The sequence below is a fragment of the Actinomadura sp. CNU-125 genome (assembly GCF_001942465.1).
In the GTDB taxonomy this organism is placed as follows: Bacteria; Actinomycetota; Actinomycetes; order Streptosporangiales; family Streptosporangiaceae; genus Spirillospora.
On record NZ_MKJY01000288.1, the window covers coordinates 1 to 55464 of the forward strand.

Sequence of the window (55464 nt, forward strand, 5' to 3'; positions counted from 1 at the left end):
CTATCCGCACAGCGACTCGATGTGGCCCGGTGCGCCCGAGCAGCTTCACGAGGTGCTGGAGGCCAACGCCGTCCCGGTCTCCGGCGTCGCCGCGCCGCCGCCGGGGCGACAGCCCGGGGATCTCCCCCACCGACACCAGCAACGGCGCCGGCGGCGGAGCGGCTGCGGGGCCCACACTGCCGCGGTTGCCCCGTTCGGCCGAGGGCACGCCCCGGGCCGAGCCGTGTCCGGTATACGCCGCACTCCCCCACGCCACCGAACCGGGAGCCGTCACCCCGGTACCGGGCGCCGCGGTGCCGGCCGACGCTGCAGCACCCGGCACCGGGGCGGGCCGGACCAGCGCCGTCGGTAGCACCGCCGGTACCGACGCGGCCGACGCCGGTTCCTCTGACTCCCTCGTGGACGGCCCAGGCGGCAGCTCGGCAGGCGGCTCGATGGGCTGGTCGTGGGGTGGTGTGTTACCGGAGTCCATGATCAACGCAGTATCTCACAGAACTTGCATTCTGTGAGATCAAGGTGCTTGGAAATTATCCGATCCGATCGCAACGGAAATGCGTATTCGTATAATCGGATCGGATAGTGTGCCAGTCATGGAGCTTGATCACGATGATGCGGTCCCGTCCGCCGCGCAGGCGGACCCTCCACCCGGCGAAGATGGCGACCGGGCACCCTCCGTCGGCGGCGCCACCGGCGACCGTGCCGCCGAACCTGCAAGCGAATCCGGCGGCCCCGGCGGTGAGCCCGTCGACGGGCCGGTCGGTGAGGACGACCTGGGCCGACGCCGTCGCCGCGCGCGCCGCGGCGACCCGCCGGGCCGGTGGCCGTCCCTGCGAGCACTGCGGGCGCCCCATCCCCCGCGGTGCCCGCCGCGACGCCCGCTTCTGCGGCTCCGAGCACCGCAACGCCCACAACCGGCGCTGCGCCGCCGCGACGCCGAGCAGGACGCGCCGCTGCGCACCCTGCGCGAGGAAACCGCGCTGCTCGACCCGCTCGTGCAGGCACTCACCGAACGATCGGCCGCCCTGCGGCAGACCCTCGACGGCGCCGTCCACGACGCGCTGAAACGCGCCGAGGACACCCAGCGTGAGGCCACCGAGGCCCGCCGCGCCGCCAACGAGTCCGACGCCCGCGCCCGCCGGGCCGACGAACGCGCCGACCAGGCCAACGCCAAGGCACAGGCGGCGGCCGCCGACCGCGACGAGAAAGTCGGCGACGCCGAACGCCACGCCGACCGGGCCCGGCGCGACGCCGACACGCCTGGCAAGAAGCGGGCCGCGCCGCCCAGGCCCGCCAGAGCGCCGAAGAACGCGCCGCGGCCGAGCAGCACCTGCGCCACGCCGCCGAGCAGGCCGCCGCCGAAACCCGGCAAGCACACCAGGACACCACCGCACAGCTGGGTGAAGCACAGACTGAACTACGGCGGCTCGCCGACGAACTCGCGGCCGCCACGGCCGAACGCGACCGCGCCCGCGCCGACCTGGACAACGAGAGGCTGCGAGCATGTGCTGGACGCGGCGGCGGCGCTGGTCGGCGAGCTGCTCGGGACGTGTCCGGGGCTGCGGGTGCTGGCGACGAGCCGGGAGCGGCTGGGGCTGGACGGCGAGGCGCTGTGCCCGGTGCCGCCACTGGACGGGGCAGCGGCGGTGCGGTTGTTCGCGGAGCGCGCGGCGTCCGTCCGGCCGGGGTTCGTCGCGGACGCGGAGGTGGCGGGGGAGATCTGCCGGCGGCTGGACGGGTTGCCGCTCGCGATCGAGCTGGCGGCGGCGCGGCTGCGCGCGATGACGTCCGAACAGCTCGTCCGGCGGCTCGACGGGCGGTTCCGGCTGCTCACCGGCGGCAGCCGGACGGCGCTGCCCCGGCACCGCACGCTGCGCGCGGTCGTCGCGTGGAGCTGGGACCTGCTGGACGAGCGGGAGCGCGGCTTCGCGGAAAGGCTCGCGGTGTTCCCCGGGACGATCGCGCCGGAGGCGGCGGAGCGGGTCGGCGGCGGGACGCTGGATGATCTGGACGCGCTCGCCGACCGGTCGCTGCTGCAGGCGGTCGAGGGGCGGGAGCCGCGCTTCCGGATGCTGGAGACGATCCGCGAGTACGCGCGGGAGCGGCTGGCGGAGCGCGGCGAGCTGGCGCGTGTGCAGGCCGCCCACCTCGCGTACTTCCTCGAACTGGCGGAGCGGGCGGAGCCGCACCTGCTCCGGGCGGAGCAGGTCGGGTGGCTTCCGCTGCTGTCGGACGGGCAGGACGATCTGCTGGCCGCGCTGCGGTTCGCCGAGGAGAGCGGCGACGCCGGTTCGGCCGTCCGGCTGGGGGCGGCGCTGGCCGTGTTCTGGACGATCCAGGGCGATCACGCGGAGGCCGCGCGTCGGCTTCGGGGGGCGCTCGCGGTGCCGCGCCGCACGCCCGTGCCGGACGGTGCGGAGGCGGCGGCGCTCGGCGGGTACGTGCTGAGCACGTGGTTGTCGGGCGGCGGCGCCCGCGACGACCCGCTGATCGAAGCGCGGCCGCCGGGCACGCGTCCGCTGGCGGTGCTGATCGAGCCGGGCCGTGGCGCTGCTGCGCGGCGACGGCGGCGGCGGCGCGGCCATCGCCCGGCTGCTGCCCGGACGGGACGCCTGGACGCGCGCGACGCTGCACGTCATGGGCGCGATGCTGCGGGGGAACGCGGGCGACATGCCGGCCGCGCACCGGGACCTGGCCGCGGCCGTCGCGGCGTACCGGGAGAGCGGTGAGCGGGGCGGCCTGGCGATGGCGCTGCTGTTCGCGTCTCGGCCGACATGAGCGCGGGCGACTACGGTGCCGCGATCGCCGCGTTGGAGGAGTCGATCGGGCTGCTGCGGGAGCTGGGGCAGGAGCGGGAGGCGGCCCAGCAGCGGGTGCTGCTCGCGGTCGCGCTGGCCCGGTCGGGGGACGTCCGCCGGGCGCACGGCGAGCTGACCGCTCTGCTGGCGCCGGACGCCGCGACGCCCGCCCGGCACCTGGCCGGGGTCCGGCTGGCGCTCGGCGACCTGGCCCGGCACGGACGACCGGGCGGAGGCCGAGCGGCACTACGCGGCCGCCGAACGGGACCTGGAGCACGCGGGGCCGCAGTACCGGTCGCTGCTGTCGGCGGCGGGCGCGCACCTCGCGATCGGCGCGGACGAGCGCGACGCGGCCCGCCGGTCGCTGCGCGCCGCGCTCGTCCAGGCGGTGGAGGCCCCCGACATGCCCGTCGCCGGGTCGGCCGGGGTCGCCGTCGCGCGGCTGCTCGCGTCCGGCGACCGGCGGCGGCCGCGGCGGCGCTCGGGGCCGCGTCCGTGCTGCGCGGCGGGCCGGACGAGTCCGACCTCGACCTCGCGAACGTGGCCCGTGACCTGCGCGCCGAACTGGGCGAACGCGCCTTCGCCGCCGGACGGGCGCGCGGTGCGGCGCTCGACGTCCCCGGCGCGCTCGCCCTCCTGGAGGATCAGCTCCGGCGGCGGTAGACGTGGACGGCCAGCGGCATGAACACCAGCAGGAATCCCGCCGACCACAGCAGCGACGCGATCGCGTCGTCCGCGACGGGGCCGCCGACGAGCAGGCCGCGGCAGGCGTCGACGGCGTGGCTGACCGGGTTGACGTCCACCCACGCCTGCAGCCAGCCCGGCATCGTCTCGGTCGCGCCGCCATGCTCGTCCCGAAGGAGAGCGGGAAGATCGCGAGGAACCCGACGGTCGAGACGACGGACTCCTCCTTGATCGCGACGCCGATCAGGATGGTGATCCAGCCGAGCGCGAAGCCCAGCGCGGCCGCGAGCCCCGCCGCCGCGAGGGCCGCGAGCGCGTTCGTCTCGACCCGGAAGCCCATCAGGTAGCCGGTCGCGAACAGCATCGTGCCCGCGACGACGTACCGGGGGACGTCGCTGACGACGAGGCCGAGCAGCGGCGCGGACCGTCCGATCGGCAGGCTCCGGAACCGGTCGAAGACGCCCTTCTTGATGTCGACGTTGATGGAGAGCCCGACCGACACCATCCCCGCGAGGATCATCGTCATGACGAGCACGCCCGGGAAGATGAACTGCAGGTATTCCTGGGTGGAGCCGGACACCGCGCCGCCGAACAGGTACACGAACAGCAGCAGGAACATGATCGGCATGATCAGCGCGTCGAGCAGCATGCCCGGGTTGCGGCGGGTTTTGGTCAGGCTGCGTCCGGCGAGCAGCAGGCTGTGCCGTGCCAGCGCGAACGGACGCGCCCCCGGTTCGGCCGCGCGGACGTCCGGGCGCCCGATGACGGTCTCGGTCATGCGGCCTCCTTCGTGAGCCGGAAGAACACCTCGTCGAGGCTGGGCAGGCGCAGCGACAGCTCGGTGACGCCGATGCCCGCCGCGTCCAGCCGCCGGACGGTCTCGCCGAGCGCGTCCTCGCCGTCGACCGCGACCGTCAGGACGTCGCGGTGGGGCGATTCGGCGTCGCGCCCCGACACGGCGTTGAGGATCGCGGCGACCTCGATGAGCCGCGCCGGGTCGCGGGGCCGCACCGTGATCGCCTGCCCGCCCGCGACGCGCTTGAGTTCGGCGGGCGTCCCGTCCGCGATCACCCGGCCCCGGTCGATGACCGTGATGTCGTCGGCGAGCGCGTCGGCCTCTTCGAGGTACTGCGTGGTCAGCAGGACGGTCCCGCCGTCGGACGTCATCGCGCGGATCATCCGCCAGACGTCCTCGCGGCGGCCCGGGTCGAGGCCGGTCGTGGGTTCGTCCAGGAACGTCACCGCCGGACGGCCGACCATGCAGGCCGCGAGGTCGAGGCGGCGCCGCATCCCGCCGGAGAAGGTCGATACCCGGCGTCCGGCGTCGTCGGCGAGTTCGAACCGGTCGAGCAGTTCCGCCGCGCGGGCCAGTGCGTCGTCCTTGCGCAGGTCGAGCAGCCGCCCGATGAGCACGAGGTTCTCGGTCGCGGTGAGGTCCTCGTCGACCGCCGCGTACTGGCCGGTCAGCCCGATCTCGCGGCGGACGCGCGGGCGGCGTCGCGGACGGCGTCCAGCCCGCACACCCGCGCGGTCCCGGCGTCCGGGCGCAGCAGCGTCGCGAGGATCCGTATCGCCGTCGTCTTCCCGGCGCCGTTCGGCCCGAGCAGGGCCAGGACGGTGCCGGGACGTGCGGCGAGCGCGACGCCGTCCAGTGCGGTCGTCTTACCGAATCGTTTGACCAGGCCCTCGGCCCGGATCGCGTCTTCCATGCGGCCGAGGCTGCCCGGCCGCCCTCACAAACCGCTCACACGAGGCGTTCGCGCAGCTCACTTGCCTTCGTCGAGGGTGTGCTCGACGAGCGCGTTCGCGTGGCCGTGGCCCAGCCCGTGCTCGGTCTTGAGCCAGTTGACGAGGTCCATGTGCTTGGTCAGGTCGGAGGAGCGGATGAGGTCCTTCCACTCCTGGACGGGGCGCCCGTACTTCTTCTCGATCGCCGGGAAGTAGCTGGCCGGGCCTTCGACCGGTGCGGACATATCGGTTCCTTTCGATGGTGATCGGCTAATCCTCGGCAGCGGGCGGAGCGGAGGTCAACCGGACGGTGAGGGCGGCGAGCCACACGAGTCCGAGCCCCGCGCCGAGGGTGAAGGCCGGGACGGAGAAGGACGAGCCGGCGAAGCCCAGCAGGACCCCCGCGGCGGCGAGCCGCGTCGCGAGCGCCCAGCCGCGCGCGTCCTGCGCGGCGAAGCGCCGTGCCAGCACCAGGAACGCCGCGATCAGCGCGATGTAGCCGATCATGCCGCTGAGCAGGTGGACGGCGCCGTGGGCGCTCAGTGTCGCGGTTCGGGCGTCGGGTGTCCCGGCGGGGAAACCGGCCCCGGCGTCGGCTTGGAACACCGCCGCGAGCAGGAAGGACGCCCCGAAGACGCCGATCAGGCGGGGTGCCCAGCGGCCCGCGTGCGGCGTCCGGGCCGTGCCGACCGCGCCGACGATGAGCAGCGCGCCGGTGAGCAGGAAGGTGACGGTCTGGATCCAGCCGAGGTCGCCGAGGGCGAGCTGGCTGAGGGCGTTGCGGGAGAAGTCGAACCCGTCGCGGGTCAGGCCCTGGACCAGGCCCGATGCGAGGAACAGCGGCCCGGCCGCGATCGCCGCGACCGGCAGGAGCCGTCCCGGTCGGGGGAGGGCGGGTGCGGGCGCCGGTGCGCCGGCCGTCGCGGTGACGGGACGGCCCGGCCGAACTGCGGTCATGCGATCACTCCTCGGAGGCTCTGCCGAGTCGGCCTGCCGCCGACGGCGAAGCAAGCTTGCATTTTGCAAGTGGACTTTGTCAAGTGAAGTCTTGGAGGGGTGAAGCGCGACGGCGGTTCAGGTGCGGCCGGGGCCGGGCGGTGGGAGCTTCCACCAGGTGAGGCGGCGCCAGGCCCACTCCAGCGGCCCGTACCGGGCATGGCGGAGCCACAGGGTGCCGAACGCCAGGGCGAGCGCGAAGACGGCCGTGCCCACGGCGCCGGCGACCAGGTAGTCGGGGGACGCCGCCAGGCGGACGAACCGGTCGGCCGCGATGATCGCGAACGTCGCGCCGACGTAGGCCGTCAGCGCCGTCCGTCCGAGCGGCGCGAGCCCGCGCAGCGGACGCCCGGCGCGCGTGCGCAGGGCGAGCACCAGCGCGGCCGTGTAGGTCGCGGCCGTCGCCAGGCCCGCCGACGTGGCGAGCGTCGACGTGGTCTCGGCGGACGCCGCGACCTGCCAGGCGTCGAGGACGGCGGTGAGCGCGAGGCACCCGACAAGCGCGGTCGTCAGGCGCGCTCTGGGCGCGTCCAGGACGGTCGCCGGGCCGTACCGCTGGATCGCGTAACCGACCAGGAAGAGCCCGGGGACGAGCGCGCTGCCGCCGAGCGGCGCCGCGGCGGCCGTGGCGGCGAGGCCGAGCGCCAGGAGCGGGCGCCTGCCCGGCACGAACGACGCGGGGAGCAGGACGGCGATGCCGACGACCGCGTACGTCAGCAGGACCTCGCCGGGGTGCGCCAGCCGGTGCAGCGCGCCGATCGGGATCAGGAAGCCGAGCCGGGCGAGCATGAGCAGCCGCGGGTTCGGCGTCCGGTCGCGGACCGCGTCGAGGAACAGGCCGAAGCTCAGCCCGAAGAGAAGCGAGAAGATCGGGAAGAAGCGCTGGTGGAACAGGGTCTCGTAGGCCCAATGGGAGGGGCCGTCCTGCGAGGCGGGCATGCCCGTAATGCCCACGGTGTTCACGACCGTCACACCGAACAGGGCGAACCCGCGCAGGACGTCGATCTCGGTTATGCGCTCCCCGGGGGCGGTCGGCTGTCGGTGCGACGGCATGCCAGCCTCCCGAAGGGTCGGCCCCCATCACACCACGACGTCCTTCAAGGCCCCGCCCCGTGCGCGCGGGGCGCACGGGGCGAGGGGGGTCAGATCGTGCCGGTGGCCGCCAGGGTGCTCACTTCCTCTGGCGTCAGGCCCAGGAGGGTGCCGTAGACGTCGGTGTTGTGCTGGCCGAGGGACGGGCCGACGGCGCGGACCTCGCCGGGGGTGTCGGAGAGCTTCGGGAAGACGTTCTGCATCGGGAAGTCGCCGAACTCGGGGTGCGCCATCCGGATGATCGCCTCGCGCGCCTTGTAGTGCGGGTCGGCGAGCATGTCCTTCGCGCGGTAGGTGAGGCCCGCGGGGATGCCGTTCTCGTGGAGGAGTTCGAGGAGTTCGCCGGAGTCCTGGACGGACGTCCAGGCGGCGATGAGTTCGTCGAGTTCGTCCGCGTTCGCCCCGCGGGCGCCGTGGGTGGCGAACCGTTCGTCGGAGGAGAGTTCGGGACGTCCCATCAGTGCGGCCAGCCGGGTCCAGATCGTGTCCCGGTTCGCGGCGATGAGGACGGGTCCGTCCTTGGTGGGGTAGACGTTGCTGGGCGCGACGTTCGGGAGGACGGAGCCGGTGCGTTCGCGCTGGTAGCCCGCGATGTCCCATTCGGGGACGAGGGATTCCATCATCGCGAGGACGGCCTCGTAGAGGGCCGAGTCGACGATCTGGCCGCGGCCGGTGCGGTGCCGGGCGTGCAGGGCGACGAGGGTGCCGAGGGCGGCGAACGTCCCGGCGAGTTCGTCGCCGAGGGAGATGCCCGCGCGGGACGGCGGGTTGTCGGGGTCGCCGGTGACGTACCGGATGCCGCCCATCGCCTCGCCGATGGAGCCGAATCCGGCGCGCGGCGAGTACGGGCCGTCCTGGCCGTAGCCGGTGACGCGGGTGACGATCAGGCGCGGGTTCTCGGCGCGCAGCTCGTCCGGGGACAGGCCCCAGCGTTCGAGGGTGCCGGGGCGGAAGTTCTCCACGAGGACGTCGGCCTGCGCGATGATGCGGCGGGCGAGGGCCTGGCCCTCGGGGGTGCGCAGGTTCAGCGTGACCGACTTCTTGTTCCGGGCGAGGATCGGCCACCACAGGGACTGGCCGTGCGGCTTCTCGCGGCCCCACTCGCGCATCGGGTCACCGGCGCCCGGCGGCTCGATCTTGATGACCTCGGCGCCGAAGTCGCCGAGCAGCTGCCCGCAGAACGGGCCCGCGAGGAGCTGCCCCATCTCCACGACCCGCAGGTCACCGAGTGCGTTCATCGTCGTCGTCCTTCCGGCTCAGGTTGGCTGCGGCGGCGCGGATGTGGGCCCGCATCACCGCTTCGGCCCAGTCGGGGTCGCCGGCCGCGATCGCGGCGACGAGTTCCCGATGGTGGTTCATGGAACGGTCCAGTTCGGTGCGGTCGTAGCGGCGGAACGTCCCGACGATCAGCGGCGCGTGCATGACGGACGTGAGCATGCCGGGCAGCCGCCGGTTGCGGGACGCGTCGATCAGCGCGGCGTGGAACGCGGAGTTCAGCCGGGCGAGTTCGCCGAGGTCGCGGGCGTCCGCGGCGGCTTCCATGGCGTCGCAGCGGGCGCGCAGATCCGCCAGGACCGGCTCGTCCTGGCCGATGCGGGCGGCGCGGGCCGCCGCGTAGGGCTCCAGGAGGGTGCGGAGCTCGAAGATCTCGGCGAGGTCGGCGGCGGTCCACTCGACGACCCGCGCGCCGCGGTGCGGCAGCACCTCGACGAGGCCGTCCGAGCCGAGCCGCTGCAGGGCCTCGCGTACCGGGGTGCGCGACAGCCCGAGCGTCTCGGCGAGTTCGGACTCCCCGAGCCTGGACCCGGCCGCGGCGTCCCCGGACAGGATCATCCGCCGCACCGCGGCGTAGGCGACGTCCGCCGCACGTGCCATGACACCTCCTTGATTGCATGCAATATAGTCACATTCGACGGTGATGTCGCAAGTTTGGAGTCGGATTGCATACAACGGTGGTGGAGGTCGGTCCCCGCGACGGCCTCCAGAACGAAGCTCGCGTGCTCACCCCCGACGACAAGATCGCCCTCATCGAGCGCTGCGTCGACGCCGGGACGCGGCGGATCGAGGCCGTCTCGTTCGTCAACCCCAAGCGCGTCCCGCAGATGGCGGGCGCCGAGGAGGTCATGGCCGGGGTGCCGAGGAGGGAGGGGGTCGCCTACAGCGGGCTCGTCCTCAACCGGCGCGGCCTCGACCGGGCCCTGGACGCGCGGGTCGACGAGGTCAACGTGGTCGTCCCGGCGTCCGACACGTTCAGCGTCCGCAACCAGGGCGCGACCGTGGCCGAGATGCTGGACGCGTGGGACGACATCGCCGCCGCGACGATCGGGGCCGGGCTGCCCGTGACGCTGACGATCGCCGTCGCGTTCGGCTGCCCCTTCGAAGGCGACGTGCCCCCGGAACGGATCGCGGACATCGCACGGCGCGCGCACGCGGCGTCCGAGATCGCCTTGGCCGACACCATCGGGGTGGGCGTCCCGGGCCAGGTCCGGGACCTGACGCGGCGCGCGCGCGAGGCCGCTCCTGGTATCCCGCTGCGCTTCCACTTCCACAACACGCGTAACACCGGGTACGCGAACGCGCTCACGGCGGTCGATGAGGGCGTGACCGTCCTGGACGCGTCGGCGGGCGGCTTCGGCGGATGCCCGTTCGCCCCCGCCGCCACCGGCAACATCGCCACCGAAGATCTGCTCTACGCGCTGCACCGCGGGGGCGTCGAGACCGGGATCGACATGGAGCGCGTCGCCGCCACCGGGGCCTGGCTGGGCGAACTGCTCGGCGAGCCGGTCCCGGCCCTGCTCGGACGTGCCGGGGGTTTCCCGGCGACCGCGACCGCCGGGGGGTGAGCGGTCACGCGGTCCGGTCGCGGGCTCCGGCCCGTCCGGCTTCCGTCGGCGGCTCCCCGGCCCGCGGCCGGGCGCGCGGGATGAGCAGGGTGGTCGCGGCGGCGGCGACCGCGACGGCGGCGAGCAGCAGGAAGCCCGAGGCGTAACCGGACTCGGGCGGGTGGCCGCCCACCGCCGGACGGGCGGTGACGACGGCACCGACGAGCGCGGCGCCGATCGCGCCGCCGATGGTGCGCATGTTGGCGTTCATCCCGCTCGCCGCCCCGGCCTGCTCCGCGGGGACGTTGCCGACGATCAGGTTCGTCATGGCGGGCAGCGCCGTGCCGAGGCCGACGCCGAACACGGCGGCGGCGAGCGCCGCCTGCCAGGGCGCGTCGTGGGCGAAGGCCAGCGCGGCGAACGCCGCCACGGTGAGGACCGACCCGGCGAACAGCTGGGCCTTGGCGTCGGCGACCTTCTGCAGGCGGCCGGTGAGGAGCCCCGCCGCGAACATGGCTGCGAGCATGGGCAGCAGGAGCAGCCCCGCCTCGGTCACGGTGGCGCCGAAGCCGTATCCGGCGTCGGCGGGAGTCTGCAGGAACTGCGGCAGGAAGGTGAAGAGCGCGAACTGCCCGCCGCCGAACAGGAGCGCGACGAGGTTCGTCCGCCGGACGGCGGGCAGGCGGAAGACGCGCAGGTCGATCAGCGGGTTCGCCGCCCGCGACTCCGCCACGAGCCAGGCCGCGAGCAGGACGGCGGCGGCGAGGAAGAGGCCGAGCACGACGGGCGAACCCCACCCCCGTTCGGGGCCGCGGCCGACGGCGAGGAGCAGGCAGACGGGCCAGGCCGCCAGGAGCAGCGCCGCCGACGGGCCGAACCGTGCACCCGTCCGTACCGGGGAGGCCGGTACGAACAGGTGCACGGCCAGGGCCCCCGCCGCGGAGACGGCCATCGGGATCCAGAAGAGCCAGGTGTAGCCGAGCGTCCCGGTCACCGGACCGGCCAGGACGATGCCCAGCCCGCCGCCCGCCGCGATGACTGCGGAGATCCCGCCGACACCGGCGGCGACGCGCTCCGGCGGGTACTCGTCCCGGATGATCCCGTAGGCGAGGGGATAGACCGCGCCCGCCACGCCCTGGAGCGCGCGGCCCGCGATCAGCACCCCGATGTTCGGCGCGAGCGCCGCGACCAGGCAGCCGGCGGCCAGGATCCACATGACCGCGGCCAGCACGCGGTCCTTCCCGGCCGCGTCGCCGACCCGGCCCAGGATCGGGGTGAAGATCGCGGCCGAGAGCAGGTTGGCGGTCATCACCCACGTGACCGCGTTCTGCGACGTGCCGAGCCGGTCCTGGATCACCGGCAGCACCGGGGTGACCAGGGACTGGAGCATGGCGAACGCGGCGCTTCCCGCGGCCAGGACCAGGAAGGTCGTGCGGGTGCTCGGCATGGGGCCGTTCCCCGGAGGCCCGCGGCCTACTTGCCGTCCGGGGTTCCGCCTTCGTAGCCGCTGCCCTCGTAGGAGCCGAGGTCGCCGATGAGGTCGGCCAGCTCGGGGTGGTCGCCGAACCGGTCGGTGTGCACCTTCGCGATCTTCTCGGCGATCTCCGGGTCGTCGTCGTCGGTGATGTCCGCGGAGATCATGTTCGAGACGAGCGGCAGCCCGGCCGCGTCGATCTCGCGGTGCAGGGGGTCGTACATGTAGGTGCGGTAGTCGTCGACGGTCTTGAGGGCGTACACGGCGCCGTAGTCGAACTCGCCGCCGATGTCGCGGCCGACGACGAAGGACTCGACGACGTCGAGCTCGTTGCCGAGCCGCCGCATCAGGCCGAGCGCGTGCTCGACCCGATCCTTGGGCGCGTCGGGCTTCACGGCCATCCGGACCTGGTGGTAGATCATGGCGGATCCTCCTTGGCAACGCTTGGACGCAGGCGCTTGATGCAACTGCTTGTTGCTTTAGGACTGTAGGAGGGTTCGGCTACTAATGCAACATGTTGCCGCGTTTGAGTGGTCGTCGCCGTTTCGGGGTCAGGCGCGGCCCCGCGCTTCCAGTGCGGTCAGGTATCCGGCCAGGACGCGTTTCAGCTCCGCCACCAGCGCGTCCCGTTCGTCCCCCGGTTCGGCCTCCGTGATCAGCGGGACCAGCGCCTTGAACACCTGGATCAGGACGCGCGCGCCGCGCGTCCGGTCGTCCCCTGCGAGGCCCGGCGCGCGCGCGGCCAGGATGCCTTCGACGCGTCCGAGCAGCGCGTCCTGGATCGGACGGGTGGCGGCGGCGAGTTCGGCGGGCATGTCGGCGCGCGCGAACAGCGCCTTGAACCCGGGGTTGGCGATGTTGAAGGCGAGCATCGGGTCGGCGATCCGGTCGATCAGTTCGGCGCGCGGCACCGCGGCGAGGCCCGCGATCTCGAACGCCGTCCGGTGCGCGCCGCCCATCTGCGCGGCGAACCGGTCGGCGAGCGCCTGGGCGATCGCCTTCTTGTTCGGGAAGAACTGGTAGAGCGAGCCGGGCGAGACGCCCGCCGCCGCCGCGATCTTGTTCGTGGTCGCGGCCTCGTAGCCCGCCTCGGCGAACACGCTCGCCGCCGCGTCCAGGATCTGCGCGATCCGGCGCTCGCCGCGCGCCTGCCGCCGCACCGTCCGGTCCGTCCGGTCCGCCCCGGAGTCCCCGTCCCCGTCCCCGCTCATCGCCGTCCTCCCGCCGTGCCGCCCGCGATCGGTCGAGTATTGCAAATACGAGCAATCGCTCGTATTGTCCACACCGAATACGAGTAGGCACTCGCATCTTACGTTCGCCCCTGGGGGAGCACGTGTCCACACCGAACGGTTTCGGCCGGTTCGTCACCCGCCGGCCCCGGCTGATCAGCGCGATCGGTCTCGCCGCGCTCGTCCTCGTCGGCATCGTCGGCGCCGGCACGATCGGCGCCCTGTCGCTCAACCGCTTCGAGGCGCCCGGCTCGGAATCGATGCGGGCCTCGGGCACCCTCGCCCGCGAGCACGCCACCGGCAGCCCCAACGTCGCGCTCCTGGTGACGGCCCGCGCCGGGACCGTCGACGACCCCGCGGCCGCCGCCGCCGGACGGGCGCTGACCGCCGAGCTCGCAGCCCGCGACGGCGTCGGCGACGCCTGGTCCTACTGGAGCCGCGGCGCCCCCGAGACGCTGCGGAGCGAGGACGCGCGGCACGCGCTCGTCCTCGCCTGGGTCCCCGGCGACGCCGACCACGTCCGCCGCGACGTCCTGCCCGGCCTCGCCGCCGACCTCGCCCGCACGGACACGGCCGTCGAGGTCGCCGTCGGCGGCGGCGACGAGGTGTTCCGCACCGTCATGGAGCGGGCCCGCGCCGACTTCGTCCGCGCCGAGCTGATCATCCTGCCGCTGACGCTGCTGCTCCTCTGGTTCGTCTACCGGCGCTTCGCCGCCGCGCTCGTCACCCTCGCGACCGGCCTGTTCGCCGTGCTCGGCTCGCTCGCCCTGCTGCGGATCCCGCTCGTCTTCACCGAGATCTCCACCTTCGCCTCCAACATCGCCCTCGTCATGGGCATCGGGCTCGGCGTCGACTACGGCCTGTTCATGATCTTCCGGTTCCGGGAGGAACTCGCCGCCCGCGGCGGCGGGGGCGACGACGTCCGCGAGGCCGTCGTCGCGACAGTGCGGGGCGCCGGGCGGACGGTCCTGTTCAGCGGCGTCACGGTCGCCGCCGCCCTCGCCGTCCTGCTCGTCTTCCCGTTCCCGTTCCTCGCGTCGTTCGCCTACGCGGGCGTCGCCGTCGTCGCCGCCGGCGTCGTCGGCGCGACCGTCCTGCTCCCCGCCGCCCTCGCCCTGCTCGGCGGACGGGTCGCGCGCCGCACCCCGTCGAACCGGCCCGCCGCCCGCTGGCACGCCTTCGCGACGGCCGTGATGCGCCGCCCGCTCGTCCTCGGCGGCACCGCGCTCGCCCTCGTCCTGCTGCTCGGCGCACCGTTCCTCGGCGTCCGGTTCGGGCTCCCGGACGATCGCGTGCTCAACACGTCCGCGCCCGTCCGGCAGATGTACGACGAGATCCGCGCCTCGTTCGCCGTCGAGGAGGCCGACGCCCTGCAGATCGTCCTGCCCGCCGCCGACGGCGTCGGCCCCTACGCGGCCGAACTGTCGCGCGTCGACGGGATCGTCCGCGTCGACTCGTCCGCCGGGTCCTTCGCCGCCGGACGTCCCGTCCGTGCGCCCACCGGCGCCCGGTACACCTCCGCCGAGGGCGCCCGCCTCGTCGCCGTCCCGTCCTCGGACCGGCTCGCCGCCGACGCCGTCGGGCTCGTCGCCGACGTGCGCGCGGTCCCCGCGCCCGCCCCGGCCCTCGTGGGCGGCTACCCCGCCGAGCTCGCCGACTACCGCGACGCGGTCACCGCGCGGCTCCCGCTCGTCGCGGGACTGATCGTCGCCGTCACCGTCGTCGTGCTGTTCCTGATGACCGGCAGCGTCCTCGCGCCGCTCAAGGCGACCGTCCTCAACCTGCTGAGCCTGTCGGTCATGTTCGGCGCGCTCGTCTGGATCTTCCAGGAGGGCAACCTCTCCGGCCTGCTCGGCTTCACCCCGACCGGCTCCATCGAGCCCAGCATCCCGATCCTGATGTTCTGCATCGCCTACGGGCTGTCCATGGACTACGAGGTGTTCCTGCTGTCGCGCATCAAGGAGGAGTACGACCGGACGGGCGACGCGGCGGCGTCGGTCCCGCTCGGCATCGCCCGCAGCGGCCCGCTCGTCACCGCCGCCGCGCTCATCCTCGCCGTCTCGTTCGCGACCTACGCCACCGGCGACGTCGTCTTCCTGCAGCAGCTCGGCATCGGCATGGCCGTCGCCGTCCTCGTCGACGCCACGCTCATCCGCGGCGTGCTCCTCCCTGCGTTCATGCGCCTCGCGGGCGGCGCCAACTGGTGGGCGCCGCGGCCGCTCCGCCGCCTGCACCGCCGCGTCGGCCTCGCCGAGGAACCGTCCCCCGAACCGCCCCCGGCGGCCGTCGAGCGGGCCGCCCGGGTGTGACCGGCCCGGACGGGCGGAGCCGTGCGGCGCCGCGCAACGCGGCGGCCGCACGGCTCGGACCGGCGTGTCAGGCGTCGACTCTGACGGGCACGCCGGTCGTCTTCCCGTCGGCCGCCTCGGCGGGCTCGTCCGAGGCCGCCGGGGCGTCCGGGGCGTCCGGGGCGTCCGGGGCCGCCGGGCGGTTGCGCGGCGCGGCGGTGCGGCCGTGCGTCGCGTAGATCGTGAGCCCGACGAAGGTCAGCCCGCCGACCAGGTTCCCGACGATGGTCGGGATCTCGTTCCACACGAGGTAGTCCATGATCGAGAAGTCGCCGCCGAGCATCAGGCCGGACGGGAACAGGAACATGTTCACGATCGAGTGCTCGAAGCCCATGTAGAAGAACATCATGATCGGCAGCCACATGCCGATGACCTTGCCCGGCACGGACTTCGACATCATCGCGGCGATGACGCCGGTGGAGACCATCCAGTTGCACATGACCCCGCGGACGAACAGGGTCAGCATCCCGGACGCGCCGTGCTCGGCGTACCCGACCGTCCGGCCCTCACCGATCGCGCCGATCTGCCGGCCGACCTCGTCCGGGTCCGTGGAGAAGCCGAACGTGAAGATCACCGCCATCATGACCGCGACGGTGAGCGCGCCGCCGAGGTTGCCGAGGAAGACCAGCCCCCAGTTGCGCAGCAGCGAGCGCGGCGTGACGCCCCGCCGCTTGTCCAGCAGCGCGAGCGGGACCAGGGTGAAGACCCCGGTCAGCAGGTCGAACCCCAGCAGGTAGACCAGGCAGAACCCGGCCGGGAAGAGCAGCGCGCCGAGCAGCGGCTCGCCCGTCTGCACGGTGACGGTGACCGCGAACGCCGCGCCGAGCGTGAGCAGCGCGGCGGCCATGAACGAGCGGATGAGGGTGTCGCGCGCGGACAGGAAGACCTTCGCCTCACCGGCGTCGACCATCTTCTTCGCGAGATCGGGCGGAGCCAAATAGGACACGAGGGCGCTCCTCTGCCGTGGACGGACCCATTCCGGGTATTCGGACCGACCAAGAGTCTCCGCAGCGTTCGTGCCCGCCGTATGACGGGCCCGAGCCGGTGGTGTTACGTTCGCCTCACACCACCGGACGGGCGGCTGTCAGTTCACCACCGGTAGTCGAGGAACTTGCCGTCGAAAGTGATGACGACGCGGTCCCCGTCGGGGTCCGGGCGGCGCTCGAAGTCGACCCGGAAGTTGATGGCGCTCATGATTCCGTCGCCGAATTCGTCGTGCACGAGTTCCTTGAGTGCGGGCCCGTACACCGACAGCGCCTCGACGAAACGGTAGATCGTGGGGTCGCTCATCAGCGCCGGGTCCGTGCCGCGGGACGGTTGCAGCCGCAGGCTCTCGGCCACCGCCTCGTCCAGTCCGAGGAGTTCGCAGGCCCGTCGCGCCTGCTCCGGCGGCATCGGGTGGTTGCCGAGCAGGGCGGCGGTCGCCCAGACGACCGGGGCGCCGATCTCGTCGGCGATCCGGCTCCAGGACAGTCCACTGCGCACCTTGGCGGACGCGACGAGCCGCGCGGCCTCGGACTTGCTCATGATCGGTTCCATTGACGCTCCTCGCGGTGTGAGTTCCGCAAGAATGCCCCGCGGTCGATACGGCTATCAATTTCGCGGTAATCCGGACACGAACTCTTTACGTTCGGGAAACGTGACCCGGAAATGGAGGCTTTCGCTTTATTTCGGCGTAACACGATGGAAACGAGGGGGCTCCGCGCGGGCCGGGGAGGACACGTGGAACGCTGGTGCGCGGCTCCACGCGGCTCGGCGAGAACCACGGAGGGATCCGAAGGTGACGGATTGGGTGCGGCACGTACGCGAACTCACCCGGGCGGGACGCCACGGCGACGTCCGCGAGGTCCTGGAGGACGCGGCCCGGACGGACGCGGACGCGGCCCGCGAACTGGGCCACCTGCTCCTTCGGTCGTCGTGGCTCGACGGCGAAGCCGAGGCCCCGCTGCGGCGGGCGGTGTCCGCGCGGCCGGACGACACCGAGGCGGCGATCCTGCTCGCGACGGCCCTCGCGACCCGGTGCGGGCGGCTCGCGGAGACGCCCGGCCGCCCGTCCGGGGACATCGGACGGCTCGCGGCCGAAGCGTGCGGGCTGTACCGGACGGTGCTCCGCCTCGACCCCGGTTCGGGCGCGGCGGCGAGCGGGCTGGCGCTGCTGCTGAACGAGACGGTCGTGCCCGGCCCGGACGTGCCGAGCGGGGAATCGGCCGCGCGGCGGGCGCTGGAGATCGACCCGGACGAGCCGGTCGCGCTGACCGTCCTCGCGGACCGGACCGGGGACGAGCGGGCCCGCGAGCGCGCCGAGACGTTCGCCCCGCCGATCCCGACGCCTCGCTGGGGTTCGCGCGGATCGGTGTCGCCGTTCGGCCACGGGAAGCCCGGACGGTACGACTTCTTCGTCGTCGAGGCCGCGGTCGAGGTGTCGAACCGGGGCGACACCGCCACGGGCTTCGCCGTCCTGCGGGACGTCGAGCAGTTGCACCGGTTCGCGGCCTGCGCGTCGCCGCCGGGACGGGCGACGGCGTACCGGTACGAGCGGGGCGTGCTCGTCGCCAAGCACCCGGCCGCCGACGGGCGGGACGCCGGGCCGGCGGGCGAACCGCTGCCCGTCGGCATCCGGTCCGGCACGACGGGGAGCCGCTGCGGTACGGGGCGAACGCGCTCGAACGGCCGCCCGAACCGCCCTGAGGACGGTCCGGGCGGCCTCCCGGGCTCAGCGGAGCGCTTTGCGGAACGCGCCGTAGGTCTCACTGACACCGATGGCGAGCACGATCAGCGTCACGGCGGTGTAGAAGGAGTCGGGGGTCGTCCAGTCGTCGCCGTTGACGGCGGCCAGGAACTCCGGGTTGAGGATGTCCTGCCGGTACACGACCCACGCGAGCGGCAGCGTGACGAGCGCCTGCGCGGCCGCGTGCCAGCCCGCGAGTGCGACCGTCCACTCCTGCCGAGCGACGCGCACCAGGTTCACCGCGATGACCGCGACGAGGCCCGCGACGATCGGCCACATCCACCCCGACCACAGATCCGGGTCGAGCACCTGCATGCGCTCGCCGTCCGCGCGGAAGGGCTCCGCGGTCGCCTGCCACACGATCAGGCCGAGCATCAGCGCTTCCCACGCGACGGCCGCGATCGCCCCGCGGCGCCCCTCGTCCGGACGCCGCGGCGACGGCAGGTCGGCGGGCGTCCACGCCTGGGCGGCGCCGCGCGGCCCGAACCGCTCGACCGAGGCGAACACGAGGGTGAGCCACGCGACCATCTGGGCGCCGACGGTGAGGACCGTTCCGACCCCGGTGCCGATCGCCGCGCCGATGCCCGTGCCGTCCAGGACGTCCAGCACCATGATCGTGGCCGTCACGGCGGGCAGTGCGATGCCCAGCAGCACCGTCAGGACCCGCACGTACGTCGGGTACAGCTCGGGCCCGATCAGGGTGAGCGGACGGTCCGCGTACCGTGCGGCGAGCCGGATCGGGTCGCCCATCTCGGTGAGGACGGCCCGCTCCGCGGCCGCGCGGTCGGACTCTTCGCGCGCGTCGACGGCGTCCGCGATCGTGGCGTGCAGTTCGTTCGCGATGTCGTCCCGCTGGTCGGCGGGAACCCGCCGGACGACCTCCTGGACGTAGCTCTCCGTCAGTGCGCCCGCGCTCATCCGATCTCCTTCGTCAGTCGCGACATCGAGGCGACCAGGCTCTGCCATTCGTTCATCAGTCCTTCGCGTACCAAGGAGCCTTTTGGGCTGACCCGGTAGAACTTGCGCGGCCGGGATTCGTCGGTGTTCCACTCGCTGGTGAGCAGCCCTTGCTTCTCCAGCCGCCGCAACAGGGGGTAGAGGGTGTTGCCGTCGACCGTGACCCCGGCCTCGTTGAGCGTTTCCAGGAGGGCGTAGCCGTACTGCGCGTCCTCCAGCAGCGCCAGGCAGGCCAGGACGACCGTGCCGCGGCGAAGCTCCTGCGCCTGGGTGAGGATCAACTCGTCTGAGGTCACGTGTCACACCATAGTGTGCGGCGCACACTAATGTCCAGCACGAGTTGCCGTGCGGCACGCGACCATGCGCGACACGACCCCGGTACGTTCGCTGTGCCGACGACTCTCGGGAGGATGCGATGACCGACGAAGACCGCCTCATCGACCGCGTGCCGCAGCCGCCGGACGTCCCGTCCCGGCTCGCCGCCCAGATCGCGTCGTCGTCGAGGTCGACCGGCTCAAGACCGTCCTGCGCCGCAGCGTCCTCATCGCCGACGACCGCAGGGAGAACGACGCCGAACACTCGTGGCACCTGGCGCTGATGGTGCCGGTCCTCGCCGAGTACGCGGACGAGCCGATCGACGTGGGCCGCACGCTGAAGCTCGTCCTGCTGCACGACCTCGTGGAGATCTACGCGGGCGACACGTTCCTCTACGACGACGAGGGCGCCGCGACCCAGGAACAGCGCGAGCAGGACGCGGCCGACCGCCTGTTCGCCCTCCTCCCGGACGACCAGGAGACCGAGTTCCGCGCGCTCTGGGACGAGTTCGAGCAGCGCGAGACGCCGGAGGCGCGGTTCGCGAAGGCCATGGACCGCCTCCAGCCCCTCCTGCTGAACTACAAGGGCGGAACCTGGCGAACCGTTCCTAAACAGTGTCCAGGAGTGGGTCTTGGACCCATCTCCTGGTTCTGCGCGCGTCCCGAACGGTTTTGGATGCGCTGGTCGCCCGCGTTCTTGAGCCCGTCCGGGGGCGTGCATCGTGTGCACGTTCCGGCCCGGGTCGGCGGGGTCCCTCACGTCCCGGGGTGTCCGGTTCGGTCTGGACGGTCCGATGCCCCTGCTCATCGCTCCGGTGGGCAGGGGGCGGTGCCGTCCGTCGCCGGATCGGGTGCCCCAGGGCGCGTCGCCCGACCGCGATGCTCGCCGCATCGTGCCGGGAAACCTCACGGCCGGAGGTAGCCATCGGCTCCCGCCAATGCTGCGCACCCCACTTGGACGTATACGCCGGGTCGACGGCCACGATCGCCAACCCCTGCTCGGCGGCCATCGACACCAAGCGGGCTTTGAGCTTGCCGGTGGGGAAACCGGAGATCAGCTGCCGGAACCTTGTGTGGCGCCCGTGCTTCTCCCGCGTCTTCTCCTTGTCGAAGTTCAGGTCCTCGATCGCGATCGCGGCGACGCCGCAGGCTGCGGCCCAGTGCAGCAGGCGGGTGATGGCGTGCCGGACCTGGGCGTCCCGGTGGGACGCCGCACCGGTCAGGTCGTAGTCGAAGCGCTTCGGGGCGCCGACGGGGTTGCCGGAGACGTCCAGGCGCCAGGCGGCGAAGTGGTCGGCGTTGGTGTCGACGCCGACGATCCCCTCGGCGCGGGCGGCCTCCAGGGGGAGTGCGGGGGCGGGGCGGCGTTGCCAGGACGCGGTCAGGTACCAGCGGCCCCGGTCGGGGTCGTGGCAGATGCGGTAGGCCACCGCCCGGTCCGCCTCCACCCGGTCCGCCCACTCGGCCCCCCGGTGGGCGAAGGCGGCACGGGGGGACAGGACGTACCGTCCGTGCGCCGCGTTCGCCAGACCGGCCAGCGGAGCGGGCAACCGGATCGACACCTCACCCTCGCAGGTGACGCGGATGGTCTCGTTGCCCAGCCGCTTGCCCGATTCCCCGTCAGCCTGCAGGAACGACCGTCCGGCCTCCCACCGCTCCCGCCACCCCTCCAAGGTGAGCCCGGCCTCGTCCAGATGATGACGCCGGTTCAGCAACCGCGCCCGCCCCGCACCACGTGCACCGTCCCGGCGTCCCGATCCGCCCGCACCACCGCCAGCCGGTCCTTCAACACACCCAGCCGACGCGACTTGGCGAACCACTCCTTACGGGACCGATACCCGCCCGCCTCCCGCCCGGTGCCCTTCGCGCCGACCGGCAGCGCCAGCCGCCGCTCGAGCGTCCGCACACCCGCCTCGAGACTCTCCACGTGGGCCTGCTGGCCTCGCCGGGCCAGCGCCCACTGATCATGCGACGCCTTGGTGATGCTCCCGGCCCACCGCGCCGACGACTCCCCCGTCAACTCCCGCTTACGCACCGCCCACCGCTCCGCATCATGCTCCAGGCCATCGGCGCAGCGAGTCTTCAGGTCCCGGGACGCCAGCGATCCCAGGTGCGCACCGACCGCCCGCAGCACCGTCTCGTCCTCGGGAGTGAGGCCCTTGAGGCGGGTACGGATCGCCACCCCCGACGGACCCGCCGCCACGAACGGCGCGCGAGCGCACGCAACCCGCCACCGGGCCCACCGCCCTCGTCCCGAACCCGACCGCCGGAGCGGGCCCGGCCGCCGCGTCCGGGCGTGCCGTGGCTGGTGGCCGCTTCGGCGGCCACCCCACAACCAACAGCGGTGCGCGACATGACCGACACTTTAAGTGATGGTACTCGAACATGCAATCGACATGCTCTGCCGTGAATCGCCCCGGTCCCTACCGGAAGCCGGGGGCGGGCGCTCGGACACGGACACTCCTGAGCATCCATGGGCACTCATGAGCACTTAATCCGCCAACAGTTCAAACCCCCGGCGTCACCGACGCCGACGTCCGCTGCCGCAAGTCCGTGATCGGCGACGCCTCGGAAGCCCTGTGGGCCTATGCCCAGACCCTCATCACCGAAGGCACCCGCCGCACCTGGCTCCCGACCGAGGACGAGTGAGAATCAGCGAACGCGCAGCGCGTCGAACAGGCGGCGGGCCGCACCGACCGGGAGATCGAGCGTCCCGGCGTCCGGGTCCTTGGAGTCGCGGAGTTTGACGAACCCCTCGGACCGTCCGACCTCGACGCATTCATGCTCGGCGGACGAATACGAGGACTTACGAAATTCCCGTCGGCTCATGCTTGCCATGGTTTCTCCCGTGAAGATCAAAGGTCGGCCAGGGCACGTTCCGTTTTCCGCGTGCCCGGGTGGTCGGAGCCGAGCACCCGCCGCTGCACACGCAGCAGCCGTCCGAACTGCCTGCGCGCGGCTCTGCCCTTTCCGCGTGCGGCGAGGATGGCGGCGAGTTCGGCGCGGGTGGACAGGACTTCTCCGTGCTCGTCCCCGTGGAGCCTGCACAGAACGGGCAGGAGCGCGGTCAGTTCGCGTTCGGCTTCGTCAAGCTTCTGCCTCGCCGCGAGCGTCTGCCCGATGTACTTGCGGGTGATCACCGTGTCCGGGTGGGTGTCGCCGAGGACCCGGCGTTGTGCCGTGAGAACCTCGCGGAGCAGTTCTTCCGCCTCATCCAGTCGGCCAAGGCGATACGGGAGGCGAGCCAAGACCGACTGGCTCAAGAGCGTGTCCCTGTGTTCCTCGCCGAGAAGGTTTCGGCGATCTTCGAGCAGCTTCCGGTGCCACTGCTCGGCCTCCGGGAGCCGACCCTGCACCGTAAGGCAAAGGCCGATTTCATGGCGGGCCTTCAGTGTTTCCATGGACAAGGCGCCGAAGAGACGACCGCGGGCTTCGGTGACTTCCCGCGCGATGGGTTCGGCGTCCGTGGGATCGCCGAGCAGGCGGAAGGTCATGGCGAGTGTGAGCCTGAGCGACAGGACCTCGGGATGTTCGGCTCCCAGCGAAGCGACGGCTCCGAGCGACTCCTCGATGAACCGGCGGGCCGTGAAGTAGCGGCTCGCCCACACGAGTCCGTAGGCGACCCGGGCCGCCGCAGCGGCCGCCTGCTCCGGCATCGGCTCGTCGGGTCGGGACGCGGCGGTCCGGAGGAGTTCGGTCACGTGCGAGGCGAGCGACGCCCACGACGCAGCGTGATCGGGGTTCCGTGGCCCCAGCCGCTCGGTGGCGGCGGCCAGCAGGTCGGCGGCGACCTTCAGGTGAGTGCGGTGATCGCCGTCCTCATGTCGCAGGACCTCGACGACGAGAGGGTGGACGGTGAGGGCCTCGGCGCCGTCGTCGCCCTGAGGCGCGAGGGTGACCATTCCGGTGTTCGCGAGGGCGCGCAGGTTCTCGGCCGCCCGGGGCCCGAGCGTCTCGTGGTCGATCAGGTCGCAGCGGAACGGGATCCCGCCCGCGAGGCGAGCCAGTACGTGCATGGTCTCCGCGACATCCGGGTGGTCGCCGTCCGCGAGGGCGTCGAGGGTGAGCCGCCACGTGCTCGCCACGATCGTCCGGTCGTCCGTCCCGGCGCGCATCAACTCGGGGAACCGGTCGCGAAGCGCGTCGGCGTACGCGGTGAAGGAGCGTTCGCGGTTGAACGGGGACGAGAGGTGCAGACCCGCGTGGCGGAGTGCGAGGGGCAGGCCACCGAGGCGTTCGGACAGCGCGCGGGCCTCGTCCTCCGTGCCCGCCTGCGGCGCGAGGTCGAGCAGGACCCGGGCGCCGTCGTCGGCCGTCAGCCAGCCGACGGTGTGGACGGCCGCGTGCCGGCCCCAGACGAGCGGATCGACGGTGCGGCTGGTGATCAGGACGAGCCCGGATGAGGTCGGACGCACCCAGCCGGACCCGTCGGCGGGCGTTCGGCCGTCGCCGCCGAGCGCGTCGGGGACGTCGGCGTTATCGATGACGAGGACCCAGTCCCGCTGGGGTTCGAGGAACTCCCACAGCACGTCGGCGGGGTTGCGTCGCCCCTGCGAGACGTCCTCGATGTCCTGGACGGTGGCACCGAGGGCGCGGGCGAGTTCGAGGAGGTCGGAGGTGAGCGCGCCGGAGTCGGTGCCGGACACCCACCAGACGCGCCGTCCGGCGGCCAGGCTCTCCTCGGCCGCCTGGAGGGCGATGGTCGTCTTGCCGGTGCCGCCGAGCCCGCCGAGCACGTGGACGGTGCCGTCGGGGCGGCGCGCGGCGGCGTTGAGGGTGCGCAGGACGTCCGTGCGCCCATGGACCCGATCGGGGAGCCGTCCCGTGTCGGCGGCCGCAGCACCGCCTGGGGCCGGCCGCCGCCCGGGGCGGGCAGCGCGCGGCCGGGCGCGGGCGTCCGGCGCAACTGTGCCCAGGCGATCACCGCTGCGGTGGCGGTCACGACGAAGCCCGCGGCGCCGATGACCGGTTCCAGGTCCATGGCGCGATCATAAACCGCCCATTGTCGACCTATTTAGAGTTAGCCCGGAAATCGAATAGCGGACGTTTCCGTAAGCACCGTCGCGGAAGTGTTCGGAAGGCGTCAGGCTTCGGTGGGTTTGTCGGGGAGTAGGACGAGGCTCAGGAGGTGGCGGGTGCGGCCGTCGTCGGGGGTGCGGTGCGTGCGGCGGGCGACGGCGGCTTCGATCTCCTCGACGAGCGCGGTGAACTCGTCGTCGGTGACCCATACGGCGCCCTGGCGGTAGACGACGTTCTCGCGGGGCGGGTCGGCGTCGTCGCGGGAGATGTAGCGGTCGAAGTCGGCCATCATGGCGCCGCTGAAGACGGCGAACGCCTGCCGGTGGTCGTCCTTGGTCATGGCGGCGCGGGCGTCCTCGTCGACGAGGGCCTCGTCCTGGCGGACGCGGTAGCTGCGCTCGATCGTGCCGCGGACCGGGCGTTCGCGGACCACTTCCAGTATTCCGGCCTTGGTCAGGGTGGCGACGTGCCGGTACATGGTGGCCGGTGACACGTCGGGGAGACGTTCCCGCAGTTGAGCGGTGGTCATCTCGTCGACCCCGACCAGGGTCTGCAGGATCCGCAGCCGGACCGGGTGGAGCAGGAGATTCGCGTTCGCCATGACTTCATGATCTCATACCTGATAACGTTCTCAGTGTTGATAACAATGAGAGGTGGAGCTCCCCCGTGCTCGAAACCGACATGACGGTCACCGCCGACGACGGCACCCGTCTGGCCGGCACCCTGTCCCTGCCGGACGCGCCCGGCCCCCACCCGGCGGTCCTGCTCCTGCACGGCTCCGGTCCCCTGGACCGGGACGGCAACACCCCCAAGCTCGCCGTGAACCTCGGCGCTCCGCTGGCCGAGGCCCTCGCGGAGCAGGGGATCGCGACGCTGCGCTACGACCGTCGCGGTGCGGGCGCCACGCCCGGGACGTGGCGGGACACCGGCTTCGCCGACAACCGGCGGGACGCCGCGAGCGCCGTGGACGCGCTGGTCGCGCACCCCGACGTCCGTCCCGAGGCCGTCGGGGTCATCGGCCACAGCGAGGGCGCCCTGCACGCGATGGCCCTCGGCGGGCGTTCCGACGTGCGGGCGGTGGTGCTCCTGGCCGGGTTCGCCGGATCGGGGGAGGACGCCTTCCGGTGGCAGGCCCGCTCGATCCTGCGGACTCTCCCCGCGCCCGTCCGGATGCTGCGCCGGCCCCTGGCGGCGGTGGGCGAGCGGGTGCTCGCCCGGATCAAGCGGACCCGGACGGACGCGGCGCGCGTCGCCGGGGTCCCGGTCAACGCCCGGTGGCTGCGCGAGATGCTCGCCCACGACAGCCGCGACGATCTCGCGGCCGTCCGGGCGTCGGTCCTGGCCGTGACCGGCGACAAGGACCTCCAGGTCGACCCCGCGGACCTGGACGAGATCCGGCGGCTCGTGCCGGGCGGGGCGGAGATCCACCGCGTCTCCTGCCTCACGCACGTGCTGCGCCGCGACGGCGGACGGCCGAGCCTGCGCTCCTACCGCCGTCTGCTGCGCGACCCCGTCGACCCCGACGTCCTGGCGCTCGTCGGCACCTGGCTCACCCACCGGCTGGACGCCTCCCCCGCCGAGAGAACCGCCGCTTCTTCCTGACCCCCCGCCCGCACACACCCCCACCAGAGGGAGTCTTGGCATGTCTTCTGCACGTCTCGGTAAGTATCGGAACGACCTCACCCTGTTCATGGCGATCGCCTTCGTCATGAGCTGGGCGGCCTGGGCCGTCGCGATCGCGCTCGGCGACGCGGGCGCGGCGACCGCGTTCCACGCGCTCGGCGCCTTCGGCCCGCTCGTCGGCGCGCTGGTGGTCCGGATCCGCCGCACCCGGCGCGGCGAGGCCGTGCCCGAACTCGCCGTCCGGTTCCGCAAGGCCGCCCTGGTGTGGACGCCGCCGCTGCTCGTCCTCGGCTCGGCGACGGTGCTCGCGGGCGCGTTCCTCGCGCACCAGGGCGGCGGGCCCGCGCTCAGCCTGGAATCCGGAAAGGACATGATCGAGGCCAACCCCGGCGGGCCCGTCTCGTTCTTCGCGACCATGCTGCTCGTCGGCCCGCTGTCGGAGGAGCCGGGCTGGCGCGGCACCGCCCACCCGCGGATGCGCGCGACGATGAACCGGTACACGGTCGGGCTGGTGCTGGGCGTCATCTGGGCCGTCTGGCACCTGCCGCTGTTCTTCATCGACGGCACCGTGCAGAACGAGCTGGGCCTGGCGACCCCGAGCGGTGCGCTGTTCACCGCGAGCGCCGTCCCGATGGCCATGCTGGTCTGCCACGCCTACGAGCGGGCCGGTGTCCTCGCCGCGATCGCGACGCACTTCGCGGTCAACACCACGATGGTCATGCTGGGCGTCGAGGAGCCCGTCACCCTGGCGATGATCCTGGGCGTGCAGGCGGTCGTCGCCGTGGGCCTGCTGGCCACGATCCGTCCGGCGGACGGGCGCGCGTCGCGCCGACGGACCGTCCGGCGGAGTCCTACGCCGCGGCGGCCGGCCGATCGGCCGGCTGACCGGCGGTCAGGGCGTCGGCGCGACCCGGCGGTGGTGGTGGCCCAGCTGGCGAGCAGGTCGAGCTTGTCGCGGGAATCGCTGCCGGGCTCGGCGTCGTACGCGACGAGGGTGAGGTCGTCGGCGGGCAGGTCGAGGGACTCGTAGTCGAGGCGGAGCTCGCCGACGACCGGGTGGTGGAAGGGCTTGGTGCCGATGTGGTGCTGGCGGACGTCGTGGCGGGCCCAGCGGGCGCGGAAGTCGTCGCTGCGGGTGGACAGTTCGCCGACGAGTTCGGTGAGGTCCCGGTCGCAGGGGTCGCGGCCCGCCTCGGCCTGCAGGAGGGCGACGGTGTCGTCGGCGGCGCGGTCCCAGTCGCCCCAGAAGTCGCGGGAGCGGGGATCGAGGAAGATGAACCGGGCGTGGTTGGGCACGGCGCCGTTCGCCGCCTCGATCATCGGGGCGTACAGGGCGCGGCCGAGGGCGTTGGCGGCGAGGACGTCGCAGCGGCCGTTCATGATGACGGCGGGCGCGTCCGTCATGGAGTCCAGTATCCGCTGCACGGTGGGCCGCACCCGGCGCGGGGCGGAGCGGCGCCTGCGGCGCCGTCCGGGACCGGCGGTGCGGGCCAGGTCTTCGAGGTGCGTGCGTTCGGCGTCGTCGAGGCGGAGGGCGCGGGCGATCGCGTCCAGGACGCCTGCGGAGACACCGGACAGATCGCCGCGTTCCAGACGGGAGTAGTACTCCACGCTGACCCCGGCCAGTTGGGCGACCTCGGCGCGGCGCAGCCCGGGGACCCGCCGGGTGCCGTAGGAGGGCAGCCCGGCCTGCTGCGGGGTGATCTTGGCCCGGCGGGAGGTCAGGAACTCGCGGATCTGGCTGCGGTTGTCCACCTTTCCCAGGTTAGGCGGCCTGCCGGGGGCCTGGGGTGCCCTGTCGGTACACCTCTCGGCAGTGCCTTCTGCGTTGCTCCGGAAGGGTGGTTTGGTGGGAGCTGCACATTTCGTCCGGCTCCCGTGGGTATCCGGGAGCTTCGTTGAAGGAGTCTTTTTCTTGCGTGTTCACGCTTACGCCGCGCCCGCCGCCGCCGAGCCGCTGGCTCCCACGGTCATCGAGCGGCGTGACGTCGGCCCCGGCGACGTGCTCATCCGGATCGAGTACGCCGGTATCTGCCACTCCGACATCCACACCGTCAACGGCGACTGGGGGAAGCAGCCCTTCCCGCTGGTCCCCGGGCACGAGATCGTCGGGATCGTCACCGAGGTCGGCGCCGACGTCACCCGGCACCGGGTGGGCGACCGCGTCGGGGTCGGCTGCATGGTCAACTCGTGCGGCGAGTGCGCCAACTGCCGCAACGGCGACGAGCAGTACTGCCTCGAAGGACAGGTGCCCACCTACGCGGGCGTCGACCGGGACGGCACGATCACCCAGGGCGGCTACAGCACGCACGTGGTGGTCGACGCCGGGTTCGTCCTGTCGGTGCCCGAGGGCATCGACCCGGCGGCCGCGACGCCGCTGCTGTGCGCCGGGATCACCACCTACTCGCCGCTGCGGCGCTGGGGCGCGGGCCCGGGCAAGAAGGTCGCCGTGGTCGGCCTCGGCGGGCTCGGGCACCTGGCCGTCAAGATCGCGCACGCGATGGGCGCCGAGGTGACCGTGCTGTCGCAGTCGCTGAAGAAGCGCGAGGACGGCCTGCGGCTCGGCGCCGACGACTACCACGCCACCGCCGACCCCGGCACCTTCAAGGAACTCGCCGGACGGTTCGACCTGATCATCAACACGGTCAGCGCGGTCATCGACGTCGACGCCTACCTGCGCCTGCTCACGGTCGACGGCACCATGGTCAACGTCGGGGCGCCCGGCCAGAAGCTGAGCCTCAACGTGTTCTCCCTCATCAACTCCCGGCGCAACTACGCCGGATCGATGATCGGCGGCATCGCCGAGACGCAGGAGATGCTCGACTTCTGCGCCGGGCACGGCATCGGCTCCGACGTCGAGGTGATCGCGGCGGAGAAGATCAACGAAGCGTACGAGCGGGTCCTGGCCTCGGACGTCCGCTACCGGTTCGTGATCGACGCCGCCACGTTCGGCTGACCCCGGCGGGTCACGGCGGGGAGGCCAGGTGGCGCGGATTCGCGACCGTGAGCTTGTCGACGACGGACGCGCGGACCGCCGCGACCACCTCGTCCGTCCGGTCGTCGAAGCGGCCGGCGCGGATGCCGAGGGCCAGTTCGGCGTCGTCCGCGCAGCCCAGGGACGCGAGCCGGGCGGCGTGCGCGGACCGGTGGGCGTCGCCGAGGAGGAGTTCGCGGCGGGCGATGCGCAGCGCGGACGCGGCGACGCGCGAGTGGAAGGCGCAGCCGGTCGTCGGTGTGCTCGGCCTCCAGGACGAACCGCTCGACGGCTTCGAGCAGGGCCGGGGCGGACGGACGGTCGTGCGGCGGCGCGCCCGCGTCGCCGCCCGTCCCGCCCGTCCCGTCCACCGCGTCCAGCGCGTCCAGCGGGTCGGGGACGGTGGCCGGTTCGGTCAGGCCCAGGGCGAGGAGCATGTCGTGTTCCTGCTCGCAGACCTTGCGGCCCAGGACGGCGTACTCGATCGACGGGTCGGCGCCGGACAGGTACCGCTCGGCCTGGTGGCGGCACAGGATCGCCCAGCGGAGGGTGCCGTAGACCTCCCACCAGTGCAGGACGTCCGGGGCGGGCGGGGTGCCGCCCGCGTCGGCGTACCCGGCGAGGAGGTCCGCGCGGGGGCCGAAGCCGCCGACGGGGTGCGGGGAGCCGAACCGCCACGCCTTCACGCACAGCCAGCCGAGGTCCTCGGCGGGGTCGCCGAGGTGCGACAGCTCCCAGTCGAGGACGCCCGTCACCTTCGGCCCGTCGATCATCAGGTTGCCGTTGCGGAAGTCGCCGTGCACGACCGTCCGCCCGGTCGGGGACGGGCGGTGCTCGCGCAGCCAGCGGAAGGCGAGCTCGACGGCGGGGCGCGGCTCCTCGAACGCGTCGTAGTACTCGGCGAGGGCGTCGAGGGGATCGGCGTCGGGCAGGCCGGGGACCGGCGCCATCGTGTGCAGGCGCGCGAGGATCGCGCCGAGCTCGCGGGCGAGGCCGGGGCGCGGGGTGCGCAGCAGCCGCCGGGGGATGGTCTCGCCCGCCAGCCGCTCCATGATCAGGTACGGGGCGCCGTCGAGGTCGTCGCCGTTCCCGACGAGCGTGGGGACGGGGACCCCGGAGTCGGCGGCCGACGACAGCAGCGCGGCCTCGCGGGCCATCGCCTCGGGATCGGGGGCGGCGGGCGGGTCGCGGCGCAGGATGAGGGGGCGGCCGTCGGCGGTGAACGCCCAGGTCTCGCGGCTGGCGCCGCCGGAGAGCCGGTGCAGGTCGGCGATCTCCGCGCCGAGGCGGGCGGCGAGCGCGTCGCCGGGGCCGCTCATGTGCGCTCGTCGTGCGCGCGTCCGTGCGCGCGTCCGTGCGCTCGCCCGTCGCGCGCGGCGCGCTGCGCGGCGGCCAGGGCGTGGAGCGGGTCGCTGCCCCGGCTGTCGGCGTACTCCTCCAGCCGGACGATCCGGCCGTCCCGCACGGTGACGAACAGGCACGCGTGGAGTTCGAAGGGCGTCCCGTCCGGGAGGGCGCCGCGCAGGACGTGCCGCTGCGCGTAGCCGTCGGGCAGGGCGTCGCGGCGGACGACGTCGTACCGCATGTCGCGCAGGTTGCGCGACAGCCAGCGGAGCGTGCGCAGGTTGGCGTCGACGGACTGCTCGCCGTCGTCGTTGTGCCAGATCGTCGCGTCGGGGGCGTAGAGGGCGCGGAGGGCGTCGGTGTCGCCCGAGGTGATGGCGGTGAGGAAGCGGTCCGCGAGGTCCAAGGGAAGGCTCCTAGGGGTCGAGGCCGAGGGCGCGGATGGAGAGGGTGTCGAGGGTGTCGAGGAGGCGGTCGTTGGGGCCCTCGCCCTGGACGATCCACAGGTAGAGGGAGTGGTCGACCATGGCGGCGAGGGCGCGGGAGGCCATCTCGGGGTCGAGTTCGGCGGGTGCGAGCCCGGCGGCCTGCCAGCGGCGGATGGCCTTGGCGGAGCGGGCGACGGCGGACGCGCGGTGCTTGCGGCGCATCTCCTGGAATTCGAGGTTGAACGTCGAGACCTGCTCGATGATGGCCATCATCTTCGCGTTGCGCTGGTACGCCTCGTAGTAGGCGCGGTTGGCGCGGCGGACGCGCGCGGCGGGGGAGGGGCCTTCGAGCGGGAGGTCGTTCTGCGTCATGTCGGCGAACAGCCGGTCGGCGACCTCCAGGAACACGGCTTCCTTCGAGGGGAAGTAGGTGTAGAAGGAGCCGTAGGCGACGCGGGCGTGCCGGGTGATGTGCGCGACGCGGGTGTCGAGGAAGCCGCGCTCCTCGAACACGCCGCGGGCGGCGGTGACGAGGCGTTCGCGCGTGCGGGCACCGCGTTCGGTGAGCGGCCCGGCGCCGCCGTTCGTCTCGCCCGCCGTGTCGCCCGCCGTGTCCCTCGCCATGTCCGTCTTCCCGTCCCTCTTCTCGTCGCCCCGCCTCTTGACAGCCGCATGGTCTCAGGTTCAGGATCCGAGCATCGAACGAAGATGACATGACTGTCAAGTCAAGTTTTGGGAGGCCGCCATGGTCGCTGTCGCGCCGGGGTGCCCATGCTGATCAGCGATATCGTCGAGTACGCGGCGCGCAAGCGCCCCGACCGGATCGCGCTCCGCTTCGCGGACGAGACGGTCACGTTCGCCGCGCTGCGCGACCGCGTCCGGCGGACGGCCAACGCGCTGCGGGCCGTCGCGGAGCCGGGCGACCGGGTCGCCGTCCTGGCGGGGAACCGGCCGGAGTACGTCGAGCTGTACTACGCCGTCCCGGCGGCCGGCCTGGCGCTCACGTTCCTCAACCACCGGCTGCACCCGGACGAGATCGCCGCGCTCGTCGCCCACGCCGAGGCGTCCGTGCTGATCGTGAGCGGCGAGTACGCGGAGGCGATGGCCGGGCTGCGGGACGCGATGCCGTCGGTGCGGCTCGTCGTCGGCCTCGACGGCGACGCCGACGCCGACCGGGCGTACGCCGATCTCGTCGCGGCCGCGCCCGCCACCGAGCCGCCGCGCCCCGACGAGGACTCCGTGGGCTGGCTCGTCTACACCAGCGGCACCACCGGACGTCCGAAGGGCGTGATGCTCACGCACCGGAACCTGGTCGCGGGCGTCGCCGGTTCGGCGGCGAGCTGGGAGATCCCGGACGGGTCGGTGTTCCTGTTCTGCTTCCCGCTGTGCCACGTCGGCGGCTACGCGGTGCTGGTCAACCACCTGCGGGCCTGCACGGTCGGGCTCGTCCGGTCCTACGACAACGAGACGTTCCTGCGGCTGGTCGCCGAGTGGAAGGTGACGCAGACGGGCCTCGCCCCGACGATGATCGCGTTCCTGCTGAGCCATCCCGGCATCGAGGAGCACGACCTGGGCACGCTGGAGGCGATCGGGTACGGCGCGTCCGCGATCCCGGCCGAGGTGCTGCGGCGCGGCATGGACGTCCTGGGCTGCGACTTCTACCAGGGGTTCGGGATGAGCGAGACCGGCGGCAACATCCTGTACTTCGGCACCGCCGAGCACCGCCGCGCCGCCGCCGGGGAGACGCACCTGCTGGCCGCCGCCGGGCGCACGATGGACACCGCCGACGTCCGCATCGTCGACGACGCGTTCGACGACGTCCCCGACGGGGAGCCCGGCGAGATGATCGTCCGCTGCGACCAGGTGATGGCGGGCTACTGGCGGGAACCGGAGCTGACCGCCGAGACGTTCCGGGACGGCTGGTTCCGCACCGGCGACGTCGTCCGCCGCGACCCGGACGGCATGGTCTACATCGTCGACCGGATCAAGGACATGATCGTCACGGGCGGGGAGAACGTCGCGTCCCGCGAGGTCGAGGAGGTGCTGTACCGGCATCCCGCGATCGCGGACGCCGCCGTGTTCGGCGTCCCGGACGACCGCTGGGGCGAGGCCGTCGCGGCCGCCGTCGTCGTCCGGCCCGAGCGGGCCGGGACGCTCGCCGCCGACGACGTGATCGCGTTCGTCCGCGAGCATCTCGGCGGCTACAAGGTCCCGCGGAAGGTCGAGTTCGTTCCCGAGCTTCCGCGCAACGTCGCGGGCAAGGTCCTCAAGAAGGACCTGCGCGCCCGCCACCACGAGGTCACCGAGATCCACAAGGTCCAGGAGGTGTCATGAACCGCGAATTCGAGCTCGGCGGAATCAACCATCTGGCGCTGGTGTGCTCCGACATGCAGCGCACCATCGACTTCTACTCCGGCGTGCTCGGCATGCCGCTGATCAAGACGCTCGACCTGCCGGGCGGCATGGGCCAGCACTTCTTCTTCGACTGCGGCGGCGGCGACTGCGTCGCGTTCTTCTGGTTCCCGGACGCGCCCGACGCCGTCCCCGGGATCTCCGCGCCGAAGACCCGTCCCGAACAGGGCGAGCTGCTCAGCGCCATCGGGTCGATGAACCACGTCGCGTTCCACGTGCCCGTCGAGAAGTTCGACGAGTACCGGACGCGGCTCAAGGAGAAGGGCGTCAAGGTCAGCCCGGTGCTGAACCACGACGACAGCGAGTTCGGCGTCGCCCCGAAGATGCAGGAGGGCGTGTTCGTCCGCTCGTTCTACTTCCAGGACCCGGACGGCATCCTGCTGGAGTTCGCGTGCTGGACGCGGGCCTTCACCGACGCCGACGTCTCCCACACCCCGAAGACGGCCGCCGACCGGCGGCCAGCGAAGGAGAGCAATGCCGCGCCTGCGTGAGGTCCCCCGAGCCGAAGTAACGGACGAACGGATCCTGTTCTTCTACGACCGGCTGTTCGCGCCCGACCGCGACCCGGCCGTCGACCACGGCACCGCCACCGGCACGCCCGGCGACTGGTGGACCGTCTTCGCGCAGGACCCGGCCGTGTTCCGGCACGCCGTCCGGGGCTTCGCGCTCTACCGCAACGCCTCCCTCGACCCGGCGCTGCGCGAGCTCGGCCAGTGCCGGGCCGGGTGGGCGCGCGGCAGCCAGTTCGTCTTCTCGCAGCACTGCAAGCAGATGCGGGCGCTGAAGATGCCCGAGGAGAAGATCGAGGCGATCCCGCACTGGCAGACCGCCGACTGCTACACCCCGCTCGAACGGGCGCTGCTCGCCTACACCGACGGGCTCGTCCTGGACGGCGGGCGCGTGCCCGACGCCGTGTTCGACGTCCTGCGGGAGCACCTGTCCGACCAGGAGATCCTCCAGTTCACCTACATCACCTGCATGTACGACATGCACGCGGTGATGTCGAAGGCGCTGCGGGTCGAGTACGACGACCGCGAGGAGGCGATCGTCGAGGTGGCCGCGCCGGAGGGCTACGGCGACCGCGACATCTCCGACGACCTCGCAGGAGGCAGCTGATGCTGTTCCCCGTTCCCGACCGCGTCCGGGACGTCCGCGACGCCGTCCACGCGTTCATGACCGAGCGGGTCGAACCGGCCGAGGACGTCCTCAACGCGGGCGGCGACGCGGCCCGCGAGGCGATCGCGCGGCTCCAGCGGGAGGCCAAGGACGCCGGGCTGTGGGCGCTCGGGCACCCGACGGAGCTGGGCGGCGGCGGCCTGCCGTTCCTCGACTACGTCTACGTCAACGAGGTGCAGGGCCGCAGCGAGTGGGGGCAGGTCGCCCTCGGCACGTTCACGCTGCAGGACTCGCTGATGCTGCACAAGTACGCGAGCCCCCGCTTCCGCGACGAGTACCTGAAGCCGATGGTGGACGGCGAACTGTCGCCGAGCTTCGCGATGACCGAACCGTCCGTCGCGGGCTCCGACCCGACCGGCATGGAGACGACCGGCGAACTCGACGGCGACCACTGGGTCATTCGGGGCCGCAAGTGGTTCACGACGAACGCCGCCGCGGCCGCGTACACGACCGTCATGTGCCGCACCGAACCGGACGCGGAGTCGCCGCACAAGGCGTTCAGCATGATCATCGTGCCGACGGACACCCCCGGGTACCGGATCGTCCGGGACACGCCCGTCCTCGGGATGGGCGGCGGCACCGGGCACGGCGGGCACTACGAGGTCGCCTACGACGACGTCCGCGTCCCCGCCGACAACCTGCTCGGCCCGCGCGGGCACGGGTTCGTCATCGCGCAGGACCGGCTCGGCCCCGGCCGGATCTTCCACTGCATGCGCTGGCTCGGCCAGGCGCAGCGCGCGTTCGAGCTGATGTGCGCCCGGCTGGACTCGCGCGTCGCGTTCGGCGAGCCGCTCGCCGCCAAGCAGCTCATGCAGCAGCACGTGTTCGACTCCTACACCGAGATCCAGGCCGCCCGGATGCTCACGCTCCAGGCCGCCGAGCAGATCGACGCGGGCAGCCAGGCGCGCGTCGAGATCGGCGCGATCAAGGTCGTCGGGGCGAAGATGGTCCACAACGTCATCGACCGCGCCATCCAGGTGCACGGCGCCGCGGGCCTCACCGACGACTTCCCGCTGTCGCGCATGTACCGGCACGCCCGCGAGGCGCGCATCTACGACGGCCCGGACGAGGTCCACGTGCAGAGCACCGCCCGCCGCATCCTCAAGGCGATGCGTTGAGGCGCCGGACGCTGCTGTCCGGCGTCCTCGCCACCGGGTTCGCCGCCGTCGGCGCCGTCGGAACCGGCGGCCCCGCCGCCGCCAAGCCCCGCAGGAAGGGCAGGAAAATGAAGATCACCAAGCTGGCCGGGGGCCTGCTGTTCCCCGAGGGCCCGGTCGCGCTGCCGGACGGCGACGTCCTCGTCTGCGAGATCCACCGCGGCACCCTCACGCGCGTCCGTCCGGACGGGACGACGTCGGTCGCGCAGAGGTCGGCGGCGGCCCGAACGGCGCCGCGCTCGGCCCGGACGGCCGCGTCTACGTCGCGAACTGCGGCGGGCTGCGCCGCTTCGAGGTCGGCGGGTTCGTGTTCGCCGGGGGCATCCCCGACGACTACGAGACCGGCAGCATCCAGGCCGTCGACCTCGCCACCGGCGCCGTCGAGACCCTCTACACCGAGGCGGACGGGGCGCCGCTGCGCGGCCCGAACGACCTGGTCGTCGACGCGCACGGCGGGATCTACTTCACCGACTACGGCAAGAGCGACGGCGTCACCGGCGACAAGGGCAAGCTGTACTACGCGAAGGCGGACGGCTCGTCGATCACGATGATCGCCGCCGGGATGGAAGGCCCGAACGGCATCGGCCTGTCGCCCGAGGGCGACCGGCTGTACGTCAGCGAGACCTACACCGCGCGCGTGTGGTGGTGGGACGTCACCGGGCCGGGGGAGATCGAGGGCGGACGGTCGCTCGGCGGCTCGGGCGGCGGCAACTTCCTCTACACCGCCCCCGACTACACGAACTTCGACTCGCTCGGCGTGGACGCGCACGGCAACGTCTGCGTCGCGTCCATGATCCACGCGGGGATCTCGGTGGTGAGCCCGCACGGACGGCTCGTCGACTTCGTGGACATCGACGTCGACGACGACCCCGGCATCACGAACATCTGCTGGGGCGGCGACGACATGCGCACCGCGTACGTCACGGCGTCCAGCACCGGGCAGCTCCTCAAGATCGAGGACTGGCCGCGCCCGGGACTGAAGCTCAACCACTCCGGCTGACGACCGCCCGTTCCGTTCGGCCCTGCTCGGCGTGCGCGCCGGGCAGGGCCGTCGGCGTCTTCACGGTTGGAGCAGGAACAGCCTGCGGTCGACACGGTCGAGGGAGCCGCGCCGGGCGAACACCAGGCCGGTCGCGAAGTCGACGAGTTGCTTGGCCTCGTCCTCGGAGAGGTCGCTGAGGTCCATGAGCACCGGAACGCCCTTGCGGAAGAAGTGCCCGACGTAAAGGACCTCGTTGTAGTTCTGCGGACGGAGCTTCTTCACCGTCCCAGTCTGCCCCGGTCGTCGCCCGTCCGCCACCATCCGGCGTGTCCCGCGCCGATTGAAACGCTCTTTCACGGACAGGGAAGCAAAGAGGAAAGAGATTTATCGCGCGCCCGGTAATCGGGGATGGGGTGCCGGTCGCCGGACGAACGGGAGTTTCCCGTTGGTGCTGCTGGGAAATCTGGAGGTTAGAGGGAACGGAGGCGGTTGGCCATGGAGGTCGTCCTCGAAATGACGTTGCCGAGGAGTGCGGAGAGCGCGCCTCTCGTGCGGCGGACGCTCGACGCCTCGCTCCGCGGCCTCGGGGTCACCTCCGAGATACGCGCCGACATCGCGCTCGCACTGGGAGAGGCGTGCGCGAACGTGGTGCAGCACGCGGCGGCGGGAATGGAATACGAGGTGCGGGCCCGGATGGACGGGTACCGCTGCGTCGTGGAGATCGTCGACGAGGGCGGGGCGGCGGGCCCCGCGCAGTGGGACGGGGCGCAGGCGGCGCCGCTGGCCGAATCGGGCCGCGGTCTGCAGTTGATGCGGGCGTTCACCGAGGAAGTCCGGATCAGTGACCGCGTCCATCGCGACGGCGCGATCGTGCACTTCGAAAAGCTGCTGTCCGGGTCGGCCGAAGAGGCCGGCGAAGGAGTCGTCCGAGAGGCCGCGGCGGGCTGAGAAAGGGCCGCCGGAAAGGCGCGGGCCGGACGGGCGGCCCGGTGGTCCGGCCCGGCGGCGGACGTCGTCGCGCAGCTGCCGGGCCGGCGTCGAAGGGATCAGCCCGTGACCGGCAGATCGTGCCGCACCGGCTTGGGCGCGGGCGCCTCCGGCCGCTGCTGCTTCTTCTCCTGGTGCGTCGGCGCCTGCTTGCCGCACGTGGCGGACGCGACGCGCAGCGTCGTCGGCTCGGTCAGCGGAAGCGCCAGCTCCATCGCGGTGACGTTCGTCCGCCCGTCGGGCATCCGGCGCTGCTTGTTGAGCGTGAGGGTCGCGTCGCCGACGCCCTCGATCTTCACCGGGATGCGCGTGTTCGGCGGCGGCGTCGCGTCGATGCTGCGGCCCGCGATGCGCGCGTTCAGCAGGTGCGCCGAGCCGCGGCCGTCGTCGCACTTGGCGGCGACGGCGCTGGCCAGCAGGTCCGCGGACGGGACGCTCAGCCGTGCGACCTTCGACCGGGCCCGCGACGCCGACGCCTTGACGTCCAGCACCTCGGCCCGCACGAACTTCGTGGACTTCTGCCGCAGCAGGGCCTTCTCGACCTGCTCGGACCCGGACGACACGGCCGGGACGGGCGCGATGTCGAGCGGCCCGTCCAGGGTGAGCCCGTACGCGGACCCGGCGGCCCCGCCGGAGCCGGGCTCGGCCAGCGCGGGCGCGGCCATGGCCGGGGCGAGCGCGGCGGCGAGGCCGGTGGCCAGCAGTCCGGCGGTGGCGATGCGTCTGAAGGAATCTCTCATGGGAAAACTCCGATCGTGGTGCGGGAATCAGTCGTTGATGAGGACGAGCGTCCCGAGCGGCACCCGGGACAGCTTGCGCAGCGCTTCGTCCGGCACCCGCACGCAGCCGTGCGTGACGGCCTTGCCGAACACCGACGCGTCGCTCCAGCCGTGCAGCGCCACGGTTCCCGGGCCGCCGCCGAAGGTGTCGAGCGTGTCGGAGTGCGCACCGAGCGGCAGCACCAGCGGGCTCGGCTTCTTCTTCTCCGGCGCCAGCTGGGCCATGACGAACGTGCGGCCGGTGGGCGTCGGAGTGGCGGCCGCGCCGATGGCGACCGGCCACCGCCCGACCGTCCGGCCGGACTCGCGCAGCGTGAGCCGCCGGTCGCCGAGGTCGACGGTGACGAGGTAGGGCGTGCGCGCCTCGCGCAGCCCGTCGCCGGTGATCCACCCGGACGCCCGGTTGGGGCGGCTCGGCAGCAGTACCCGCCGCCAGCCGCCGGAGCTCTCCACGACCGGGACCCAGGTGGGGCCGCCGAGCTGCTCGGTGGGGAGCGTGGCGACGCGGGTCCCGCCGGGCCGGTCGAGCACCGGCAGCGGCTTCGCCGGGTGCACGACGAGACCGTCGGTCGCCTCCCGCCCGCGGTCGGCGGGCGCGCCCTGCACCGTCGTGAACGTGGTCGCCTCGGGCACGGCCGCGTCGCCGGCCGGTTTCGCGGACGTCCCGGCGGACGGCCCCGCGGACCGTTCGGCGGCCTCGCCGCGCCCGGGCCCGCCCCCGCAGCCGGACAGCAGCAGCGCCGCGACCGGCACGAGCGCACCCGCCGTGATCGCCCGCCTCCGGAGCGCAATCATCGTCGCCATGGTGCGGGATGCTAGTAGTGGGAAGGGCGTGCGTAGCGGAAATTCGGAAAATGCCACGCCGAGGCGGTTATTCCGCTCGCATTGAGGTGGCTATTTCTGTTTCGCCGGAGACGATGGGGTTATGGGTGGAAGGTGTGTTTCCTGGGCGGTGTTTGCCTGCTGTGTTTGCCTGCGTCGCCCTCGGCGTCAGGCCCTGGGGGCCTTCCTTCAACGGGCACCGCCTGCGATTGCTGCATCGCTCCGACTCGCCCGGGGGGCTCGCTGCGCGATCAAGTTCTCGCTTCGCTCGAACTTGGCTTCGCCCGCAATCGCAGTGGTTCCGGGCCTGCGTGGTTGCTGTGATGGCTGAGGCGGGTGGTAGTGAGCGCTGACGAGGGGGGTGCCTTCGAGGAGGTCGTGCGGGCCGTGTGGGGGGCTCGGCCGCATGAGCTGCCCGCGGTCGGCGGGCGGGCGGTCGGGCGGTTCACCGGCGGCGGGGACGCCCTGGTGCTGTTGCCGGACTACCGGCAGACGGTGCTCGTCGCGCCGGACGGGGACGCCACGGCGGTCGCGAACACGGCGGCCGGGCGGGCCTTCGCCGCGCAGCGGACGGTGCGGGACGCGGCGGACGTCCTGTACGTGCCGCTCACCGTGCAAGGCGATCGTGTCGGCGTGCTGGGCGTCCCGCTGCCGGCCGGCGACCCACCGGACCGGCTGGACGAGGTCGCGGACGTCCTCGCGCGGGCCCTTCGGCTCGCGGACGGCGGCACCGACCTGTACCGGCGGATCCGGCGGCGGACGCGGCTCACGGTGGCCGCGGAGATGCAGTGGGACCTGCTGCCCGCGTCCGCGTTCGAGACCGCGGAGATCGCGTTCGCGGGACGGCTCGAACCGGCGTACGCGGTGTGGGGCGACCACTTCGACTGGGCGGCCTCCGGGGACGGGTTCACGCTGAGCGTCACGAACGGGATGGGCACCGGGACCGCGGCGGCCGCGCTCACCCACCTGGCGGTCAGCGCGCTGCGCAACGCGCGCCGGTCCGGGGGCGACATCGCCGAGCAGGCGACGCTGGCCGACCAGAGCGTGTACGCGCTGTACCGGGGCGAGCGGCACGTGTCGACGCTGCTGCTCGACTTCGACTACGCCACCGGGCGCGTCCGGACGATCGACGCCGGGTCCCCGCGGATCTACCGGCTGCGCGGGACGTCCGCGGAGTCGATCGGGTTCGACGCGCAACTCCCCCTCGGGATGTTCGGCGACACCCGGTACGCGGTCGAGGAGTTCGCCGTCGAGCCCGGCGACCGCCTCGTCGTCGTGAGCGACGGGGTGCACGCGGCGCGGTCGCCGTCCACCGGGGAGGAGTTCGGCGGCACGCCGCTGCAGAACGCGCTGCGCGCCACGCGCCTGCAGAAGGCGCCCGAGGCCGTCGGCACCGTGATCCGCGAGTACGTCGAGTTCTACGCGGGCGGGGAGCCGGGCGACGACGCCGTCGTGGTGTGCGTCGACTGGACGGGACGCGGGGTCACCGGGGGAGCTTGACGACCGTCACGAAGAAGTCGTCGATCCGGCGGACGACGGAGACGAACCGCTCGAAGTCGACGGGCTTGGTCACGTAGGCGTTGGCGTGCAGGCGGTAGCTGCGCAGGATGTCCTCGTCGGCCTCGGACGTGGTGAGCACCACGACGGGGATGCTGCGCAGCTCCTCGTCGTCCTTGATCTCGCCGAGGACCTCGCGGCCGTCCTTGCGCGGCAGGTTCAGGTCGAGCAGGACCAGGTCGGGGCGCGGCTTGCCCGAGTACTCCCCTTCGCGGCGCAGGAACGCCATCGCCTTCTCGCCGTCCTCCACCACGTGGAGCGTGTTCTGCACCTTGTTGTGCTCGAACGCCTCGGTGGTGAGCAGGACGTCGCCGGGGTCGTCCTCCACGAGCAGCACCTCGATCGGGCGGCCGTCAGTCTTGCCGTCGGTCATCGGAATCTCCCTCGGGAAGGGTCCACCGGAACGTGGTGCCGCTGTCGGTGTCGTGCTGGTCGGTATCGCCGGTGGCGAGCCAGATGCGGCCGCCGTGGTACTCGACGATCTTCTTGCAGAGCGCGAGCCCGATGCCGGTGCCGGAGTACTCGTCGCGGGGGTGCAGCCGCTGGAAGATCAGGAAGATGCGGTCGGCGTAGCGGGGCTCGATGCCGATGCCGTTGTCGGAGCAGTGGAACTCCCACTCGCCGTCGCGGCGCTCGGCGCCGAGCGACACCCGCGGGGCGACGCCCTCGCGGCGGAACTTGATCGCGTTCCCGACGAGGTTCTGGAACAGCTGCGTGAGCTGGGTGCGGTCGCCCGGGACGGACGGCAGCTCGCCGATCTCGACGGCCCCGCCGGTCTCCTCGCAGAGGGCGTCCAGGTTCGACACCGCCTGGCGCGCGACCTCGTTCAGGTCGAGCGACTCCTCGACCTGCGAGATCCGGCCCACCCGCGAGAAGCCCAGCAGGTCGTTGATGAGGGCCTGCATGCGTTTCGCGCCGTCCACCGCGAACTCGATGTACTGGCGGCCCCGGTCGTCGAGCTGGTCTCCGTACCGGCGCTCGATCATCTGACAGAAGCTCGCCACCTTCCGCAGCGGCTCCTGCAGGTCGTGGCTCGCCACGTACGCGAACTGCTCCAGCTCGGCGTTCGAGCGGCGCAGCTCCTCGGCCTGCTCCGTCAGCTCCCGGGCCTGCTCGGTCAGCTGCCCCGCCGCCCGGACGCTGGTGCCCCACTCGTCGATGATCCGCCGCCGCATCGCGTCGATGATCGCCGCGAGCTCGTGCAGTTCCGCCGGGCCCGACACGTCCAGCCGGTGCGCGAAGTCCCCGTGCGCCACCGCGCGGACCCGGTCGGTCATCGACGAGACGGGCTTCAGCACCGTCCGGCGGATCACCAGGGCGAGCGCGGCGACCGCCACGGCGACGATGCCGAGCGCGCCGCCGGTCGCCCACAGCGACGCCCGTCCCCGGGCGGCCAGCCGGTCCGCCGCGTCCTCGTGCAGCGCCGTGATCGCCCGCTGCAGTTGCTGGACGTCGGCGCGGACGGCGTCGAACAGCCGGCGGCCCCGGTCCTCGCCTTCCTCGGTCAGGCCCGCCCCCGGCCCCCGGTCGATCAGCGGGGCCGCGAACGCGGCGCGCCAGGCGGCGGCGTCGGCCACGGTGCGGTCCAGCAGCGCGACGGCGTCCTCGCCGCCCGACACCCCGGTCAGCAGCCGCCGCATCCGGGACGCCGCCGCGTCCTCCCGCGCGACGGCCGCGCGGAAGTCGGCGAGTGCTTCGGCCCCGCCGTCCGCCGCGTACGAGCGGATCGCGGTGTCCTGGGCGTTCAGCGACGAGGTGACCTCGAACTGCTGCAGCGTCCCCTGCGACACCTTGCCGACCAGTTCGTCCCGCGCGCGGTCGTTCTGGTAGAGCGCCGCCCCGGCGAGGGCGAACGCCGCCGCCAGCAGCAGCCCGAGGACGAGCGCGCCCGTCCGGTACAGGTTCCGCAGGCTGATCCGGCTGAGCCCGTGCGGCTCCGGGTACTCGGCCTCGGGCAGGACGACCGGCGGGCCGAAGCCCTCCGGTGCGGGTGCGCCCGCCGCGCCCGCCGCGCCCGCCGCGTCCGTCGCGTCCGTCGCGTCCGCCGGATTCGTCACAGGTCCCCCCTGCCGAGCAGCAGGACGGCCAGGTCGTCGGGCAGGACGTCGCCGTTCAGCCGTTCGGCCTCGGCGGCCAGCCCGTCGATCAGCGCCTCGCCGCGGTCGCCGCGCGCGTGCGCCGCCGCCGCCAGTTCCAGCAGTCCCTCCAGGTCGAGCCGTTCGCCGCCGTCCCCGACGCAGCCCTCGATCAGCCCGTCGGTGTAGAGGAACAGACCCCACGCGTCGCCGAGCTCGACGTCCAGCGCGGGCCACTCCAGCCCGGGGACCAGGCCGAGCGCCGGGCCGCGCGGGTGCTCGGGCAGGGCCCGCACGCCGTCCGGGCCGAACAGCAGCGGGCGCGGATGCCCGGCCCGGTGGACGCGCGCGGTGCGGCGGTCGGGCGCGATCGTCAGCATGCACACGGTGGTGAAGATCTCGTCGCCCCACCGCTCGTGCTCCAGCACCGCGTCGAGGGTCTCCAGGAGCCGCTGCCCCTGGTGCCCCGCGAGGACGAGCGTCCGCCACGCCATCCGCAGCCGCACGCCGAGGGACGCCTCGTCCGCGCCGTGCCCGCTGACGTCGCCGATGACCGCGTGGACCGTCCCGTCCGCGGTCTCCACGGTGTCGTGGAAGTCGCCGCCGAGCAGCGCCCGGTCGCGGCCCGGCCGGTAGCGGGTGTGGTGCCGCACCGACCCGTCCGTCAGGATCGGGACCGGCAGCAGGCCGCGCTCCAGCCGCGCGTTCTCCCGCGCCACCACGCGCGCCTCGACGAGCTGCTTCTCCGACTCGTCCGCCCGCTTGCGCTCGATCGCGTAGCTGATCGCGCGGCCGAGGAGCGCGCCGTCCACGTCCTGCTTGACCAGGTAGTCCTGTGCCCCGGCGGCGACCGCGGCCACGCCCACGTGCGCGTCGGCGAGCCCCGTCAGGACGAGCACCGCGGTGTCGGGCGCGCGGTCGATCACCTGCCGCAGGGCGTCGAGCTCCCGCGCGTCCGGCAGCGACAGGTCGACGATGACGCACTGCAGGCCGGGGTGGATGGCGGCCAGCGCCTCCGCGAGCGTCCGCGCCACGGTGATCTCGGCGCCCGGGCGGACCTCGGTCAGCAGTTCCTCGAAGAGGAACGCGTCGCCCGGGTCGTCTTCGACGAGCAGCACGCGCAGGGTGCCCGTGACGTCGGGGAGACGCGCGGCACCGCGACCGGGGATCGCGGTCATGGCTCAGCTCCTTAGCCGGGGGGACGAGCTTGCGAGCGGCGGATTTGCTTGCAGTCGTGCAAATATTAGATGCATTCCGCATGAGCCTGGCACCTCCCGCGGCGGAAGGCTCCTCCCGCCGGAGAAAACCCGACTCTGCGGTAACGATGATGATCCACGGGCCACTACCTCCCGACGGAACGCACCCGGCGGACGGAGGAGCACACGGTGGCGGACGAAGATCCCGGTCGGCGAGCCGCCGACGAGCGGCGCTTCACCGCGATGTACGACACGTGCAGGCAGCGCGTCTGGGCGTACGCGGCGAGCCGGGCAGGTCGGCAGGTCGCCGACGAGGTGGTGAGCGAGACCTTCACGGTGGCGTGGCGGCGCCTGGCCGACGTGCCGGACCCGCCGCTGCCGTGGCTGCTCGGCGTCGCCCGCAACGTCCTGCGCGCGGGCCACCGCGCGGAGGCGCGGCGCGAGGCGTTCACGGCCGAGCTGGGCCGCCGCGCCGCGCGTCCCGGCGGCGACGTCGCCGAGCAGGTCGCCGAGCGCCTCGCCGTGCTCCGCGCGATGGCGGCGCTGCCGGAGAACGACCGGGAGATCTTGATCCTGGTCGCCTGGCAGGGGCTGGCGCCGAAGGACGCCGCCCGCGTCGTCGGGCTGCTCGGCCACGGCGCTGCGGGTGCGCCTGCACCGGGCGCGCCGCCGGCTCGTCCGGGCGGTGGAGGAAGCCCCCGAACGCGACGACGGCGCCGGCGCGGCCGGTGTCCGGGCGGGCGGCGCCGAACGTTCGCGGGTGGGGATCATCAAGGAGGAGTTGTCATGAGCGACGTGCTGCGGACGCTGCGCGAGGCGCGTCCGGAGGGGCTGGACCCGGACGTGCCGGTTGACCCGGAGGTCCGGCGCGCGGAACTCGCGCGGGCGATGGCGGAAGCGCCGTCCGAACGGGACGTGCGCGAGCGCGCGAGGCGGAACGTCCGGCCGGTATGGGGGCTGGGCCTCGCCGCGGTGGGGGCCGCCGCCGCGCTGGCCGTGGCCGGCCTGACCGCGCTGGACGGGACGGGGCCGGAGCCGGGGCCGGGGACGGTCGCGGGCGAGGCGCCCGTCCGGACGCTCGACGCCGGGACCGTCCTGCTCGCGGCCGCCGAGAAGACCGAGCGGCGCCCAGTGGGGACGGGCGCGTACTGGTACGTGGAGCGGACCGACGCCCAGTACTACCGGGTGGGCGAGCCGGGCGCGCAGTACACGATCGTCGTCGCGTCCAAGGGCGAGACGTGGACGCCCGGTGAGCCGGGCGGCCGGATGGTGTCGCGCACGCAGCGGCTCGGGGCGAAGGCGGCGACCATGACGGACGCGGCGGCCTGGCGGCGCGCGGGGTCCCCGGCCACGTTCGAGGTGCAGGTGCCCATCGCGCCGGGTCAGAAGGAGAAGCTCAAGCCGCTGCAGGCGTCGACTGAGCCCGGGAAAGCGGAGACGAGCAGCTCGCCGCTCGTCGACGGGGACAAGGTGTTCTGGCTCGGCCGGAACGTGACCATCGCGGACCTGCGCGCGCTGCCCGCCGACCCGGCGAAGCTCGAAGCCGAGCTGCTGCGCTGGTACGAGGGGCACGACACCGAGACGGACGGCCGCCCGATGTCGTCGGACGCCTGGCTGTACCGCACGTCCGTCGGGCTGGTGATGGACATGCCCGTCACGCCGCAGGTGCGGGCCGCCGCGTTCCGGATGCTGGCCGGGCTGGAGTCGGTCGAGGGCGTGGGCGAGGTCGAGGACGCGCGCGGACGGACGGGCGACGCCGTCGCGTTCGACGAGCGGACGCCCCTCGGGACGATCCGGCACCGGCTCGTCATCGACCCGGAGAGCGGACGTGCGCTGGCCGAGGATCGGGTGCTGCGGGAGCCGGCCGCCGGAGTGGACCGGCCCGCCGGAACGGTGCTGAGTTCCGCCGCCGTGACGGCGATGGAATGGACGGACTCGGCACCGCGCTGATCCGTTCGCGGCATCGGTAATCGCAGGGGCGGTGCCATGGCCTTAACCGGGCCGGGCGCCGTCCCTTTGCGGGCGGCTCACGCGCCGCGTGATCGGTATGTGATCAGGCGCTCTTCGGGGTTCGAGTCGTGGTCCGGCTGCGGTGCCGGGCGGATTTCTGTGCGGTCCTGCGCTGGGTCGCGGCGGCCCGGGCGCGGTTCAGGCTTTCCCTCACCTTGGCGGCGCCGCGCGTCGCGTGGCGGTATCGACGGCGCGTCCGGCGTAAACCGCGAGCACCTCCGAGACGGGGGGCGGCTGCCATTCCTCCTTGGGGGCGATGGGGACGATGGGCAGTTGGGTCGGCGTGGCTCCGGTGTCGGCATTGGCGGGCAGGGGGACGAGCGCGAGATGTGATCGGCAGTGCGGGCACTGCGTCCCCGGATGGGTGTCTCTGCTCATAACAAGAATGATTACCCAAGGGTCTGACAAAACGGCACCCCCAAATTAAGCGCCGGCCCGGTGGGGGCGCGCGGACGGGGCGGGCGGCGCGTCCCGGCGGGGTGCGGGACGGGGCACGGGACGCGGAGCGTGAGGGCGGGGGCGCGTTGCGGATCGGTGGCCGGAAGACCGGTTGATCAACTGGAACCGCGGGCACGATCTACGGTGTCTGACTCTTCGGCACCCCGTAAGTTCCACAGCCGTTCACCTTGGTCAGGAAAAATAAGAACATGACCGTCAATCCAGGACACATCCCCCGTCCCGCCGAAGCGCTGCCCGAAGACCGCTTCCTCGACCGGGAGGAGAGCTGGCTTCGCTTCAACCAGCGCGTTCTGGAGCTCGCCGAAGACCCGGCGCTGCCGCTGCTGGAGCGCGTCCGATTCCTGTCGATCTTCTCCAGCAACCTCGACGAGTTCTTCATGGTGCGGGTCGCGGGCCTCGCGCGCCGGATGGCGACCGGGCTGGCGGTGCAGTCGGCCAGCGGGCGGCAGCCGCGCGAGGTGCTGGAACGCACCGGGACGGTCGCGCACGAGCTGATGCTGCGGCACGTGGCCTGCTTCCGCGACGAGATCCGCCCGGCCCTCGGCAAAGAGGGCATCGACCTGCTGCGCTGGGACGAGCTGGCGGAGACCGAGCAGGAACGGCTGCGGAGGTTCTTCCGCGACCGCATATACCCCGTGCTCACGCCGCTGGTCGTCGACTCCGCGCACCCGTTCCCGTACATCTCGGGCCTGTCGCTCAACCTGGCCGTGATCGTCCGCGACCCGGAGACCGACGCGACGATGTTCGCGCGCGTGAAGGTCCCGCCGCTGCTGCCGCGCTTCATCGAGGCGTCCCCCGACCGGTTCACCCCGCTCGAAGACGTCATCGCCGCGCACCTCGGGCAGCTGTTCGTCGGCATGGAGGTCGTCGAGCACCACGCGTTCCGCGTCACCCGCAACCAGGACCTCGAAATCGACGAGGACATCAGCGAAGGGCTGCTGCAGGCCCTCGAACGGGAGCTGCTGCGGCGCCGGTTCGGGCCGGTCGTCCGGCTGGAGGTCGAGGAGTCGATCTCCGCGGGCGTGCTGGAGCTGCTGACGACCGAACTGGCCGTCCACGAGGGCCAGATCTACCGGGTGGGCGGGCCGCTCGACCTCGGCGGCCTCGCCGCGATCGCCGACCTCGACCGTCCCGAGCTGAAGTACCCGCCGTTCGTCCCGTCGAAGGAGGCGATCCCGGAGGACGCGAGCATCTTCGCCGCGATCCGCACCCGGGACGTGCTCGTCCAGCACCCCTACGACTCGTTCACGACGACCGTGCAGCGGCTCATCGACGACGCCGCCGTCGACCCGCGCGTCCTGGCGATCAAGCAGACGCTGTACCGGACGAGCGGCGACTCCCCGATCGTCGACGCGCTCATGAACGCGGCCGAGGCGGGCAAGCAGGTCGTCGTGGTCGTGGAGCTGAAGGCCCGGTTCGACGAGCGCGCCAACATCGCGTGGGCGCGCAAGCTGGAGACCGCCGGATGCCATGTCGTCTACGGGTTCGTCGGGCTGAAGACGCACTGCAAGCTCGCGCTCGTCGTCCGCCAGGACCCGGACGGCGTCCTGCGCCGCTACTGCCACATCGGCACCGGCAACTACCACCCGAAGACCGCCCGCCTCTACGAGGACTTCGGGCTGCTGACGGCCGACCCGGAAGTCGGCGAGGACGTCAGCGCGCTGTTCAACCACCTCACCGGCTACTCGCGGCAGGGCTCATACCACCGGCTCCTCGTCGCGCCGCACAGCCTCCGGTCGGGCCTCGTGCAGCGCGTCGAGCACGAGATCGACAACCACCGCGCCGGGCATCCCGCGCGGGTCCGCATCAAGTGCAACTCGCTCGTCGACGAGGTCCTGATCGACGCCCTGTACCGGGCGTCGCGCGCGGGCGTCCCGGTGGACGTGTGGGTGCGCGGCATATGCGCGCTGCGCCCCGGCGTGCCCGGCCTGTCGGAGACGATCCGGGTCCGCAGCGTCCTCGGACGGTTCCTGGAGCACTCCCGCGTCTTCGCGTTCGACAACGGCGGCGACCCGGAGGTGTGGCTCGGCAGCGCCGACCTGATGCACCGCAACCTCGACCGCCGCGTCGAGGCGCTCGTCACCGTCACCGACCGGGCGCAGCGCGACCGGCTGATCGACCTCATCGACATGGCGATGGACCCCGGCGCGCACGCCTGGTGCCTGGACGGCGAAGGCACCTGGACGCGCAACACCCCCTTCCCCGGCGAGACCCTGCACGACATCCAGACCCACCTGGTCCGGAGCCGCCGCTGGAGGACGGTCGATGGCTGACGACGAAACGACGACGACGGACCGGACGGACCGGACGGACGGGACGGACCGGACGATCCGTGCGGCCGGGGCGCTGCTCTGGCGGGACGGCCCCGAGTTCGCGGTGATCCACCGCCCACGCTACGACGACTGGTCGCTGCCGAAAGGGAAGGTGGACCCGGGCGAGCACGTGCTGCGCGCCGCCGTCCGCGAGGTCGAGGAGGAGACCGGGATCGTCCCCCGGCTCGGCCGCCGTCTCCCGACCGGCATGTACACGCTGGGGAAACGGACGAAACGCGTCGACTGGTGGGCGGCGCGGCCGGTCGCCGACGCGGCGTTCGTCCCGAACGAGGAAGTCGACCGGATCGAGTGGCTGCCGCCCGACCGGGCCGCCCGGCGGCTGACGTACCGGCACGACGCCGAACTGCTCGACGAGTTCCTCGCGGGCCCGCTGCGCACCCGTCCGCTGGTGATCCTGCGGCACGCGTCCGCCCACGCGAAGGAGGACTGGCGGGACGCCGACGAGCTGCGGCCGCTCGACGCCGCCGGACGCGCCGACGCCGTCCGGCTGTCGGCGCTGCTGTCGTCGTTCGGGCCCGTCCGGCTGGTGAGCTCCGCGACGGGCCGCTGCGTCGAGACCGTCCTGCCGCACGCCCGCCGCACCCGCGCGGCCGTCACCACCGACGGCGCGTTCACGGTCGGCGACACCGCCCCCGGACGGGCCGTCGAGCGGCTCCTCGAACTCGTCGCCGACGGCGTCCCGACGGTCGTCTGCACGCACGGCGAGATCGTCGAGGAGCTCGTCACCGGGCTGTGCCGGGAGCTGGGCGAGAAGGTCCCCGACGACCCGTGCCTGGCGAAGGGCGAGTTCTGGGTCGCCCACATCGCGGGCAACGCCATGCCCGCCCTGGAACGCCACAACCCCTGACCGAGACCGAGGCCCCGGAGGCTGTTCACCGCGGGGAACGGGGCTAGAAGGACGGGCCCAGGGTGCGGGACCACGTCACGGCCAGCCGGTCGCGGGCGGTCTCCGCGCGGCACTCCTCCCGCCCGTACAGCAGGCCGAGCGCGAACGCGTCCTGCGGCGTCCGCGCGCGCCCCTTGACGGCCCGCAGCCGCTCCATCGCGAGCACGCCGTCCTGGTGTTCCCCGAGCACCTCCTGGATGCGCTTGGCGTCCTTGGCGACCCGCTTCGCCGCCGCGCCCAGGACGGGCGTCGCCAGCTCCGCCGCGTAGCGCGCGCGCTTGGCGGCCTTCCGGGTTTCGTGCCGCGCGAGGTCCGGGTCCTCGGCCGTTTCGATCGTCCGGTACTGGCGCGCCATCCGCTCCCAAACCCGCGAGACCAGGACCGGCAGCTCCTTGCGCGCCTTGCGCTGCGCGCGCTCGCCCAGCGGCGGGTCGGCGATCAGCGCGTCGAGCGCGTCGAGCAGCTCGAAGTAGCGGGGCTCCTTCAGCGCCAGGTTCATCCGCCGGTACGCGCCGCGCTCGCGCCGGGCGAGGTCGTCGACGAAGAACGACGGGCCGTCCGCGAACCGCATGCGCAGCACCTCCAGGTCGCGGACCTCGCCCAGGACCGCCGCCAGCCACCGCAGCTCCGCCTGCAGCGGCTCGGTCCGCGCCGGGTCGAGCACCGGCCGGTACGCCTGCAGCGTGCTGCGCAGCCGCCGCGTCGCGACCCGCATCCGGTGGACGGCGTCGTTCTCGCCCAGCCGCGCCCGCGGGTCGAACTCGATCAGGCTTTCGAGGTGCGCCGCGAGGTAGCCCAGCACGGCGTCGCCCGCGGTCACCGTCGGCAGCTTCCCGTTGGCGGTCAGCTCCCGCAGCCGCGCCCGCGTCGCGGCCCGCGCCGCCGCGCCCGGCGCCGCCGCACGTCCGCGCCGAGCAGCCGGCCGAGCTTGGACGACGACTTCGCCTTCCGCGCGCCCGCCTTCCGCAGCCGCTTGCCCGCCGCCTTCAGCAGTTCCGGCCCTGGCCGCCGCCGAGTTCGACCTCGATCTCCCGCCACCGCCGCGGCTCGTCCCCTTCCTCCCGGTACGCCGAGACGAGGTCGTCGGCGACCTCCGCGAGGACCGTGCCGTCGCCGTCCCGCAGGGCCACGACCGTCCGCGGTCTCCAGCGTCGCGACGGGCGCCAGCTCGGCGCCGCGCGTGTGCACGGCGACGAGCCCGGCGAGCCGCGGCGGGACGACGCGCGGGCGGCCGAGCGGCGCGCGATGCTCCTGCTTGCCGTCCGGCCCGGCCGGGACCTTCAGGTGCCAGCCGGAGTCGTCGCCGCCGCGGCGCCGCCGCAGCGTGATCCCGTGCGCGGCGAGCCGCAGGTCGGCGGTGTCGAAGTAGGTCGCGTGCAGTTCGTGGACGCGCGGCGCCGCGGCCGCCGACACCCCCGGAAGATCGTCCAGCGGCGGGAGAACGAACCCCGCCTCCGCGTCGTACTTCTGCTCGATCTCCAGGTGCCGGTCGGCCACGATGCGCCCTCCTACCACGAGTTAAAGCCCACGTGACGAGCATTTCACGCGAAGGTGAACAGGGATAGAACGCGAATGCTCGGTAACCCGCGGAACCTCGACACCTCCGACGCGCCGCCCGGCGTGCCGCCCGCCGTCGCGGTGGGTCAGTACGCGTGATCGCCGTAGGTGATGTAGCCGTTGTCGCCGCCCGTGTACCAGGTCTCGCGGTCGGCGGCGGCCAGGGGCAGGCCGGCGCGGAACCGTTCGACGAGGTCGGGGTTGGCGATGTAGGCGCGGCCGTAACTGACCAGGTCGGCGCCGTTCGCGAGCCACCGTTCGCCCTGCTCCCGGGTGGCGGGCTCGGGGTCGCTCGGCGCGGCCGGGTTCATGATGAGCGTGCCCGGCCACGACTTGCGCAGGCGCATCAGGGTCTCGTCGTCGGTGGTGGCGAGCAGGTGGACGTAGGCGAGGCCGAGCGGGGCGAGCGCGTCCAGCAGGGCTCCGTAGAGGTCCGGGACGTCCTCCTCGATCGCGTCCCAGATCCGGTTGCCGGGCGACAGGCGGATGCCGACGCGGTCGGCGCCGACGGCGTCCGCCGCCGCCTCCACCGCCTCGACCGCGAACCGGATGCGGCCGGTGATCGAACCGCCGTAGCGGTCGGTGCGCCGGTTCGCGCTCGACGACAGGAACTGCCCGATCAGGTAGCCGTTCGCGCCGTGCAGTTCGACGCCGTCGAACCCGGCGTCGATCGCGCGGCGCGCCGCGGTGCCGAACACGCCCGCCTCGTCCCGCGCCTCGGCGGTGCTCAGCGCGCGGGGCTCCGGGGCGGGCAGCATCCCCTTGGGGCCGGTGAACAGCTCGGCTTCCAGCCGGACGGCCGACGGCGCGACGGGCGTGTACCCGGCGACCTCGGGGTGCCCGACGCGTCCGCCGTGCATGAGCTGCGCGAAGATCCGCCCGCCGTTGGCGTGGACCGCCCCGGTCACCGGACGCCACGCGGCGACCTGCTCGTCGTTGTGCAGGCCGGGCGTGAAGGGGTTCGACTGGCCCTGCAGGCTCGGCTGCACGCCCTCGCTGACGATCAGCCCGGCGGTGGCGCGCTGGGCGTAGTAGGCCGCGGTGGAGGCGGTCGCCAGCCCGTCCGCGGCCACCCGGGCGCGCGACATCGGGGCCATCACGAGGCGGTTGGGGAGGGTCAGCCCGCCCATGCGGTAGGAGTCGAAAAAGCCGGTCATCGGTCAGTTCCTTTCCGTAGATGCGGTTACGCTAAAACCTCACGTTCACGTGAGGGGCAAGGTGATACGGGTCACCTTGGGAGCGAAGGGGACGGCATGCGCATCGGGGATCTGGCCGCGCGGACGGGCGTCAGCGTGCGGGCGCTGCGGTACTACGAGGAGCAGCATCTGCTCGCGCCCGCGCGCAGCGGCAGCGGGCAGCGGCACTACCGGGACGAGGACGTGGACCGCGTCCGGCTCATCCGGCTGCTGCTCGGCGCGGGGCTGACCAGCGACGCGATCCGGCCGATCATGCCGTGCGTCGCCACCGGCGTCGCGACGGCCGGGATGCTGGACCGGCTCGCCGCCGAGCGGGACCGCATCGACGGGCAGCTCCGCGACCTCGCGGAGACGCGGGACCGGCTGGACCGGGTCATCGAACTGGGGTACGAGCACGCCCGCGGCGAGCATCCCCGCGCCGAACGCCCCCGCAGCGAGCGAGCCCACGCCGAGCGAGCCCACGCCGGGCACGCGTCCTGCTGACGGCCTCCCCCCTCATCCCCCTTCATCCCCCCTCATCCCCCTTGGCATCGGGCCGGTGCGCGTGCGAACAATGGGGCCATGGATGCGGAAGAGCTGTACCGGCGCTGGCTGTTCGACGCGTGGTCGGGCGACTACGGCGTCCTCGACGAGATCATGGCGCCGGACTTCGTGGGGCACTGGCCCGCGACGGAGGTACGCGGGCCGAAGGAGGCCGCCGAGCAGATCCGCCACTCGCGCCACCTGTTCTCCGACATCGTGAACACGCTGGACGTCGGGCCGGTGGTGGGCGGCGACACGGTGGCGGCCCGGTGGACGTTCCACGGGACGTACCAGGGCGGCGTGCCCGGCGCGATGGCGTCGCCGGGGACGCGCGTGTCGTTCGTCGGGCACGACATCTTCCGCGTCGCGGGCGGGCGGCTCGCCGAGTACTGGGTGGTGTCCGACGGTGTGGGGCTGATGACGGAACTCGGAGCGTTCGGCGACAGCTGAACGTCTAAGGTCGGAAAGTCCGTCCCGTCCGACGAGGGAGTGCGATGTCCGGCAACAGGTCGTCCGTGCCGTACGTGCCGCCGGAGGTTGCCACGCGCGTGGTGGAACTGCTCGGGAAGGGGCAGTTGGTCAAGGCGGTCGCCGAGGTGCGCAAGGCGACCGGCGCGGACCTCGTGAGCGCCAAGTCCTGCATCGACGAGATGCGGCTGGAGTGGATCGGCGCGCAGGTCCCCGTCGAGGCCGAGGAGAAGGCCCGCGCGCTGCTGGGCGAGGGGCGGGCGAAGGACGCGGTGAAGCTCGTCCGGGACGCGGGCGGGCTCGGGCGCAGCGAGGGCAAGGACTTCGTGCGGGCGCTGCAGGCCGGCTGGCGGCGCGGCCGGACCGGCCGGACCGCCGGGACGGACGGGCCGGGCGGGACGCTCGCGGACCGCGCGCGCGGGTTCGTCGACGCGGACGACCACGCGTCGGCCGTCGCGCTGGTGCGGGACGAGACGGGGATGAACGCCGAGGAGGCGGAGCGTTTCGTGGACGCGCTCGACTGAGCGGCGCGCGCCGGCAGGGCCCCGGTAGGGCGATCTAGCCGATAAGTCCGGTTGACCAGGGAGGTGCCGTGGTGGCTTAATATCCTGTATTCCGACTTATCAAGTAGGGAAGGTCTGCGATGCGCTCGTTCGTGGTGCTCGCGCTGGTGGGGCTCGGCGCCCAGCTGGTGGACGGAAGCCTGGGGATGGCCTACGGGGTGACGTCGACGACGTTGCTGCTGGCGGCGGGGACGAGCCCGGCGGCCGCGTCCGCGACCGTGCACCTGTCGGAGATCGGGACGACGCTGGCGTCCGGCGCGGCGCACTGGCGGTTCGGCAACGTCGACTGGAAGGTCGTCGCCAAGGTCGGCTTCCCGGGCGCGTTCGGCGCCTTCGCCGGGGCGACGTTCCTGTCTTGGCTGTCGACCGAGGCCGCCGCGCCCGTCATGTCGCTGATCCTGCTGTCGCTCGGCGTCTACGTGCTCGTCCGGTTCACCCGGCGCGGACCGTCCACCGCGAACCTGGGCAAGCCGCTGCGGCGCCGCTTCCTCGCCCCGCTGGGCGTGGTCGCCGGGTTCGTGGACGCGTCGGGCGGCGGCGGCTGGGGCCCGGTCGGGACGCCCGCGCTGCTGGCGTCCGGGCGGATGGAGCCCCGCAAGGTGATCGGCACCATCGACACCAGCGAGTTCCTCGTCGCGGTCGCGGCCAGCCTCGGCTTCCTCGCCGGGCTCGGGACCGCGGGGATCAATGCCGGGTGGGCGGCCGCGCTGCTGCTCGGCGGCCTGGTCGCCGCCCCGATCGCGGCCTGGCTGGTGCGGCATCTGCCGCCCGCCGTCCTCGGCTCGGCGGTCGGCGGCGTGATCATCGTCACGAACGCCCGGACCCTGCTGAACAGCGACTGGATCGATGCGGGCGCGCCCGTCCGGTACGGCGTCTACGCCGTCCTGTACGCGGGCTGGGCGGCGGCCGTCGCGTACTCGGTCAGGCGGTACCGCGCGGAGCGCGACGTGAACGGGACGCGGAGGCCGCCGCGGTGGCCGACGAGGTGCCGGAGGCGTCGGGCTGATCGGGCGGCGGCCGGTGGGCGGCGCGCTCAGGCGGCGTCGGCGTGCTCGGACGTCGAGGCGTCGCCGCGGACGACGATGACCGGGAGCGGACGGCGGGCCGGGGCCTCGGCCGTGCGGCGCAGGTGGCGGCGCTCCTCCGGGGTCGTGCCGCCCCAGACGCCGTCGGGCTCGCCGACGCGCAGCGCCCAGGTCAGGCAGTCGACCTGGACCGGGCAGTTGCCGCAGATCACCTTCGCGGCGCGCTCCTGCTCACGCAGGATCTCCGCGGAGTACCCGATCGGGAAGAACAGGTCGGGGTCCGTGCCGCGGCAGATCGCGTGGTCGGTCCAGTGTTCCTCGTTGTCGTTGTCGCTGTGCATGGCTTCTCCCTGCGGCGGTGCGGCACGCCGCCGGCTTCGCGGGTCGAGATGACGATGTCTTCCACCCAACGTAGTACTACGAGTCGTAGTACTACAAGTCGTTGTGGTGAACACTGCAACTTAGCGTTCGGATAGCCTGGTCGGTGTGCAGCGTGATCAAGAAGTGACCTTCCGCGAGGCGACGGCGGCCGATCTGCCGCGGATCGTCCGGCTTCTGGCCGACGATCCCCTCGGTGCGGCGCGCGAAACGCCGGGCGCCGAGATCCCGGAGGCCTACTTCACCGCGTTCGCCGCGATCGAGAAAGACCAGAACAACACGGTCATCGTGGCCGAGGTCGACGGCGAGATCGCGGGCACGCTGCAGCTCACGTTCATCCCCGGCCTCACCTACGGCGGCGGCGAACGA

General features: G+C 73.0%; 55 protein-coding genes and 6 pseudogenes (1 of these 61 only partly in view). 25 read left to right on the forward strand and 36 right to left on the reverse strand.

Annotated elements, in window-relative coordinates:
- Window positions 1-590: 590 nt before the first annotated feature.
- Together BJF79_RS57435 and BJF79_RS53920 are read left to right on the forward strand one after the other, a co-directional pair.
- Complete coding sequence (locus BJF79_RS57435) at window positions 591-2726, forward strand: ATP-binding protein (protein ID WP_187357075.1); 2136 nt, start codon at window positions 591-593, stop codon at window positions 2724-2726.
- 45 nt (window positions 2727-2771) lie between these two features.
- Window positions 2772-3458 (forward strand): hypothetical protein, encoded by a 687-nt coding sequence (locus BJF79_RS53920; protein WP_143220296.1) that lies wholly within the window; start codon window positions 2772-2774, stop codon window positions 3456-3458.
- Here the strand turns inward: BJF79_RS53920 and BJF79_RS62095 are convergent.
- Together BJF79_RS62095 and BJF79_RS62100 are read right to left on the reverse strand one after the other, a co-directional pair.
- Window positions 3440-3622 (reverse strand): ABC transporter permease, encoded by a 183-nt coding sequence (locus BJF79_RS62095; protein ID WP_262402721.1) that lies wholly within the window; start codon window positions 3620-3622, stop codon window positions 3440-3442. The genes BJF79_RS53920 and BJF79_RS62095 overlap by 19 nt on opposite strands.
- 89 nt (window positions 3623-3711) lie before the next feature.
- A pseudogene (locus BJF79_RS62100) lies at window positions 3712-4113 on the reverse strand (ABC transporter permease); the annotation flags it as partial.
- Here BJF79_RS62100 and BJF79_RS62105 point away from each other — a divergent pair.
- Window positions 4004-4273 (forward strand): hypothetical protein, encoded by a 270-nt coding sequence (locus tag BJF79_RS62105; RefSeq protein ID WP_262402722.1) that lies wholly within the window; start codon window positions 4004-4006, stop codon window positions 4271-4273. The pseudogene BJF79_RS62100 and the gene BJF79_RS62105 overlap by 110 nt on opposite strands.
- Here BJF79_RS62105 and BJF79_RS28950 read toward each other — a convergent pair.
- From BJF79_RS28950 to BJF79_RS28975, 6 genes and pseudogenes are all read right to left on the reverse strand, one after another.
- Window positions 4254-5188 (reverse strand): annotated as a pseudogene (locus BJF79_RS28950) (ATP-binding cassette domain-containing protein). The gene BJF79_RS62105 and the pseudogene BJF79_RS28950 overlap by 20 nt on opposite strands.
- A 57-nt stretch (window positions 5189-5245) precedes the next feature.
- Complete coding sequence (locus tag BJF79_RS28955) at window positions 5246-5452, reverse strand: DUF4287 domain-containing protein (protein ID WP_075902099.1); 207 nt, start codon at window positions 5450-5452, stop codon at window positions 5246-5248.
- Between the two features lie 25 nt (window positions 5453-5477).
- The gene (locus tag BJF79_RS28960; RefSeq protein ID WP_083734081.1) at window positions 5478-6164 is read right to left on the reverse strand and encodes a DUF998 domain-containing protein; all 687 of its coding nucleotides are present in this window, start codon (window positions 6162-6164) and stop codon (window positions 5478-5480) included.
- A gap of 117 nt (window positions 6165-6281) precedes the next feature.
- Window positions 6282-7256 (reverse strand): DUF418 domain-containing protein, encoded by a 975-nt coding sequence (locus BJF79_RS28965; protein ID WP_075902101.1) that lies wholly within the window; start codon window positions 7254-7256, stop codon window positions 6282-6284.
- Window positions 7257-7345: 89 nt separating this feature from the next.
- Window positions 7346-8533: a CaiB/BaiF CoA transferase family protein gene (locus BJF79_RS28970; RefSeq protein WP_075902103.1), complete on the reverse strand. Its 1188-nt coding sequence runs from the start codon at window positions 8531-8533 to the stop codon at window positions 7346-7348.
- Window positions 8517-9170, reverse strand: coding sequence for a GntR family transcriptional regulator (locus tag BJF79_RS28975; RefSeq protein WP_075902105.1), 654 nt, complete (start codon window positions 9168-9170; stop codon window positions 8517-8519). The genes BJF79_RS28970 and BJF79_RS28975 overlap by 17 nt, the downstream gene beginning before the upstream one ends.
- A gap of 65 nt (window positions 9171-9235) precedes the next feature.
- Between BJF79_RS28975 and BJF79_RS28980 the strand changes: the two genes are divergently transcribed.
- A complete protein-coding gene (locus BJF79_RS28980; protein ID WP_075902107.1) occupies window positions 9236-10138 on the forward strand; it encodes a hydroxymethylglutaryl-CoA lyase in 903 nt (300 codons plus the stop codon).
- 4 nt (window positions 10139-10142) lie between these two features.
- Here BJF79_RS28980 and BJF79_RS28985 read toward each other — a convergent pair whose 3' ends face one another.
- The 3 genes from BJF79_RS28985 to BJF79_RS28995 form a co-directional block, all read right to left on the reverse strand.
- Window positions 10143-11564 (reverse strand): MFS transporter, encoded by a 1422-nt coding sequence (locus tag BJF79_RS28985; protein ID WP_075902109.1) that lies wholly within the window; start codon window positions 11562-11564, stop codon window positions 10143-10145.
- Window positions 11565-11590: 26 nt separating this feature from the next.
- On the reverse strand, window positions 11591-12013 hold the full coding sequence (locus BJF79_RS28990; protein WP_075902111.1) for a Dabb family protein: 423 nt from the start codon (window positions 12011-12013) through the stop codon (window positions 11591-11593).
- 129 nt (window positions 12014-12142) lie between these two features.
- Window positions 12143-12802, reverse strand: a complete 660-nt coding sequence (locus tag BJF79_RS28995) for a TetR/AcrR family transcriptional regulator (protein ID WP_075902113.1) — start codon at window positions 12800-12802, stop codon at window positions 12143-12145.
- A gap of 122 nt (window positions 12803-12924) precedes the next feature.
- Here BJF79_RS28995 and BJF79_RS29000 point away from each other — a divergent pair, with 122 nt between their 5' ends.
- Entirely contained in the window at window positions 12925-15129 is a 2205-nt protein-coding gene (locus BJF79_RS29000) for an MMPL family transporter (protein ID WP_075902115.1), read from the forward strand.
- A 67-nt stretch (window positions 15130-15196) separates the two neighbouring features.
- On the opposite strand, the gene BJF79_RS29005 is transcribed toward BJF79_RS29000, so the two are convergent.
- The 5 genes from BJF79_RS29005 to BJF79_RS29025 form a co-directional block, all read right to left on the reverse strand.
- Complete coding sequence (locus BJF79_RS29005) at window positions 15197-16114, reverse strand: formate/nitrite transporter family protein (RefSeq protein WP_083734083.1); 918 nt, start codon at window positions 16112-16114, stop codon at window positions 15197-15199.
- Window positions 16115-16257: 143 nt separating this feature from the next.
- Window positions 16258-16695: a cyanase gene (gene cynS / locus BJF79_RS29010; protein ID WP_262402723.1), complete on the reverse strand. Its 438-nt coding sequence runs from the start codon at window positions 16693-16695 to the stop codon at window positions 16258-16260.
- 138 nt (window positions 16696-16833) lie between these two features.
- Window positions 16834-17784: a hypothetical protein gene (locus tag BJF79_RS29015; protein WP_075902119.1), complete on the reverse strand. Its 951-nt coding sequence runs from the start codon at window positions 17782-17784 to the stop codon at window positions 16834-16836.
- A 97-nt stretch (window positions 17785-17881) separates the two neighbouring features.
- Window positions 17882-18814, reverse strand: a complete 933-nt coding sequence (locus BJF79_RS29020; RefSeq protein WP_075902121.1) for an HAAS signaling domain-containing protein — start codon at window positions 18812-18814, stop codon at window positions 17882-17884.
- Window positions 18811-19149 carry a PadR family transcriptional regulator gene (locus BJF79_RS29025; RefSeq protein ID WP_075902123.1) on the reverse strand — a complete coding sequence of 113 codons (339 nt, stop codon included), beginning with the start codon at window positions 19147-19149 and terminating at the stop codon, window positions 18811-18813. Before BJF79_RS29025 ends, BJF79_RS29020 begins: the two co-directional genes overlap by 4 nt.
- Window positions 19150-19268: 119 nt before the next feature.
- Between BJF79_RS29025 and BJF79_RS62110 the strand changes: the two genes are divergently transcribed.
- Both BJF79_RS62110 and BJF79_RS62115 read left to right on the forward strand, forming a co-directional pair.
- Window positions 19269-19451 (forward strand): hypothetical protein, encoded by a 183-nt coding sequence (locus BJF79_RS62110; RefSeq protein ID WP_262402728.1) that lies wholly within the window; start codon window positions 19269-19271, stop codon window positions 19449-19451.
- A pseudogene (locus BJF79_RS62115) lies at window positions 19397-19708 on the forward strand (HD domain-containing protein); the annotation flags it as partial. The gene BJF79_RS62110 and the pseudogene BJF79_RS62115, both read left to right, overlap by 55 nt.
- A 67-nt stretch (window positions 19709-19775) precedes the next feature.
- Here BJF79_RS62115 and BJF79_RS29035 read toward each other — a convergent pair.
- The 5 genes from BJF79_RS29035 to BJF79_RS29055 form a co-directional block, all read right to left on the reverse strand.
- The gene (locus BJF79_RS29035) at window positions 19776-20882 is read right to left on the reverse strand and encodes a hypothetical protein (protein WP_262402729.1); all 1107 of its coding nucleotides are present in this window, start codon (window positions 20880-20882) and stop codon (window positions 19776-19778) included.
- Window positions 20876-21349: a hypothetical protein gene (locus BJF79_RS62120; RefSeq protein ID WP_262402724.1), complete on the reverse strand. Its 474-nt coding sequence runs from the start codon at window positions 21347-21349 to the stop codon at window positions 20876-20878. Before BJF79_RS62120 ends, BJF79_RS29035 begins: the two co-directional genes overlap by 7 nt.
- Window positions 21350-21819: 470 nt before the next feature.
- Window positions 21820-21996 carry a DUF397 domain-containing protein gene (locus BJF79_RS29040; RefSeq protein WP_083734090.1) on the reverse strand — a complete coding sequence of 59 codons (177 nt, stop codon included), beginning with the start codon at window positions 21994-21996 and terminating at the stop codon, window positions 21820-21822.
- Between the two features lie 26 nt (window positions 21997-22022).
- A complete protein-coding gene (locus BJF79_RS29045) occupies window positions 22023-23903 on the reverse strand; it encodes a tetratricopeptide repeat protein (protein ID WP_075902127.1) in 1881 nt (626 codons plus the stop codon).
- A gap of 347 nt (window positions 23904-24250) precedes the next feature.
- On the reverse strand, window positions 24251-24787 hold the full coding sequence (locus BJF79_RS29055; protein ID WP_075902131.1) for a helix-turn-helix domain-containing protein: 537 nt from the start codon (window positions 24785-24787) through the stop codon (window positions 24251-24253).
- A 65-nt stretch (window positions 24788-24852) separates the two neighbouring features.
- Here BJF79_RS29055 and BJF79_RS29060 point away from each other — a divergent pair, with 65 nt between their 5' ends.
- Both BJF79_RS29060 and BJF79_RS65885 read left to right on the forward strand, forming a co-directional pair.
- Window positions 24853-25788, forward strand: a complete 936-nt coding sequence (locus BJF79_RS29060; protein WP_075902133.1) for an alpha/beta hydrolase — start codon at window positions 24853-24855, stop codon at window positions 25786-25788.
- Window positions 25789-26224: 436 nt separating this feature from the next.
- Window positions 26225-26458, forward strand: a pseudogene (locus tag BJF79_RS65885) (CPBP family intramembrane glutamic endopeptidase); the annotation flags it as partial.
- Window positions 26459-26463: 5 nt separating this feature from the next.
- Here the strand turns inward: BJF79_RS65885 and BJF79_RS29070 are convergent.
- Window positions 26464-27564 carry a helix-turn-helix domain-containing protein gene (locus BJF79_RS29070; RefSeq protein WP_075902137.1) on the reverse strand — a complete coding sequence of 367 codons (1101 nt, stop codon included), beginning with the start codon at window positions 27562-27564 and terminating at the stop codon, window positions 26464-26466.
- A gap of 160 nt (window positions 27565-27724) precedes the next feature.
- Here BJF79_RS29070 and BJF79_RS29075 point away from each other — a divergent pair, with 160 nt between their 5' ends.
- On the forward strand, window positions 27725-28765 hold the full coding sequence (locus tag BJF79_RS29075; protein WP_075902139.1) for an NAD(P)-dependent alcohol dehydrogenase: 1041 nt from the start codon (window positions 27725-27727) through the stop codon (window positions 28763-28765).
- Window positions 28766-28775: 10 nt separating this feature from the next.
- Here the strand turns inward: BJF79_RS29075 and BJF79_RS62130 are convergent, their stop codons facing one another.
- From BJF79_RS62130 to BJF79_RS29090, 4 genes and pseudogenes are all read right to left on the reverse strand, one after another.
- A complete protein-coding gene (locus BJF79_RS62130) occupies window positions 28776-28997 on the reverse strand; it encodes a DUF6285 domain-containing protein (protein ID WP_316043465.1) in 222 nt (73 codons plus the stop codon).
- A 379-nt stretch (window positions 28998-29376) separates the two neighbouring features.
- Window positions 29377-30102, reverse strand: a pseudogene (locus BJF79_RS62135) (phosphotransferase family protein); the annotation flags it as partial.
- Entirely contained in the window at window positions 30099-30533 is a 435-nt protein-coding gene (locus tag BJF79_RS29085; RefSeq protein ID WP_075902141.1) for a nuclear transport factor 2 family protein, read from the reverse strand. The pseudogene BJF79_RS62135 and the gene BJF79_RS29085, both read right to left, overlap by 4 nt.
- A 10-nt stretch (window positions 30534-30543) precedes the next feature.
- Window positions 30544-31179, reverse strand: coding sequence for a TetR/AcrR family transcriptional regulator (locus BJF79_RS29090; protein WP_075902143.1), 636 nt, complete (start codon window positions 31177-31179; stop codon window positions 30544-30546).
- A 147-nt stretch (window positions 31180-31326) separates the two neighbouring features.
- Between BJF79_RS29090 and BJF79_RS29095 the strand changes: the two genes are divergently transcribed.
- From BJF79_RS29095 to BJF79_RS29115, 5 genes are all read left to right on the forward strand, one after another.
- A complete protein-coding gene (locus BJF79_RS29095; RefSeq protein ID WP_075902145.1) occupies window positions 31327-32889 on the forward strand; it encodes a class I adenylate-forming enzyme family protein in 1563 nt (520 codons plus the stop codon).
- Entirely contained in the window at window positions 32886-33458 is a 573-nt protein-coding gene (locus tag BJF79_RS29100) for a VOC family protein (RefSeq protein WP_075902147.1), read from the forward strand. The genes BJF79_RS29095 and BJF79_RS29100 overlap by 4 nt, the downstream gene beginning before the upstream one ends.
- Window positions 33442-34083, forward strand: a complete 642-nt coding sequence (locus tag BJF79_RS29105; protein ID WP_075902149.1) for a carboxymuconolactone decarboxylase family protein — start codon at window positions 33442-33444, stop codon at window positions 34081-34083. The genes BJF79_RS29100 and BJF79_RS29105 overlap by 17 nt, the downstream gene beginning before the upstream one ends.
- On the forward strand, window positions 34083-35261 hold the full coding sequence (locus BJF79_RS29110) for an acyl-CoA dehydrogenase family protein (protein ID WP_075902151.1): 1179 nt from the start codon (window positions 34083-34085) through the stop codon (window positions 35259-35261). The genes BJF79_RS29105 and BJF79_RS29110 overlap by 1 nt, the downstream gene beginning before the upstream one ends.
- Before the next feature lie 184 nt (window positions 35262-35445).
- Window positions 35446-36300: an SMP-30/gluconolactonase/LRE family protein gene (locus BJF79_RS29115; protein WP_262402727.1), complete on the forward strand. Its 855-nt coding sequence runs from the start codon at window positions 35446-35448 to the stop codon at window positions 36298-36300.
- 60 nt (window positions 36301-36360) lie between these two features.
- Here BJF79_RS29115 and sepF read toward each other — a convergent pair whose 3' ends face one another.
- A complete protein-coding gene (gene sepF / locus BJF79_RS29120; RefSeq protein ID WP_075902153.1) occupies window positions 36361-36564 on the reverse strand; it encodes a cell division protein SepF in 204 nt (67 codons plus the stop codon).
- 213 nt (window positions 36565-36777) lie between these two features.
- On the opposite strand from sepF, the gene BJF79_RS29125 reads away from it, so the two are divergent.
- Window positions 36778-37230: an ATP-binding protein gene (locus BJF79_RS29125; RefSeq protein WP_075902155.1), complete on the forward strand. Its 453-nt coding sequence runs from the start codon at window positions 36778-36780 to the stop codon at window positions 37228-37230.
- 98 nt (window positions 37231-37328) lie between these two features.
- Here BJF79_RS29125 and BJF79_RS29130 read toward each other — a convergent pair whose 3' ends face one another.
- On the reverse strand, window positions 37329-38009 hold the full coding sequence (locus BJF79_RS29130; protein ID WP_075902157.1) for a choice-of-anchor P family protein: 681 nt from the start codon (window positions 38007-38009) through the stop codon (window positions 37329-37331).
- A 27-nt stretch (window positions 38010-38036) separates the two neighbouring features.
- Window positions 38037-38852, reverse strand: a complete 816-nt coding sequence (locus BJF79_RS29135; protein WP_075902159.1) for a L,D-transpeptidase — start codon at window positions 38850-38852, stop codon at window positions 38037-38039.
- Between the two features lie 360 nt (window positions 38853-39212).
- Here BJF79_RS29135 and BJF79_RS29140 point away from each other — a divergent pair, with 360 nt between their 5' ends.
- A complete protein-coding gene (locus BJF79_RS29140; RefSeq protein ID WP_075902161.1) occupies window positions 39213-40370 on the forward strand; it encodes a PP2C family protein-serine/threonine phosphatase in 1158 nt (385 codons plus the stop codon).
- Here the strand turns inward: BJF79_RS29140 and BJF79_RS29145 are convergent.
- The 3 genes from BJF79_RS29145 to BJF79_RS29155 are packed head-to-tail and all read right to left on the reverse strand — an operon-like array spanning window position 40354 to window position 43680.
- On the reverse strand, window positions 40354-40800 hold the full coding sequence (locus BJF79_RS29145; RefSeq protein WP_075902163.1) for a response regulator: 447 nt from the start codon (window positions 40798-40800) through the stop codon (window positions 40354-40356). The genes BJF79_RS29140 and BJF79_RS29145 overlap by 17 nt on opposite strands.
- Entirely contained in the window at window positions 40781-42484 is a 1704-nt protein-coding gene (locus BJF79_RS29150; RefSeq protein WP_083734098.1) for a sensor histidine kinase, read from the reverse strand. Before BJF79_RS29150 ends, BJF79_RS29145 begins: the two co-directional genes overlap by 20 nt.
- Window positions 42481-43680, reverse strand: a complete 1200-nt coding sequence (locus tag BJF79_RS29155) for a PP2C family protein-serine/threonine phosphatase (RefSeq protein ID WP_075902165.1) — start codon at window positions 43678-43680, stop codon at window positions 42481-42483. The genes BJF79_RS29150 and BJF79_RS29155 overlap by 4 nt, the downstream gene beginning before the upstream one ends.
- Window positions 43681-43887: 207 nt before the next feature.
- Here BJF79_RS29155 and BJF79_RS29160 point away from each other — a divergent pair, with 207 nt between their 5' ends.
- From BJF79_RS29160 to BJF79_RS29170, 3 genes are all read left to right on the forward strand, one after another.
- Entirely contained in the window at window positions 43888-45648 is a 1761-nt protein-coding gene (locus tag BJF79_RS29160) for a CU044_5270 family protein (protein WP_075902167.1), read from the forward strand.
- A 707-nt stretch (window positions 45649-46355) separates the two neighbouring features.
- Complete coding sequence (locus BJF79_RS29165; protein ID WP_075902169.1) at window positions 46356-48440, forward strand: RNA degradosome polyphosphate kinase; 2085 nt, start codon at window positions 46356-46358, stop codon at window positions 48438-48440.
- Window positions 48433-49347, forward strand: a complete 915-nt coding sequence (locus BJF79_RS29170) for an NUDIX hydrolase (RefSeq protein ID WP_083734103.1) — start codon at window positions 48433-48435, stop codon at window positions 49345-49347. The genes BJF79_RS29165 and BJF79_RS29170 overlap by 8 nt, the downstream gene beginning before the upstream one ends.
- 43 nt (window positions 49348-49390) lie before the next feature.
- On the opposite strand, the gene BJF79_RS53930 is transcribed toward BJF79_RS29170, so the two are convergent.
- From BJF79_RS53930 to BJF79_RS29180, 3 genes are all read right to left on the reverse strand, one after another.
- Window positions 49391-50206 carry a CHAD domain-containing protein gene (locus BJF79_RS53930; RefSeq protein WP_158079322.1) on the reverse strand — a complete coding sequence of 272 codons (816 nt, stop codon included), beginning with the start codon at window positions 50204-50206 and terminating at the stop codon, window positions 49391-49393.
- A gap of 23 nt (window positions 50207-50229) precedes the next feature.
- A complete protein-coding gene (locus BJF79_RS53935) occupies window positions 50230-50883 on the reverse strand; it encodes a CYTH domain-containing protein (RefSeq protein ID WP_158079323.1) in 654 nt (217 codons plus the stop codon).
- Window positions 50884-51029: 146 nt separating this feature from the next.
- A complete protein-coding gene (locus tag BJF79_RS29180) occupies window positions 51030-52100 on the reverse strand; it encodes an alkene reductase (protein WP_075902171.1) in 1071 nt (356 codons plus the stop codon).
- Between the two features lie 96 nt (window positions 52101-52196).
- Here BJF79_RS29180 and BJF79_RS29185 point away from each other — a divergent pair, with 96 nt between their 5' ends.
- The 4 genes and pseudogenes from BJF79_RS29185 to BJF79_RS51625 all read left to right on the forward strand — a co-directional run.
- On the forward strand, window positions 52197-52622 hold the full coding sequence (locus BJF79_RS29185; RefSeq protein WP_075902173.1) for a MerR family transcriptional regulator: 426 nt from the start codon (window positions 52197-52199) through the stop codon (window positions 52620-52622).
- 78 nt (window positions 52623-52700) lie between these two features.
- Window positions 52701-53111: an ester cyclase gene (locus BJF79_RS29190; RefSeq protein ID WP_075902175.1), complete on the forward strand. Its 411-nt coding sequence runs from the start codon at window positions 52701-52703 to the stop codon at window positions 53109-53111.
- Window positions 53112-53155: 44 nt separating this feature from the next.
- Window positions 53156-53653, forward strand: coding sequence for a hypothetical protein (locus BJF79_RS29195; protein WP_083734108.1), 498 nt, complete (start codon window positions 53156-53158; stop codon window positions 53651-53653).
- A 119-nt stretch (window positions 53654-53772) separates the two neighbouring features.
- Window positions 53773-54672: pseudogene (locus tag BJF79_RS51625) on the forward strand (sulfite exporter TauE/SafE family protein); the annotation flags it as partial.
- Between the two features lie 53 nt (window positions 54673-54725).
- Here the strand turns inward: BJF79_RS51625 and BJF79_RS57440 are convergent.
- Window positions 54726-55058: a WhiB family transcriptional regulator gene (locus BJF79_RS57440; protein WP_075902187.1), complete on the reverse strand. Its 333-nt coding sequence runs from the start codon at window positions 55056-55058 to the stop codon at window positions 54726-54728.
- 163 nt (window positions 55059-55221) lie between these two features.
- Here BJF79_RS57440 and BJF79_RS29210 point away from each other — a divergent pair, with 163 nt between their 5' ends.
- On the forward strand, window positions 55222-55464 hold the 5' portion of the coding sequence (locus BJF79_RS29210) for a GNAT family N-acetyltransferase (RefSeq protein ID WP_075902177.1). The gene runs 210 nt beyond the window's last position; the window shows 243 of its 453 coding nt (coding positions 1-243); the start codon lies at window positions 55222-55224; its stop codon lies beyond the right edge, outside the window.

Bases quoted from the DNA above. Each gene is read 5' to 3' on its own strand.
- BJF79_RS29090 (WP_075902143.1), bottom strand. From the start codon at position 31,179: ATGGCGAGGGACACGGCGGGCGACACGGCGGGCGAGACGAACGGCGGC.
- BJF79_RS29020 (WP_075902121.1), bottom strand. From the start codon at position 18,814: ATGAGCGCGGGCGCACTGACGGAGAGCTACGTCCAGGAGGTCGTCCGG.
- BJF79_RS29195 (WP_083734108.1), top strand. From the start codon at position 53,156: ATGTCCGGCAACAGGTCGTCCGTGCCGTACGTGCCGCCGGAGGTTGCC.
- BJF79_RS57440 (WP_075902187.1), bottom strand. From the start codon at position 55,058: ATGCACAGCGACAACGACAACGAGGAACACTGGACCGACCACGCGATC.
- BJF79_RS29135 (WP_075902159.1), bottom strand. From the start codon at position 38,852: ATGGCGACGATGATTGCGCTCCGGAGGCGGGCGATCACGGCGGGTGCG.
- BJF79_RS62095 (WP_262402721.1), bottom strand. From the start codon at position 3,622: ATGCCGGGCTGGCTGCAGGCGTGGGTGGACGTCAACCCGGTCAGCCAC.
- BJF79_RS29100 (WP_075902147.1), top strand. From the start codon at position 32,886: ATGAACCGCGAATTCGAGCTCGGCGGAATCAACCATCTGGCGCTGGTG.
- BJF79_RS57435 (WP_187357075.1), top strand. From the start codon at position 591: ATGGAGCTTGATCACGATGATGCGGTCCCGTCCGCCGCGCAGGCGGAC.
- BJF79_RS29170 (WP_083734103.1), top strand. From the start codon at position 48,433: ATGGCTGACGACGAAACGACGACGACGGACCGGACGGACCGGACGGAC.
- BJF79_RS29125 (WP_075902155.1), top strand. From the start codon at position 36,778: ATGGAGGTCGTCCTCGAAATGACGTTGCCGAGGAGTGCGGAGAGCGCG.
- BJF79_RS29130 (WP_075902157.1), bottom strand. From the start codon at position 38,009: ATGAGAGATTCCTTCAGACGCATCGCCACCGCCGGACTGCTGGCCACC.
- BJF79_RS28985 (WP_075902109.1), bottom strand. From the start codon at position 11,564: ATGCCGAGCACCCGCACGACCTTCCTGGTCCTGGCCGCGGGAAGCGCC.
- BJF79_RS29110 (WP_075902151.1), top strand. From the start codon at position 34,083: ATGCTGTTCCCCGTTCCCGACCGCGTCCGGGACGTCCGCGACGCCGTC.
- BJF79_RS28970 (WP_075902103.1), bottom strand. From the start codon at position 8,533: ATGAACGCACTCGGTGACCTGCGGGTCGTGGAGATGGGGCAGCTCCTC.
- BJF79_RS29105 (WP_075902149.1), top strand. From the start codon at position 33,442: ATGCCGCGCCTGCGTGAGGTCCCCCGAGCCGAAGTAACGGACGAACGG.
- BJF79_RS62105 (WP_262402722.1), top strand. From the start codon at position 4,004: ATGACGAGCACGCCCGGGAAGATGAACTGCAGGTATTCCTGGGTGGAG.
- BJF79_RS29055 (WP_075902131.1), bottom strand. From the start codon at position 24,787: ATGGCGAACGCGAATCTCCTGCTCCACCCGGTCCGGCTGCGGATCCTG.
- BJF79_RS29095 (WP_075902145.1), top strand. From the start codon at position 31,327: ATGCTGATCAGCGATATCGTCGAGTACGCGGCGCGCAAGCGCCCCGAC.
- BJF79_RS28955 (WP_075902099.1), bottom strand. From the start codon at position 5,452: ATGTCCGCACCGGTCGAAGGCCCGGCCAGCTACTTCCCGGCGATCGAG.
- BJF79_RS29040 (WP_083734090.1), bottom strand. From the start codon at position 21,996: ATGAGCCGACGGGAATTTCGTAAGTCCTCGTATTCGTCCGCCGAGCAT.
- BJF79_RS28965 (WP_075902101.1), bottom strand. From the start codon at position 7,256: ATGCCGTCGCACCGACAGCCGACCGCCCCCGGGGAGCGCATAACCGAG.
- cynS (WP_262402723.1), bottom strand. From the start codon at position 16,695: ATGAGCAAGTCCGAGGCCGCGCGGCTCGTCGCGTCCGCCAAGGTGCGC.
- BJF79_RS28960 (WP_083734081.1), bottom strand. From the start codon at position 6,164: ATGACCGCAGTTCGGCCGGGCCGTCCCGTCACCGCGACGGCCGGCGCA.
- BJF79_RS28990 (WP_075902111.1), bottom strand. From the start codon at position 12,013: ATGATCTACCACCAGGTCCGGATGGCCGTGAAGCCCGACGCGCCCAAG.
- BJF79_RS29190 (WP_075902175.1), top strand. From the start codon at position 52,701: ATGGATGCGGAAGAGCTGTACCGGCGCTGGCTGTTCGACGCGTGGTCG.
- BJF79_RS29015 (WP_075902119.1), bottom strand. From the start codon at position 17,784: ATGCCGACGGGCAGCGGTTCGCCCGCCGGCCCGGCGTCCCGCCCGTCG.
- BJF79_RS29145 (WP_075902163.1), bottom strand. From the start codon at position 40,800: ATGACCGACGGCAAGACTGACGGCCGCCCGATCGAGGTGCTGCTCGTG.
- BJF79_RS28975 (WP_075902105.1), bottom strand. From the start codon at position 9,170: ATGGCACGTGCGGCGGACGTCGCCTACGCCGCGGTGCGGCGGATGATC.
- BJF79_RS28995 (WP_075902113.1), bottom strand. From the start codon at position 12,802: ATGAGCGGGGACGGGGACGGGGACTCCGGGGCGGACCGGACGGACCGG.
- BJF79_RS29185 (WP_075902173.1), top strand. From the start codon at position 52,197: ATGCGCATCGGGGATCTGGCCGCGCGGACGGGCGTCAGCGTGCGGGCG.
- BJF79_RS29165 (WP_075902169.1), top strand. From the start codon at position 46,356: ATGACCGTCAATCCAGGACACATCCCCCGTCCCGCCGAAGCGCTGCCC.
- BJF79_RS53920 (WP_143220296.1), top strand. From the start codon at position 2,772: ATGAGCGCGGGCGACTACGGTGCCGCGATCGCCGCGTTGGAGGAGTCG.
- BJF79_RS29155 (WP_075902165.1), bottom strand. From the start codon at position 43,680: ATGACCGCGATCCCCGGTCGCGGTGCCGCGCGTCTCCCCGACGTCACG.
- BJF79_RS62110 (WP_262402728.1), top strand. From the start codon at position 19,269: ATGACCGACGAAGACCGCCTCATCGACCGCGTGCCGCAGCCGCCGGAC.
- BJF79_RS29180 (WP_075902171.1), bottom strand. From the start codon at position 52,100: ATGACCGGCTTTTTCGACTCCTACCGCATGGGCGGGCTGACCCTCCCC.